The organism is Polaribacter sp. 20A6 (assembly GCF_011378915.1).
Classification (GTDB): domain Bacteria; phylum Bacteroidota; class Bacteroidia; order Flavobacteriales; family Flavobacteriaceae; genus Polaribacter; species Polaribacter sejongensis.
The window spans coordinates 57,672-115,342 of sequence record NZ_WTPZ01000003.1 but is presented as its reverse complement, the minus strand read 5'-3'; the positions used below and the strand labels follow the sequence as shown (position 1 = coordinate 115,342).

The 57,671-nt window shown below is 29.9% G+C and carries 45 protein-coding genes (1 of these 45 only partly in view); 14 read left to right on the top strand and 31 right to left on the bottom strand.

The features are described from left to right. Positions 1 to 131: 131 nt before the first annotated feature. On the bottom strand, positions 132 to 518 hold the full coding sequence (locus tag GQS57_RS07860; protein WP_165732176.1) for a nucleoside triphosphate pyrophosphohydrolase family protein: 387 nt from the start codon (positions 516 to 518) through the stop codon (positions 132 to 134). A 214-nt stretch (positions 519 to 732) separates the two neighbouring features. Here GQS57_RS07860 and GQS57_RS07855 point away from each other — a divergent pair, with 214 nt between their 5' ends. The 4 genes from GQS57_RS07855 to GQS57_RS07840 all read left to right on the top strand — a co-directional run bounded on the left by GQS57_RS07855 (position 733) and on the right by GQS57_RS07840 (position 7,348). Further along, the gene (locus GQS57_RS07855) at positions 733 to 939 is read left to right on the top strand and encodes a hypothetical protein (protein ID WP_165732174.1); all 207 of its coding nucleotides are present in this window, start codon (positions 733 to 735) and stop codon (positions 937 to 939) included. 172 nt (positions 940 to 1,111) lie between these two features. Further along, complete coding sequence (locus GQS57_RS07850) at positions 1,112 to 1,366, top strand: hypothetical protein (protein ID WP_165732172.1); 255 nt, start codon at positions 1,112 to 1,114, stop codon at positions 1,364 to 1,366. 319 nt (positions 1,367 to 1,685) lie between these two features. Next, positions 1,686 to 6,395 carry a cadherin-like domain-containing protein gene (locus GQS57_RS07845; protein ID WP_165732170.1) on the top strand — a complete coding sequence of 1,570 codons (4,710 nt, stop codon included), beginning with the start codon at positions 1,686 to 1,688 and terminating at the stop codon, positions 6,393 to 6,395. Beyond that, positions 6,392 to 7,348: a type IX secretion system membrane protein PorP/SprF gene (locus GQS57_RS07840; protein ID WP_165732168.1), complete on the top strand. Its 957-nt coding sequence runs from the start codon at positions 6,392 to 6,394 to the stop codon at positions 7,346 to 7,348. Before GQS57_RS07845 ends, GQS57_RS07840 begins: the two co-directional genes overlap by 4 nt. A gap of 151 nt (positions 7,349 to 7,499) precedes the next feature. On the opposite strand, the gene GQS57_RS07835 is transcribed toward GQS57_RS07840, so the two are convergent. The 3 genes from GQS57_RS07835 to GQS57_RS07825 are packed head-to-tail and all read right to left on the bottom strand — an operon-like array spanning position 7,500 to position 10,896. Next, the gene (locus GQS57_RS07835; RefSeq protein WP_165732166.1) at positions 7,500 to 9,539 is read right to left on the bottom strand and encodes a dihydrofolate reductase; all 2,040 of its coding nucleotides are present in this window, start codon (positions 9,537 to 9,539) and stop codon (positions 7,500 to 7,502) included. Positions 9,540 to 9,577: 38 nt separating this feature from the next. Next, a complete protein-coding gene (locus GQS57_RS07830) occupies positions 9,578 to 10,339 on the bottom strand; it encodes a hypothetical protein (RefSeq protein ID WP_165732165.1) in 762 nt (253 codons plus the stop codon). Positions 10,340 to 10,341: 2 nt separating this feature from the next. Further along, entirely contained in the window at positions 10,342 to 10,896 is a 555-nt protein-coding gene (locus GQS57_RS07825; protein ID WP_165732163.1) for a DNA-3-methyladenine glycosylase I, read from the bottom strand. A gap of 98 nt (positions 10,897 to 10,994) precedes the next feature. Here GQS57_RS07825 and GQS57_RS07820 point away from each other — a divergent pair, with 98 nt between their 5' ends. Then, on the top strand, positions 10,995 to 11,426 hold the full coding sequence (locus tag GQS57_RS07820; protein ID WP_165732161.1) for a DUF6146 family protein: 432 nt from the start codon (positions 10,995 to 10,997) through the stop codon (positions 11,424 to 11,426). On the opposite strand, the gene GQS57_RS07815 is transcribed toward GQS57_RS07820, so the two are convergent. Further along, the gene (locus GQS57_RS07815; protein ID WP_165732159.1) at positions 11,419 to 11,913 is read right to left on the bottom strand and encodes a dihydrofolate reductase; all 495 of its coding nucleotides are present in this window, start codon (positions 11,911 to 11,913) and stop codon (positions 11,419 to 11,421) included. The genes GQS57_RS07820 and GQS57_RS07815 overlap by 8 nt on opposite strands. 302 nt (positions 11,914 to 12,215) lie before the next feature. On the opposite strand from GQS57_RS07815, the gene GQS57_RS07810 reads away from it, so the two are divergent. Further along, positions 12,216 to 12,512, top strand: coding sequence for an isoamylase early set domain-containing protein (locus tag GQS57_RS07810; RefSeq protein ID WP_165732157.1), 297 nt, complete (start codon positions 12,216 to 12,218; stop codon positions 12,510 to 12,512). Between the two features lie 186 nt (positions 12,513 to 12,698). Here GQS57_RS07810 and GQS57_RS07805 read toward each other — a convergent pair whose 3' ends face one another. From GQS57_RS07805 to GQS57_RS07785, 5 genes are all read right to left on the bottom strand, one after another. Beyond that, positions 12,699 to 13,523, bottom strand: a complete 825-nt coding sequence (locus GQS57_RS07805; RefSeq protein WP_165732155.1) for a thymidylate synthase — start codon at positions 13,521 to 13,523, stop codon at positions 12,699 to 12,701. A gap of 88 nt (positions 13,524 to 13,611) precedes the next feature. Next, on the bottom strand, positions 13,612 to 15,057 hold the full coding sequence (locus tag GQS57_RS07800) for a NupC/NupG family nucleoside CNT transporter (protein ID WP_165732153.1): 1,446 nt from the start codon (positions 15,055 to 15,057) through the stop codon (positions 13,612 to 13,614). Between the two features lie 17 nt (positions 15,058 to 15,074). Further along, entirely contained in the window at positions 15,075 to 15,686 is a 612-nt protein-coding gene (locus tag GQS57_RS07795) for a bifunctional nuclease family protein (RefSeq protein ID WP_165732151.1), read from the bottom strand. Between the two features lie 354 nt (positions 15,687 to 16,040). Further along, positions 16,041 to 16,997: an electron transfer flavoprotein subunit alpha/FixB family protein gene (locus GQS57_RS07790; RefSeq protein ID WP_165732149.1), complete on the bottom strand. Its 957-nt coding sequence runs from the start codon at positions 16,995 to 16,997 to the stop codon at positions 16,041 to 16,043. Positions 16,998 to 17,106: 109 nt separating this feature from the next. Further along, positions 17,107 to 17,853, bottom strand: a complete 747-nt coding sequence (locus GQS57_RS07785) for an electron transfer flavoprotein subunit beta/FixA family protein (protein ID WP_165732147.1) — start codon at positions 17,851 to 17,853, stop codon at positions 17,107 to 17,109. Positions 17,854 to 18,018: 165 nt separating this feature from the next. Here GQS57_RS07785 and GQS57_RS07780 point away from each other — a divergent pair, with 165 nt between their 5' ends. The 6 genes from GQS57_RS07780 to GQS57_RS07755 all read left to right on the top strand — a co-directional run bounded on the left by GQS57_RS07780 (position 18,019) and on the right by GQS57_RS07755 (position 27,702). Beyond that, positions 18,019 to 18,801, top strand: a complete 783-nt coding sequence (locus GQS57_RS07780) for an acyltransferase family protein (protein ID WP_165732717.1) — start codon at positions 18,019 to 18,021, stop codon at positions 18,799 to 18,801. Between the two features lie 238 nt (positions 18,802 to 19,039). Continuing rightward, entirely contained in the window at positions 19,040 to 20,545 is a 1,506-nt protein-coding gene (locus GQS57_RS07775) for a phosphoethanolamine transferase (RefSeq protein WP_165732145.1), read from the top strand. A 117-nt stretch (positions 20,546 to 20,662) separates the two neighbouring features. Continuing rightward, a complete protein-coding gene (locus GQS57_RS07770; RefSeq protein WP_165732143.1) occupies positions 20,663 to 21,643 on the top strand; it encodes a pyruvate dehydrogenase complex E1 component subunit beta in 981 nt (326 codons plus the stop codon). A 247-nt stretch (positions 21,644 to 21,890) separates the two neighbouring features. Continuing rightward, positions 21,891 to 24,401, top strand: coding sequence for a DUF5686 family protein (locus tag GQS57_RS07765; RefSeq protein WP_165732141.1), 2,511 nt, complete (start codon positions 21,891 to 21,893; stop codon positions 24,399 to 24,401). A gap of 111 nt (positions 24,402 to 24,512) precedes the next feature. Continuing rightward, positions 24,513 to 25,064: an inorganic diphosphatase gene (locus tag GQS57_RS07760; RefSeq protein ID WP_240915453.1), complete on the top strand. Its 552-nt coding sequence runs from the start codon at positions 24,513 to 24,515 to the stop codon at positions 25,062 to 25,064. A 289-nt stretch (positions 25,065 to 25,353) separates the two neighbouring features. Then, positions 25,354 to 27,702, top strand: a complete 2,349-nt coding sequence (locus GQS57_RS07755) for a sodium-translocating pyrophosphatase (protein WP_165732139.1) — start codon at positions 25,354 to 25,356, stop codon at positions 27,700 to 27,702. A 121-nt stretch (positions 27,703 to 27,823) separates the two neighbouring features. Here GQS57_RS07755 and GQS57_RS07750 read toward each other — a convergent pair whose 3' ends face one another. Next, positions 27,824 to 27,985: a DUF1328 domain-containing protein gene (locus GQS57_RS07750; protein WP_165732137.1), complete on the bottom strand. Its 162-nt coding sequence runs from the start codon at positions 27,983 to 27,985 to the stop codon at positions 27,824 to 27,826. Between the two features lie 332 nt (positions 27,986 to 28,317). On the opposite strand from GQS57_RS07750, the gene GQS57_RS07745 reads away from it, so the two are divergent. Further along, a complete protein-coding gene (locus tag GQS57_RS07745) occupies positions 28,318 to 29,343 on the top strand; it encodes an AraC family transcriptional regulator (protein ID WP_165732135.1) in 1,026 nt (341 codons plus the stop codon). A 19-nt stretch (positions 29,344 to 29,362) separates the two neighbouring features. Here GQS57_RS07745 and GQS57_RS07740 read toward each other — a convergent pair whose 3' ends face one another. The 5 genes from GQS57_RS07740 to GQS57_RS07720 all read right to left on the bottom strand — a co-directional run bounded on the left by GQS57_RS07740 (position 29,363) and on the right by GQS57_RS07720 (position 32,511). Further along, positions 29,363 to 29,563 (bottom strand): DUF6327 family protein, encoded by a 201-nt coding sequence (locus GQS57_RS07740; RefSeq protein ID WP_165732134.1) that lies wholly within the window; start codon positions 29,561 to 29,563, stop codon positions 29,363 to 29,365. A gap of 24 nt (positions 29,564 to 29,587) precedes the next feature. Continuing rightward, entirely contained in the window at positions 29,588 to 29,935 is a 348-nt protein-coding gene (locus GQS57_RS07735; RefSeq protein WP_165732132.1) for a hypothetical protein, read from the bottom strand. A gap of 3 nt (positions 29,936 to 29,938) precedes the next feature. Then, entirely contained in the window at positions 29,939 to 30,271 is a 333-nt protein-coding gene (locus GQS57_RS07730) for a YtxH domain-containing protein (RefSeq protein ID WP_165732130.1), read from the bottom strand. Positions 30,272 to 30,426: 155 nt separating this feature from the next. Further along, the gene (gene pckA / locus GQS57_RS07725) at positions 30,427 to 32,037 is read right to left on the bottom strand and encodes a phosphoenolpyruvate carboxykinase (ATP) (RefSeq protein ID WP_165732127.1); all 1,611 of its coding nucleotides are present in this window, start codon (positions 32,035 to 32,037) and stop codon (positions 30,427 to 30,429) included. A gap of 90 nt (positions 32,038 to 32,127) precedes the next feature. Next, positions 32,128 to 32,511, bottom strand: a complete 384-nt coding sequence (locus GQS57_RS07720; protein WP_165732126.1) for a DUF423 domain-containing protein — start codon at positions 32,509 to 32,511, stop codon at positions 32,128 to 32,130. Positions 32,512 to 32,581: 70 nt separating this feature from the next. On the opposite strand from GQS57_RS07720, the gene GQS57_RS07715 reads away from it, so the two are divergent. Further along, positions 32,582 to 33,952: a saccharopine dehydrogenase family protein gene (locus GQS57_RS07715; protein ID WP_165732124.1), complete on the top strand. Its 1,371-nt coding sequence runs from the start codon at positions 32,582 to 32,584 to the stop codon at positions 33,950 to 33,952. Positions 33,953 to 34,019: 67 nt separating this feature from the next. Here GQS57_RS07715 and GQS57_RS07710 read toward each other — a convergent pair whose 3' ends face one another. From GQS57_RS07710 to GQS57_RS07640, 15 genes are all read right to left on the bottom strand, one after another. Next, complete coding sequence (locus GQS57_RS07710) at positions 34,020 to 34,739, bottom strand: tRNA1(Val) (adenine(37)-N6)-methyltransferase (RefSeq protein ID WP_205860236.1); 720 nt, start codon at positions 34,737 to 34,739, stop codon at positions 34,020 to 34,022. Positions 34,740 to 34,880: 141 nt separating this feature from the next. Then, the gene (locus GQS57_RS07705; protein ID WP_165732122.1) at positions 34,881 to 35,831 is read right to left on the bottom strand and encodes an MBL fold metallo-hydrolase; all 951 of its coding nucleotides are present in this window, start codon (positions 35,829 to 35,831) and stop codon (positions 34,881 to 34,883) included. A 16-nt stretch (positions 35,832 to 35,847) separates the two neighbouring features. Beyond that, the gene (locus GQS57_RS07700) at positions 35,848 to 36,396 is read right to left on the bottom strand and encodes a RidA family protein (RefSeq protein WP_165732120.1); all 549 of its coding nucleotides are present in this window, start codon (positions 36,394 to 36,396) and stop codon (positions 35,848 to 35,850) included. A 52-nt stretch (positions 36,397 to 36,448) separates the two neighbouring features. Beyond that, positions 36,449 to 38,512, bottom strand: a complete 2,064-nt coding sequence (locus GQS57_RS07695; RefSeq protein WP_165732118.1) for an amidohydrolase family protein — start codon at positions 38,510 to 38,512, stop codon at positions 36,449 to 36,451. Between the two features lie 42 nt (positions 38,513 to 38,554). Next, positions 38,555 to 39,676 (bottom strand): VCBS repeat-containing protein, encoded by a 1,122-nt coding sequence (locus GQS57_RS07690; protein WP_165732117.1) that lies wholly within the window; start codon positions 39,674 to 39,676, stop codon positions 38,555 to 38,557. Between the two features lie 81 nt (positions 39,677 to 39,757). Next, positions 39,758 to 40,912, bottom strand: a complete 1,155-nt coding sequence (locus GQS57_RS07685; RefSeq protein ID WP_165732115.1) for a dipeptidase — start codon at positions 40,910 to 40,912, stop codon at positions 39,758 to 39,760. Positions 40,913 to 41,075: 163 nt separating this feature from the next. Next, positions 41,076 to 42,485: a RagB/SusD family nutrient uptake outer membrane protein gene (locus tag GQS57_RS07680; protein WP_165732113.1), complete on the bottom strand. Its 1,410-nt coding sequence runs from the start codon at positions 42,483 to 42,485 to the stop codon at positions 41,076 to 41,078. A gap of 15 nt (positions 42,486 to 42,500) precedes the next feature. After that, complete coding sequence (locus tag GQS57_RS07675; RefSeq protein ID WP_165732111.1) at positions 42,501 to 45,833, bottom strand: TonB-dependent receptor; 3,333 nt, start codon at positions 45,831 to 45,833, stop codon at positions 42,501 to 42,503. 132 nt (positions 45,834 to 45,965) lie between these two features. After that, positions 45,966 to 47,030, bottom strand: a complete 1,065-nt coding sequence (locus GQS57_RS07670) for a FecR family protein (protein ID WP_165732110.1) — start codon at positions 47,028 to 47,030, stop codon at positions 45,966 to 45,968. Positions 47,031 to 47,130: 100 nt separating this feature from the next. Then, positions 47,131 to 47,826: an RNA polymerase sigma factor gene (locus GQS57_RS07665; RefSeq protein WP_165732108.1), complete on the bottom strand. Its 696-nt coding sequence runs from the start codon at positions 47,824 to 47,826 to the stop codon at positions 47,131 to 47,133. A 326-nt stretch (positions 47,827 to 48,152) separates the two neighbouring features. Then, the gene (locus GQS57_RS07660; protein ID WP_165732106.1) at positions 48,153 to 49,340 is read right to left on the bottom strand and encodes a sugar MFS transporter; all 1,188 of its coding nucleotides are present in this window, start codon (positions 49,338 to 49,340) and stop codon (positions 48,153 to 48,155) included. Positions 49,341 to 49,345: 5 nt separating this feature from the next. Further along, positions 49,346 to 50,248 (bottom strand): ROK family protein, encoded by a 903-nt coding sequence (locus GQS57_RS07655; RefSeq protein ID WP_165732104.1) that lies wholly within the window; start codon positions 50,246 to 50,248, stop codon positions 49,346 to 49,348. Positions 50,249 to 50,408: 160 nt separating this feature from the next. Next, positions 50,409 to 54,389 (bottom strand): hybrid sensor histidine kinase/response regulator transcription factor, encoded by a 3,981-nt coding sequence (locus GQS57_RS07650; RefSeq protein ID WP_165732102.1) that lies wholly within the window; start codon positions 54,387 to 54,389, stop codon positions 50,409 to 50,411. Between the two features lie 21 nt (positions 54,390 to 54,410). After that, the gene (locus tag GQS57_RS07645) at positions 54,411 to 56,219 is read right to left on the bottom strand and encodes a metallophosphoesterase (RefSeq protein WP_165732100.1); all 1,809 of its coding nucleotides are present in this window, start codon (positions 56,217 to 56,219) and stop codon (positions 54,411 to 54,413) included. A 5-nt stretch (positions 56,220 to 56,224) separates the two neighbouring features. Next, a protein-coding gene (locus GQS57_RS07640; RefSeq protein WP_165732098.1) for a glycosyl hydrolase 115 family protein crosses the window boundary here: on the bottom strand, positions 56,225 to 57,671 show its 3' end. Its footprint extends 1,511 nt past the window's final position; only the last 1,447 of its 2,958 coding nucleotides appear in the window; the start codon falls outside the window, past its right edge — the gene reads right to left on this strand; its stop codon occupies positions 56,225 to 56,227.

Genomic DNA, 57,671 nt, shown 5'->3' with positions numbered 1-57,671 from the left:
TTTGTTTACATTGTAAAGTCTAATTCACTTTTATATTGCTATTGCAAGTTCTATTTATTAAAAACTTTTATGGAGAACTAATTTATAAACAACAATTAATTCTCCATACAAGTTTCACTTATTATAATTGTCTATTTGTCTAAAATAGCACCAATATTTGGTTTAAAATAATTAGGTCCTTTTAATACTTTACCGTCTTCTCTGTAAATAGGTTTACCGTCTGCACCTAATTTACTCATATTACTACGCTGAATTTCATTAAAAACTTCTTCAATTTTATCTTGCATTCCGTGTTCTATAATTGTTCCACATAAAATATACAGCATGTCTCCTAAAGCATCTGCAACCTCAACCAAATCATTATTTTCTGCTGCCTCTAAATATTCTTCATTTTCTTCTTTCATTAAATTAAAACGAAGCGTGTTTCTATCTTTACCAATATTTGCAATTGGCTTTTGATTCATATTTAATTTAAAAGCGGTGTGAAACTCAGTTACTGCTGCTATTTTGTTTTTCATTATATATTAAGGTTTATTTATATTTTTTATTGTTGATTTAATTAATAAGATTCAATTTTAGAAGTTACACCAAAAACAAGGACATTCTTCTTTTAATTTGTAATTTTGCAGAATAGAATTTTATTAATTTCAGTTAGACAATATATAGAAACTTTCTGATAAAATAAAAGCTTCTTGTTTACCATTAACCCACAACTTATAAAGAATACAAATTATGTTTTTAAGTGCTTATTTTACAACAGGAAGAATTATTTTTATGACTTTATTTTTCATTTCTTTTGTAGCTTTAATGATTTACAGTTATAGAAAAGACATAAAAAACCACCAACGCTATTATAAAGGAACGGGTAAAAAAGTGCTTATTTACGGCGCAATTGTTATAGCTGTTTTTGTTGCCATCAGAATACTTTGGGGTCAATAAGCTAATTTACAAACACTTAATTTTATTTTAAATCAATTTTAAACGTTGTTATTCATAATAATTTTATAATTTCGCAAAAATAAAAAAGAGAAATAGAGTTATAATTAAAATATTTTTAGCTACATTTATCAACATATTATTAGAAATACATAATCATTTAATCCCCCAAAGAATGATACCCTTAAATAAAAACAAATGCAAGCTACTTGCATTCTTCATATTTCCTTATCAGTTTGCTACTGCAACTTCTGTTGCTCCAGCTGATAATTACGACATTAAAACAAACACTACATTATCAGTTAACAATCGAGACGCTTTTATTAATCACATAGGGCCAAATGAAAATTCTCAATTGGTTACTAGTTTTTATTCGAGTTACCCTATTTGTTATATTCCAAAAAACACAAACACTTATACTAATAATTAATAGAAATATTAAAATCATTTAATCCCCCAAGAATGATATCTACTAAAAAAAACAAATACAGTACATTTATATTATATGTAGTATCCTTAGTACTACTATTTTTATTATTTTATATATTATTCAATCAGTTTGCTATAGCAGACCCTGAGTCAAAAAAGGATCATAATTCTTCTCAAAATAATACTACTTTAAAGGTGAAATCTTTAAACCTATCTGTTAATTTAACAGATTTACAACTCAATTATTTCACACCCAAAACCACATAATTATCTAACAATATTCAAACTTTTTTATTAAAAATCATTTAATCCCCCAAAAAATGATACCCCCTAAATACAATACGTATAAAATATTTATATTCTTTTTACTTTTCTATCAATTTACATCTGCTCAAACGGCACCTGTAGCTGTAGATGATACTTATACCACTACATCAAATACAGAACTAAGAATTGAAACTCCCGGTTTATTAAGTAATGATACTGATATAGACAATGACGAACTAGAAGTTACAGAATTTACATTAGACAGTATTAGATACGCTGCAGGAGACACAGCAAACTTAACTGATGGAACAATTACTATTAATGCAAATGGTAGTTTTGTTTTTACACCTGCTACTAATTATAATGATATCTCTCTTGCAATTAACTATGTAATTTCTGATGGCACCTATACTGCTTCTGCGAACTTGAGTATTAAAGTTAACAACCTATATGCACCGGATCCTAACAATGACAATTATTCAACAGAAACAAATGCAACACTTAATGTTGATGCACCAGGTATTTTAAGTAACGACACAGATAAAGACGACAGTTTTTTATCCATTACAAAATTTAAAATAGATACTATAAGTTATACTGCAGGCGAGAAAGCAAGTTTTACTGAAGGATCTATTACTATTAATGAAGATGGTAGTTTTTCTTTTATACCTGCTGCTAATTATAACAACAAAATTCCTACAATTAGTTATACCGTTTCAGACGGAACTTTTACAAGTACTGCTAACTTAACTGTAAAAATCATTAATTTATATCCGCCAAATGCTAAGGATGATTATGATACAGCAAACATAAACACTACTTTAAATGTAGATGCTCCTGGTGTACTTATAAATGATAGTGATCAAGATAACAACTCATTATCGATTATCAATTTTATTATAAACGGAACAACTTATACCACAGATCAAAAAGCAATTTTTGCAGGAGGTAGTATCTCTTTTAAACCAGATGGTAGCTATAGTTTTATCCCTACTAAAAATTATACAGGGAACATTCCTGTAATTAAATATATTATTTCTGATGGAACTTTTACAGATTCAGCTAATTTATATTTAACAGTAGAACATATAACCGATTTACTAGAAATAAGCTCTATATCTAGCTGTAACCAAGGCTATACAGTAGATGGAGTATATAAGATTAAATACAGTTTAACCCTTAAAAATAAAAGTACTGCAAGAGATTACCATGCAGAAAACCTTATAAAAAACATCGATTTAACAAATGATTTAAACAGCATTTACGGAAATGGATGTGTAGAACAGATAGAAGGAGTTACGGTAAATACTACTGCTGTTCAAGATTTTGTAGACAACCCATACCCTACCGAATTTAATACAGATGCTGTAAATAATAACTTTTTAAATGCTACATCAAATTCTCTTTTTAACAAAGATGCTATAGATAATTTCATTTTATACCCAAGGCAATCTATAAATATTGAATTTTGCGTAACGGTAAATCCTTTTTGTGGTGGTAGACCTAACCCTACTCCTTCTGGTTCTGGAATCGATTTTAATCATGTAGCAGAGGTAACTTCTACAATAGGAAACGACGCTAACAGTATTTTACTTGAAGATTTTCATACTACAGAAGCTATTGTGGCTGGAGGATTATATGTACCAGAACGAAATCCTAATGTAAACCCAGACGGAACTTTTGATTATAACAATAGAGTTATCTTAACAAATGAAGGTACTGCTACAGCTAATAATATTAATTATAACATGGGTTTAGGCGATTTCTTAAGCAAGGGTATTGTTTTTAGAGAGCTTAAAGTTACTCAGGTTTCTGGTCCTGATGTTACTGTTAATACTTCTTATAACGGAGGAACAAACACAAAATTACTAATGCCAAATAACTCTCTTGAACCTGGAGAAACTGTAATTTTAGAAATCTATTATTTAACAGAACCTTTCTCTTCTACTGGAATTAACAATTTTTATCAATTAAACCGTTCACAAACACAAGGAGATTTAGACGGACTAGATGAGTCAACTTCTTCTAACAACAAGAAATTCTCTTTTGTTAATTGGTCTGATGGTTTAGGAAATCATTTAGATAGATATTACCCAACAAATTCGTCTACAGCACCAGTAACATCTGCAATGCAATGCAGTTGCGCTTCTTCTAATATGGTATTGTTATTTAGTTCTGCCAATAATAATGAGAAAGCAATTTCAGAAGTTAATAAAATTCCTAATGGTATTTTAGAACATGATGAAGTTACCTTTCAACTTACCATCAAAAACAATAGTAACATTGTTCAATTAGAAAACTTAAATCTACAAGACGACTTAAATAAAATTTGTTCTGGTAATATTGTTTCTGTTACAACTCCTTTTATAGAGAACTCAACAGCAACAAAAGATCCAATATTAAACCCTAATTACAACGGAACATCAGATATCAATTTTTTTGATGGTACTTCTGGTATATTAATGCGAGGAGAAACAATTACGGTTCAATTTACAGTTGTTTTTTATGAAGACTGTATTGGCAATAACACTTCTAAATTTACTGCAACAGACCCATTAAATAAAATTATAAGCTCATCTGATTTTGTAGCTGTTAATGCCACTACAGATTCTGACAATGATGGTATTTCTAACGCTGTTGATATTGATGATGATAACGATACCATACTAGATGTTAATGAATACAACGGGTTAAATCCTTTAGATGATCATGACAACGACTTTATACCTAATTACAGAGATACCGATTTTGGTGTTGATGCTAATAACGATGGTATTGTAGATATTTTTGATTTTGATGCTGATGGAGTTCCTAATCATTTAGATTTAGATAGTGATAACGATGGAATTTTAGATATTGTAGAAGCAGGAAATAAGTCTGTAGATACAAACCGTAATGGTCGTACCAATAAACCTGTCGGTAAAAATGGACTTGATAACACTAAAGAAAACAACGATACTACCAATGCCTCTATTAATTACACTATTCCGAATACAGACACCAAGGGCAATCAAGATTTTATAGATATTGATGCAGATGGAGATGGTATTGTAGATAATATTGAAGGACAAACTACCGCTAATTACAAAGCTCCAAATGGTATTATTAATGCTTTAGGTATAGATACTGCATACCCAAATGGAATTTCTCCAACAGACACAGATCGTGATGGTAAACCTGATTATATTGATCTTAATTCTGATAATGACATTCGTGATGATGCTATTGAAGCTTGGGATTTAGATAATGATGGAATTGCAGAAACTACCCCACTAAATATAGACATTGACAATGATGGTTTAGATGATGCATATGACAATAATACTGCATTGGTAAACCCAACAAACGGTCAAGTTCCTACTGATTTCCCAAATAATGATGACCCTGATACAACCGAAAGAGATTGGAGAGAGATCATAGCCATTGTTGTACTTATTGATAATGTATCCGTAATTGAAGGAGAAGATTTAGAGTTCACAATCTTGTTAGTTAAAAAGACGGATCACTCAAAATTGATTCAAAGTGCATCACCAATTAATATTAGCTTTTCAACAGTAGATGGTACCGAAACTGCAGACACATACAACATAGCAATTGCTCCTTATGATTATAAGCAAGTAACTTCTAAAACCTTAACGATAGATCCTTTTACAGATACAAATAGGTTTACGGTAAATTCTTTAGATGACAATATTGATGAGCTAGATGAATTATTTACTTTAAAAGGTAACATAACTTCTAACAACACCATTAATACAGAAATAAGAGGGATTGGTACTCTTTTAGATGATGAAGACGCACCGTCTATTACAATGAATAACGCTATAAGTAATGAAGGTGATGATTTAGAACATAAAGTTACTTTAAGCCGCCCATCTTCTAGACCTATTTACATAGACATTCACACAACAGACGGAACTGCAATTAGTCCAGAAGATTACCAAAGTTTTTATAAATCTTTAACCATTACCGAAACCACAGATCCTAATAACGCAAATACAGAAAGCTCTTTTAGCATTCCTACTTTTATAGACAATATAAATGAACTAGATGAATTTATAAACGTTTTCGGCCTTGTTTCTTCTACTCATATTGGAGCTCAAGATTTAACTAAAACAGGTACAATTTTAGATATAAACCCAGATCCTAAAGTTATAATAGATAATGTTACTGTTATTGAAGGACGTACTTTAACTTTTACAGTTTCATTGGTAAACCCAGATACGGATGAACCAATGCAGAATTATTTACCGATTAACTTTAATTTAGAAACGGTTAATGAAACAGCAAGTGATTTAGAAGACTATAATCCGGAATTTACCGTGGCTTACATACCAGCATTTGAAACATCTATAACTCAAGATGTAAGAACCATAGATGATACTATAAATGAAGATACAGAAACAATGTTATTAGAAGTAGAAATAACAAGTACAGGTGTTTCTAACTATTCTTCAACAATTTTTGGTACTGGAACCATAAAAGACAATGACTACCCAAATCTTTTTTCACCAAATGATGATGGAAAAAGTGATGTATTTGAAATCTCTGGAATTGAAGAATATCCAAACTTTAGAATAACGATACTTGACCGTTGGGGAGGTCAAGTATTCGATTATAAAAACAATGGTAATCCAAATCCACTTTGGTGGGATGGCACCAACAACGGAAAACCTGTTACGGAAGGCATCTATTATTACTCTTTAGATTATAATGATGGTATTACAAAACCTAAACAAAGCTTTATCCAATTAATAAGATGATACAAAAAAGCCCCCAAAACAATTTAAGAATTACAGATAAAACGCTTTTTACGTGTGTCTTACTAATTATTTTCTTTAACACATTTAATTACGCACAACAGACACCACATTATACACAATACATGTATAATATGCAGGTAATAAACCCTGCATTTGTAGGTTCTAGAGCAGATCTAAGCATCTCTTTACTAGCTCGTCAACAATGGGTTGGTGTAGAAGGGGCACCAGAAACCAAAACGTTTTCCATAAACGGAAGAACAGCAGCTGGTTTAGGTTTTGGTGCAACGGTTATAAACGACAAATTAGGTTTAGCAAATAGTACTAATATAAATTTAGACGTCTCTTATACATTGCCTATATCTCGCTACGAAAGACTCTCTTTTGGTTTAAAAGGTGGCGTTACTTTTTTTAATAATAATTATGCAGGAGGTGTAACACCAGATAATGAAATATATGCTTCTACAGATGGAAGTTATCCCAATATTGGTTTTGGTGGATTGTATTACACTGAAGATTTTTTTATAGGATTATCCATTCCAAATATTTTAAAATCTAGACAATTTAAAACTTTAGAAAACCTTGATGAAAGCTTTGGAATAAGCAATCACAATTTCTTTTTAGCATCAGGATATATCTATGAGATGTCTGAAGAATTAAAATTTAAACCTTCAACGATTATAAAATACACCCCTAGTCTACCTGTTTCTGTAGATCTAAATGCTAATTTTATTTATAAAGAAATAATTGAAGCAGGTTTGTCTTACCGTTATAAAGAATCTATGAGTGCTCTGTTTGCTATAGTTGTCAATAAAAAATATAGAGTTGGATACTCTTATGATAATAGACTGGCTAATTATGGAGAGAATCTAAGCTCTCATGAAATTATAATTAGTTTTGATTTAGATTTAAAAAGAAATACACGCTGGTTGTTTCATAACCGCTGCTACTTTTAAAGCATTCCCTTTAATTTTAGACTGTTTATTGTTTACCTAGAAATAATAAAATCAGATCACAATTTGATATTCATAAAAAAACCGACTCTGTTTAGAGTCGGTTTTTACATAAATTACTTTTAAAGATATTCCTTATCAGGAATAATAAATTTTAATTTTCTGTTCCTAAGAAATTATAATTTTTAGAATAAAATAACATTTGTTCTTCAAAATCTTTAGGGTGTGTAACTTGTACATCTATAACCTTTCCATTTTCATCTACATCCGGAACTAAAACAGGGTTTACAAAACCATTATAAGGTGCAGATTTAAACTGCTCGTTTCTTTGTAAAACCTCAGCATGTATTTGTTGATCTACTTTAACACCATAGCCTTCTACCAAAGCCTTAGCAGCGTCAAAATCACCTTCAGATTTTATACGTTGCGCCTCTTTTAATAAGCTTCCAAATATTTCTCTTAACTTATCGTAATCATTTATATTAAAGTACGTTTTACCATCTCTAACAACCTTCTCTATTACATTGTCTTTTTTACCTTTTTCAAAAGCCCAAGCAGAAACCCATTGTCTGTTTACCATGTGGTCTTCTTCAATATCATCTCCTAAATTAATTCTCACCAATTGTGTCATTAATCCATTTCTAATATATCCATCATAAGCAGCCATCCCTAACTCCTTGTAATTATCTGTCAACCCTAATTCTTGTAATTTGGCATCCATTAAGTAATACAAACCAACTAAATCTGCACGACCTTCTTCCATTGTAGAAGCATAATTTTGAAGCGTTTCTTTTGGTTGCCCTATTCCTTCATTAATAACACCAGACGCATGCCCAACAACTTCATGTAAAGAAGTATGTAATTTATCTGCAATCTGACCGTATTTTTCTTCTAAACGAACTTCCTCTTCATCATTGGCAAATTCTTTTAAACGATCTGTTCCGCCTACATTATTATAAGCCCCAATAATGTTTCCTAAAGAAACAGATTTAGAACCATGTTGTTCACGAATCCAATTGTTATTCGGCAAGTTTACACCAATTGGCGTACTTGGAGATGCATCTCCAGCCTCACCTGCAACATTTACCGTTTTATAAGAAACCCCAACTACATTTTCTTTTTTATGAGAAGGATCTAACGGAGCATTATCTTCAAACCACTGTGCATTATCAGATAAAACTTTCATTTTACGAGACATGTCAAAATCTTTAATCTGAACAATCGTTTCATAAGAACCTCTGTATCCTTTTGGGTCATTGTATACTTCTATAAAACCATTTATCCAATCGATATTTCCTTCTGTAGAAGTTGCCCAAGCAACACAATACTGATCCCAAACATCTAAACTACCTGTTTTGTAATATTCTATTAATAACTCTAACGTATGTGCTTGCTTATCATTTTCTGCAACTCCTTTTGCTTTTTCTAACCAACCAATAACATTGTCTAATGCAGCGCCATACATACCACCAGATTTCCAAACTTTTTCTACCAATTTACCGTTTTCTCTAACTAATTTAGAATTTAAACCAGCCTCAATTGGTTGCTCTTTAGATCCTTTATAAGCTGTTTTATAGAATTCAGCAACATCTTTGTCGGTAATATCTGGTCCATAAAAATTAATTGCTGATGACAAGATATTGTCAACTCCAGATTTCTTATTTACTTTTTTATTATCAGCATCATTAAATAAAATTTCAATTATTTCTGATGACAATTCTGTGTTTGAGTTTTTTAATAAATCCTCTGTAAAATATTCTTTTGTAAATGCTGGTTTTAATTTATCATTAGAATAATGATGATGAATACCATTAGAAAACCAAACTCTTTTTAGAAAGGTTTTAAACGATTTAAAATTATCATTTTCTCTATCTCCTTTATAATTTTCGTTGATACTTTCTAACGCTTTTCTAATACTTAAATTATAGCGATAGTTTTGATCCCACATAATATCTCTACCAGACAAACCTGCTTGAGTTAAGTAATAAACAAGTTCTTTTTCTTTTAAAGTAAGTTCTTCAAATCCTGGGATTTTATAACGCAGTACTTTAACATCTGCAAATTGCTCTACAAAATGGTTAAATTCAGTGGCTACTTTTTCATTTTCTTTTTCGGTTTCTTTTTTTGGTTCCGCAGTACAAGAAGCCAATAATACAGCTACTGAACAACCAAAAATCATCTGTTTTATATTCATTTTATTAAATTTATAATTGATGTATAAAGGTACAAATTTTAAGCGCGTATACTTCGTATATTTTTAAGCCTACTCCAAGTTATCTTATGTCTTTGAGTATAAATCACAAAGCAACCAATATCTAATAAAAAGTAAAATAAACTAATACCACTTGGCGGGTTATTACTTGGTAAAAACTCAAAAACTTCAAACCCTATACTTGGCCATCTCCAGCATCCAAAAGCAGTACCGCCAATTTCTAGAATTGCTACTAAAATATACATGGCATAGAAAAACAACCTATCCTTAGGCCTTTTCCATAGTAATAGAAAAACACCTATTGTCATTACAAAACCAAAAACATCTGAAAAGAAAACAAGATATGTAGTTGCAAAAATTGCAATTACAATTGCAAACAATTGCTCAATAGCTTTATTGTATTTTTTTACAACTGATGCCTTACTAAACATTAAAATTCTACCGTACAAAGCGGCATGACCAATGGGTACGTAAAACGGCACATTCTCTAATCTATAAGTATACATACTTAATGCTCTAGAAAAAAGATATTCTCCTCCAAAACCCAAAATTACAGCATAAATCATTAGTTCTTTTACTCTTGGAGTAGATCTAAAGTACATTTTAAAAAAACCTGCTAACATTAAAATATTAATTAATAGCTGCGAGCTTGTTACGTTTTCTGCAAAATAAATACTATCAAAAAACAAGACGAAAACAAAAAAAATAAAACGACCAATTTCTCTGTTAAAAATAGAAATTATTTTTTTTAAATCATCTTTGGGTATTTCAAATACATTCATTCTTATAAATATTTAAAACAATCTGTAGTGTGGTCATTTACCATACCAACAGCTTGCATATATGCATACATTACAGTAGATCCTACAAATTTAAAACCTCTCTTTTTTAAGTCCTTAGAAATTTTATCTGATAGCGCTGTTGTTGCAGGTACTTCCTCTCTTTTATTAAACTTATTAATAATTGGTTTGTTATTAACGTAAGACCAAATAAATTTAGAAAAAGAACCAAACTCCTTTTGAATATCTATAAATAATTGTGCATTTGTAATGGCACTTTTAATTTTTAGCTTATTTCTAATAATGCCACTATCTAATAATAAAGATTCATATTTACTTTCGGAATAAGTTGCAATTTTATTATAATCGAATTGATCAAAAGCAACTCTAAAATTTTCTCTTTTGTTTAAAATTGTAATCCAACTTAAACCTGCTTGAAAGGTTTCTAGGATTAAAAATTCAAATAAAACACCATCATCATAGACAGGTGTTCCCCACTCTTCATCATGATATTTTTTATACAAGTCACTGTCTGTTACCCAAAAACATCTTTGTTTCATCCTTTTTTATTAAGGTTGAAAATTAATGTTAAATCAATTAAAAACCAACCTATTTTAGAATATTTTTCGGAACTTTACTTTAAATAAAACAATTGATTATGAAACTATTAAAACAACTTCTTGTACTTTTTTCTTTTGGATTGTTTGTGTATGCTTGTGGTTCATCACCCATAAAAAAGAATACAACTACAGAAGAAAAACCTGTTGTTATTGCGAATGAAAGTTTAGAATACGAAGTAATTATTATAGACCCTGGTTTTAATGCCTTTTTAGAGTCCATAGCTAAACCAGAAGGTTATTATTCTCAAAACTACCTAGAGGCTAGAAATAGAACTTGGGTTTTAGAATGGAATAATAGAGCTAGAAACCCTATTCAATTCAACACAAATATCTATGAAAACATCGTTGACTACCAATCTACTACTGATTACGGTTACGACGTAAACTATAAATTATTTAATTACTTTTTATTTGCCCAACAAAAGTATAAAATGAATTTAGGGGGAGGTTTTTCTAGTAGAATTAGATAGTTTTCTTTGAATATCTTACAAAACTAAAATCAAATTTATTCTTTTCGTCTGCTTCTAAATCTTCTCTTGCTGTTTCTTTCCAAGTTTTTAAATCTATCTCTGGAAAAAAAACATCTGCTTCAAATTCATGATGCACTTGTGTAATATCTAACCTATCTACCAAGTCTTTCTCTATGCTTTCTTTATAAATTTGTGCGCCACCAATTATAAAAACATCATCTTTATTTTCTACCATTTCTATGGCTTCTTCAATACTATTGGCTATTAAACACCCTTCTTTAAAATAATTTTTATTTCGGGTTATTATAATAGTAGTTCTATTAGGTAATGGTTTACCTATAGACTCAAAAGTATTTCTGCCCATTAAAATGTGATGTCCGGTAGTAACTTTTTTAAACCTTTTTAAATCTGCTGGTAAATGCCAAATTAAATCATTATCCTTTCCTAAAGCATTATTCTTTGCAATTGCTGCTATAATTGTAATCATAGAATCCTAAAATTTTAACAAAATTAGAATATTTCTACTAAGATTTGACGTTTTAAGGGCACTTTAAATCAAAATAGCACACTTACGAATACGTTTTCGAACTGAAAACACTGAAAATCAAGCAGAAACAAATATGCTTTATTTTATATAAACAATAAATTTAATTCCCTTTCATTTTGAATTATCAATATTTTATATAGCCATTTTACATAACTGATAATTCTTTTATTTTCTTACAAAATAATGATGTTTATAACCAAGTAGTTACATATTTTTACTTAAAATTTTTGAATAGAATAATTATGGCAATTAAAAAACAATTTTTAAAAAGCAAACCAGTTTGTAAAGTAACTTTTACTGTACCTGCTGAAGAAGCTAAAAAAGTAGTGGTAGTAGGATGCTTTAATGAGTGGAATGAAAAATCGGCTCCTTTAAAGAAATTGAAAAATGGTTCTTTTAAAGGTACTTTAGATTTAGAATCTGGAAAATCTTATGAGTTTAAATACTTAATAGATGGTACATATACAAACGAACAAGAAGCAGATGGACTTGCTTGGAACGACTTTGCAGGAGCAGAAAATAGCGTGTTAAATTTATAATAACAACGTTATTGATATATAAAAAAAGAGCTTCCAATTAATTTTGAAAGCTCTTTTTTGTTTTAATTTCTATGAGTTGTTTTAACCAACAACCTCTACCTAAAGGCACCAGGTATGCTTGCAATACAACTATTTTTCATTTGAAGCAAGCCTCCGGAAATTGAATCTTTGGCTATCGCCCTGCGATTAAACCGCAACTTTTCCTTTAATATGTGGATGTGGGTTATAATCTACCAACTCAAAATCTTCGAAAGTAAAATCTTCGATATTTCTTATAGCTGGGTTCATTTTCATTTTTGGTAAAGGTCTAATATCTCTAGCCAACTGAACTTCAAATTGTTCTTTATGGTTATTATAGATATGAGCATCTCCAAAAGTATGAATAAATTCGCCTGCCTCATAACCACAAACTTGTGCAATCATCATAGTAAATAATGCATAAGATGCAATATTAAAAGGTACTCCTAAAAAGATGTCTGCACTTCTTTGATATAGCTGGCAAGATAACTTACCATCTGCTACATAAAATTGAAAAAAAGCATGACAGGGAGGTAATGCTGCTTTGCCATTGGCTACATTTTCTGAAAAAGATACCGAAGTATCTGGTAATACAGAAGGATTCCAAGCAGAAACCAACATTCTTCTTGAGTTTGGATCGGTCTTTAAAGACGTTATTACATCTTTTAATTGATCTACTTCATCACTATTCCAATTACGCCATTGATGTCCGTAAACAGGACCTAAATCTCCATTTTCGTCTGCCCAATCATTCCAGATTCTTACACCGTTTTCTTGTAAATATTTAATATTTGTATCACCTTTTATAAACCAAAGCAATTCATAAATAATAGATTTTAAATGTAGTTTCTTGGTAGTAACCATTGGGAAACCTTCACTTAAATCAAAACGCATTTGGTACCCAAAAACACTTTTGGTTCCAGTACCTGTTCTATCTCCTTTTTCGTTTCCGTTTTCTAAAACGTGTTTTACTAAATCGTGATATTGTTTCATTTAGTTGTGTAATCTTTTAATTATGTAATTGTTTATTAAGGTACATGTAAAGGTTTAAACAAACATTTACACGCTTACACTTTTATTTTTATCCTATAATCATACCTGCAATTGTTGCAGACATTAAAGAAGCAATAGTACCTCCAATTAAAGCTTTAATTCCAAATTCTGACAAAACTTTACGTTGTCCAGGAGCTAAAGAACCAATACCTCCTATCTGTATACCAATAGACGCAAAATTTGCAAATCCACACAACATGTATGTTGCCATAATTATAGATTTGTTATATGTTAAATGCGTTGCACTTGCAACATTTTTTAGTTCTGCTAACTGAATATAACCTACAAATTCACTTGCAGCCAATTTTATACCCAACAACTGCCCCATTAAAGCCATGTCTTCTTTAGCAACACCAATAAGCCACATTAAAGGAGCAAATATATATCCTAAAATAAACTCTAAAGAAAGACCGTCGTAAAGCGTGTTATTTGCGATAAGTTCATTAACCGAAGTACAGCGCCATTCTAAGCTTAAAAATTCTATTGTAAAACCATCAAAAGATGCAACGGCTCCTAAAATACCATTTAACATCGCAATGATAGCTACAAAAACTAAAAGCATCGCTCCTACATTTACGGCTAAACGCAAACCTTCTGTGGTTCCGTTAGCAATAGCATCTAAAATATTAGCGCCTATTTTTTCTTGAGAAACGGTAACGTCAGAATTTACTTCTTCTGTTTGTGGATATAATATTTTAGAGATTACAATAGCACCAGGTGCTGCCATAACAGAAGCTGCTAATAAATGTTTAGCAAATACTAATTCTAATTCTTTATCTCCACCACCTAAAAAGCCAATGTAAGCAGCCAATACAGCACCTGCAACGGTTGCCATACCACCAATCATTACCAATAACATTTCCGACTTATTCATTTTCTCTAAATAAGCTTTAATTAGAAGTGGCGCTTCGGTTTGTCCTAAAAAGATATTACCAGCTACAGAAAGACTTTCCATACCTGAAATTCCTAAAAATTTAGACAATACAATTGCTAAAACTTTTACAACTTTTTGAATTATTCCCAAATAAAACAATAAAGAAGTTAATGCAGAAAAGAATATAATTGTTGGTAATACTTGAAAAGCAAAGATGTAACCAAACTTATTCATATCTCCTACAATACCAGCAAATAAGAACTCACTACCTGCTTTTGTATAAGCTAATATTTCTATAAATATACCTCCTACAAATTCAAATATAGATTGTATAAATTCAACTTTTAAAACTCCAATAGCAATTAATAATTGCAATCCTAAACCAATAGCTACTTTTTTCCAATCTATTGCTTTTTTATTTGCACTAAATAAGAAAGCTATTAAAATTAATGAAAACATTCCTAAAATTCCTCGCCATAAACTCTGAAAAGAAAAACCTTGACTAGGTATAATTTCTGTTACAGCAGAAACTGTTTCTGTACTTTGAGAAAAAACTGAGATTGACAACAAACAGAAAACAGCAATAAATATTTTTTTCATAATGTGTAATTATAATATTAAGAGCGTTTACTAATTTCGTCTCTAATTTTTGCAGCTAATTCGTAGTTTTCATCAGAAACTGCAGTATTTAATTGGTCATGAAGTTCTTCTAAACTAACGTCAGAAAAAGAAGACTCCTTTTTAAGGATTAACGTATCTATATCAATAACGTCTTCTTCAGATTCTGGTGTATCTTCAATTCCAAATTCTTCTTCTATCTTAAGAAAAATACCTGCTTTTTCTAAAATATTTTCATAAGTATATATTGGAGCTTGAAAACGAACTGCTATTGCAATTGCGTCTGAAGTTCTTGCGTCTAAAACTTCTTCTACGCCGTCTTTTTCGCAAACTAAGCTAGAAAAAAATACTCCATCTACTAATTTATGGATAATTACCTCTTTTACTGTGACAGAAAAGCGGTCTGAAAATGTTTTAAAGAGATCGTGTGTAAGTGGTCTTGGAGGTTTAATTTCTGTTTCTAAAGCAATTGCAATAGATTGTGCTTCGAAGGCTCCAATAATAATAGGTAAAGTTCTCGTTCCTTCCATCTCACTCAAAACCAATGCATAAGCACCACTCTGAGTTTGACTGTAAGAAATACCCTTTATAGTTAATTGTATTAAACTCATAAATTTATTTACGTAAAACTAAAATATATTTGCAAAACTTTTTGAAGTCATTTTTACAAACTTTTAGAGGGGCACAATTTAATAAAAATAATAGGTTAATGCTGATATTTCTCAAAAAAGTGAGTTTTACTCTTGCGTGAAGGATTGAAGCACCTGTTTGAGCTCTTTTTATTTTTCTTTTAAAATAAAAAAGCGAGTGCCTTTCGTCTGGCTCAAGATAAACTCCAAGCCTGACGAAATTATTTTGACTTTGATAAAAGTTGATAAAAAAACTTATCAAAATTTTACTTCTGATAAGTTTCTAATATTTCACTTTAAATAATTTGGGCACGCCCAAAAAATAATTCTTTATAATTAAGACGCTTTAAAAGCTTTTAATTTTTCTATTAATTTGGGTACTACTTCAAAAGCATCACCAACAATCCCATAATCTGCTGCTTTAAAAAACGGTGCTTCTGGGTCTGTATTTATAACTACTTTTACTTTTGATGCGTTAATACCTGCTAAATGCTGAATTGCTCCAGAAATACCAATGGCAATATATAAATTAGATGCAACTGGCTTACCAGTTTGTCCTACATGTTCTGCATGTGGACGCCATCCTAAATCTGAAACTGGTTTAGAACAAGCTGTTGCAGCGCCTAAAACACTTGCTAATTCTTCTACCATCCCCCAATTTTCTGGTCCTTTTAAACCTCTACCTGCAGAGACAACAATTTCTGCATCTGCAATAGTTACTTTACCAGTAACTCTTTCTATTTTTTCCGATTTTACTCCTGATTCAACTATTGTAGCTTCAAAAGTTTCTGTGCTTCCTGCCACTTCATTTTCATGAACACCATAAGAATTTTTGGCAACTCCTATAACTTTATGCTCTGTAGAAATTACAGTATTTGAAAATGCTTTGTTAGAAAATGTTTTTCTTTTTACTGTAAACGGACTCGTACTTGAAGGTACATCTACTACGTTAGAAACACAACCTGCTTCTAAGTTTACTGCAATAATTGGAGCTAGATACAAACCATCTGTACTAGAATCTACAACTACAACAGTGGCACTTTGTGCTTTTGCAACTTCTGTAATTACAGCTGCATATTGTTTTGCATTAAAAGTTTGTAAAGAATCATTAGAAACTGAAACTACTTTCTCTGCTCCGTACGTATATAATTCTGATGAATCGCTTGCGTTTATTGTGAGTGCAACAACATTAGTACCTAATTGTTCTGCAACCTTTTTTCCATATGAAACTACTTCTAAAGCAGTTTTCTTAAATTTTCCTTCCGATGAATCGGCAAAAACTAAAACAGACATATATTTATTTTTTTTTAAAAATTGTGTAAATGTGTAGTTGTTTACTGTGTAATTGCTGGGTAATCGTTATAACGATTACACGATTCAACAATTCACCAATTACACTCTCTTATATTACTTTTGCTTCGTTATGCAATAAGCTAATTAACTCATCTACATTATCTGCATCTACTAATTTTACAGTTCCTTTTGCTGGTAGTTTTTCAAAAGATTGAATACTTGTTGACGCTTCATTACTAACTGGCTCTACTACTTCTAATGGTTTTTTACGTGCCATCATAATTCCACGCATATTTGGTATGCGTAAATCTTTTTCTTCTACCACTCCTTTTTGTCCACCAATTACTAAAGGTAAACTTGTAGATAAAGTTTCGTTTCCTCCATCTATTTCTCTAGTTGCAGTAACAGAAGTACCCTCTACTTCTAAACCAACACAACCATTTATAAAATTAAAATCGGTTAACGTAGCTAACATTCCTGGAACCATTTGACCATTATAGTCTGCAGATTCTTTTCCTGCCAATACTAAATCATATTCGCCATTTTTAACTACTGCTGCCAATTCTTTTGCTACTTGAAATCCGTCTGTTGGGTTTACATTTACACGTATTGCATTATCGGCTCCTATTGCTAAAGCTTTACGCAATGTAGGTTCCGTTTCGGGACCACCAACATTTACAATTGTTACAGAAGCACCTTGTTTTTCTTTAAACCACATGGCTCTTGTTAAACAAAATTCATCGTAAGGATTAATAACAAACTGTACTCCATTTGTATCAAATTTCGTATCGTTTTCTGTAAAATTAATCTTAGACGTGGTATCTGGAACATGACTAATACAAACCAATATTTTCATAAAATTCTATTTTTATACTTTTTATCTGCAACGAAAATACGTAATTTTTTAAAAAAATACTATGCATGCATAGTATTTTTTTCAATTATTTAACTTTTTCACATTAAGAAGATACATTTATTTAATAAAATGTAAAAAAAGTATGTTCTTTACAGTTAAAATAAAATTAATAGTAAAATAAAATTTCAAAAAAATATCAGCGCTCTAGTTTCAAATCAAAAAAGAATAAATTGGATTGACCAAATTAAAGGTTTTGGTATCATTCTAGTTGTTTATGGACATAATTTCCCTGTAATCGAAAATTATATTTATAGTTTTCACATGCGTTTATTTTTTTTAATTGCAGGCGTTTTTCATCCTAAGAAATCTAATTTCGAAATCGTTAAAAAAAGGGCTCAACAACTTTTAGTACCATACTTTCTCTGGAGTTTTATACTTTTTTTCTTTTGGTTCTTTTTAGGTAGAAAATATGGAGAATCAGCTGCTTTAGAACTATCTCCAATTAAAAATTTTATAGGTATTTTTTATGCTCAAGGAGACATTGACTATATGAATTGGGGAATTCCAATGTGGTTTTTACCATCCATTTTTTTAACTTTTCTTATTTTTTGGTTGATAAAAAAATTCATCCAAAACAAAAAAAATCAATTCCTAGTCATAACTATTAGTGTATTTATAGGTTTTTTAATTCCTAGATTCACAAACATAAACCTGATCTGGAGCTTAGACGTATCTTTAGTTTCTTTAATTTTTTACACCTTTGGCTATTACAGTAAAAACTATTTATTTTTTAATAAATGGAAAGGAGAAATAACAGCTCTTTTTATTTTAGGTATACTTCATTTAATTTTTTCTTTATTCTTTCTGCAAGAAGTAGACATGTATAGATCTAAATATGGCAATGAGTTTTTATTTATTATAAATGCACTTGTAGGAGTTCTCTTTTGATGTAACCTTTTTAAAGTGTTACCTATTTTTAAATTCTTATCCTTTTTCGGAAAAAATACCATACCAATTTTAGCAATGCAAGTAAGATCTTTAACTTTTATAAAACTAGTGATCGTTTTAACTATAGGATCTAGTGTTTTTAACTTTACAGAACTAGAAAAAATAGTCTTAGTCCTTTTTCAACTATTATTAATGTTTCCTGTTTTATTATTAATCAACAAATATGTACCCTTTTTAAATGGAAAAAATAAAAGTATATAAAAAAGAAATTCAGTTTCATTTACTACTAAATATCTTTGTAGCTCTATTTATAACGATTGCCTGTTATGTTCATGTACCTTTCGGTACTGTAAAAGCATTTTTTATCTACGTAATACATTTTCTGTTACTTCAGTTTTCTGTATTTGGTTTTATATATATTTTAAGTTTATTTAAAAGAGTATTTATCCTACTTTTTCCTATTCTATTTTTAATATGTGCTTGCTTATCATTTTGGGTGTACACACAAGATATTAGTATCGATTTTGGTATGATTCAAGCCATTTCTGAAACCAATTTAGATATTGCCGTAGATGTATTTAGTTGGCTGTTTTTAGGCTATATACTGCTTGCTATGCTTGCTGTATTTATCATTTTAAAAACATTTACAAAACTTGAAAAGAACACTATAAAATCGCCTTTATTTATTTTATCTATACTTGGAATAATCACATTTTTTATGGTTGAAAATTATCGTTTTGGCGCTCTTAAACGAAGATTACCGTACTCAGCATTTTTTAGTGTGAAACAATATCTAGCAAAAACAGATTTAATTTTAGAAGATGTAGATAAACATGTTGTGAGTTCTCAAGACGACCTACATATTGTTTTTGTTCTTGGGGAATCGGTAAGAGCAGATCACCTTTCTTTAAATGGATATAACCGGAAAACAACTCCTTTATTAGAGCATCAGAAAAATATAATTAGCTACAAAGATGTCTATACTCCTTTAACTTACACCGCTATTAGTGTACCACAAATTCTAACAGATAAATCTATTACAGACACTTTAAACACCGCAACAAGTTTGTATAGTGTACTTAACAAAGCAGCTTTTAAAACAGAGTGGATTGGAAATCAATCTTTAGAAAAAAGCTACGAAGACATTGTGAACACCAATGATAAAATACAAATTATAGATAAATTCCATTCCGTTTTAAGCTTTAAAAAAGAAAAGGATTTAGAAATATTAAATAACATAGATCTTACTAAAAATTTTAAAGGAAATAAAATAACAACCCTTCACATGATAGGCAGTCATTGGTACTACAATAGCAGGTTTGATGAAAATTCTACCGTTTACCAACCAATAGTAACCAGTAAATATGTAGGATCTTCCTCTAAAACAGCACTTATAAATTCTTACGATAATACCATTTTATATTTAGATTCTTTTTTAAATAAAATTATCGAAGATTTAAAAAAGTCTTCTAAGAATACCATATTAATTTACCTATCAGACCATGGAGAAATTTTAGGTGAGGACGGTAAATGGTTTCATGCTCAAAAACATAAAGCCTCTGAAAACCCTGCCATGTTGGTCTGGTATTCTGAAAATTTTAAACAAAAAAATCCTAAAAAAGTAGAAAATCTTAATTTAAACAAAAACAATTCAATCTCCACAGATTTCCTATTTCACAGCATCCTTGATCTGTCTGATATAAAGGAATTTAAGCATACAAAGTCTCTTAGTATTTTCAATTAAAAATTAAAATATTAGAGATGAAAATAATTCATCTAATTATTTATTTTTTTTTGAGTATTTTTATTCTCATAATTCCTTACTTTTGCAATTGAAATTACTAATTACAATTAATACTAGATGAAAACAGTTCAATTCAGAGAGGCAATTTGTGAAGCCATGAGTGAAGAAATGCGCAGAGATGAAAGCATTTATTTAATGGGTGAAGAAGTTGCAGAATATAATGGTGCCTACAAGGCATCTAAAGGTATGTTAGATGAGTTTGGTGCTAAACGTGTTATAGACACACCTATTGCTGAGCTTGGTTTTGCTGGGGTTGCAGTTGGTTCTGCAATGAATGGTCTTAGACCAATTGTAGAGTATATGACTTTTAACTTCTCTTTGGTTGGTATTGATCAAATTATAAATAATGCTGCAAAAATTAGACAAATGTCTGGTGGACAGTTTAATTGCCCAATTGTATTTAGAGGACCTACAGGTTCTGCTGGTCAATTAGGCGCAACTCACTCACAAGCATTTGAAAACTGGTTTGCAAACACTCCTGGTTTAAAGGTTATTGTACCTTCTAACCCTTATGATGCAAAAGGTTTATTAAAAGCTGCTATTAGAGATGACGATCCGGTTATTTTTATGGAGTCTGAGCAAATGTATGGTGATAAAATGGAAATTCCAGAAGGAGAATACATTATCCCTATTGGAGTTGCAGACATTAAAAGAGCAGGAACAGATGTAACAATCGTTTCTTTCGGAAAAATTATTAAAGAAGCTTATAAAGCTGCTGACGAATTAGCAAAAGAAAATATTTCTTGTGAAATTATTGATTTAAGAACAGTACGTCCAATGGATCATGCTGCCATTTTAACATCAGTAAAAAAGACAAATAGATTAGTTATTTTAGAAGAATCTTGGCCATTTGCTAGTATTTCTACAGAAATAACTTATAGAATACAAGAAGAAGCATTCGATTATTTAGATGCTCCTATTAAAAGAATTACTACTGCAGATACTCCTGCTCCTTATTCTCCTGTTTTATTTGAGAAATGGATACCAAATTATAACGATGTTATAAAAGCGGTAAAAGAAGTGATGTATAAAAAATAAAAAGAACTTCAATAAATTCTTAAAAAAGGCTAATAAATATATTTTATTAGTCTTTTTTTTTATTTGTATAAATTCAAAAAAACACTTCTACACTATCTAAATCTCACGTATTTTCTACTTTTAAATACTACATCAATCAAAATATCTTTTTTTTAGTAAGGACGTAAATAATACACCGACTAGGAAATAATTATTTGAAGATTACGTTATCTAATTCACAAAAAAACAACAAGAATTATTCTTACTAATGAAAATAAAATTCGCTTTAATTTATTCTCTATTATTTTCTATCTCTTTATTAGCACAAACAAAAGTAAAGGGAATTATAACAGACGCAGACAACACACCTCTTCCTTATTGTAGTATCCAATTTAAGGGTTCTATAGAAGGAACCACTAGTGATGAAAATGGTGGTTTTTATTTTGAATCTAAAGAAACTTGGAAAGAAATAGAAGTATCTTTTATTGGTTATAAAACACTAATAGTGCCTTTAGAACACAGAATTAGCTATAACTTAAAAATTACACTTGAAGAAGAAACAGATGCTTTAGATGAAATTATAATAGCAACTGGTAAACAACCAAAAAAGAACAATCCTGCAATAGACATTCTTAGAAAAATTTGGGCTCAAAAACGTAAAAATGGTTTAACCCATTTTAATCAGTATACCTATAAGAAATACCAAAAGGTAGAATTTGATTTAAATACTATTGATGAAAAATTAAAAGAGAAAAAAATATTTAAAGGATTAGAGTTTGTTTTTAAAGATGTAGATACCTCTAGTATAACCGGAAAAACTTTTTTACCAGTTTTTTTAAATGAAAACCTTACACACGTATATGGAGACAATACTTTAAAGAAAGAAAAAGAAGTTTTAATTGCAAACCAAAACTCTGGTTTTAGTAAAGATCAACAGCTTATAGATTATGTAGATGATTTATATGCTGAATATGATATTTATGATAATTATTTAAAAATCTTCGATAAAAGCTTTGTAAGTCCATTGTCTAAAACAGGAATCAACAACTATAATTATGTTTTAGCAGACAGCTCTTTTATAGGTAAGAAATGGTGTTATAATATTATTTACTATCCTAGAAGACAAAACGAACTTACTTTTAAAGGTAATTTTTGGGTAAATGATTCCACATTTGCTGTAAAAGAAATTAATTTACAAGTAGTAAAAAATGCCAATATAAACTGGGTTAAAGATGTGTATATAGAGCAAGAGTTTGAATTGTTAAATGATTCTATTTTTGTATTAAAAAGAGACTACCTATTATCTGATTTTTCACTTAGTAAAAAAGATAAATCAAGAGGAATTTATGGTAAAAAGACAACCATTTATAAAGATTACGTTTTTAATAAACCGCTAAAAGATGACAGCTTTTATGATAAAAAAGTTTTTCCCCCTAACAACGACTCCATTTATAGTAAATCTAGAGAGTTTTGGGACAATAATAGGTTAGAAGAACTCAACAAAAATGAAAAAGGTATTTATAAATTAATAGATACCTTAAAAACGGTTAAAAAGTTTAAAAACATTAACAAAGCTGTTCAGACTTCGTACTCTGGATACTTTGAAATTGAATCCTTAAACATAGATTATGGCCCTATTTTTTCTACTTTTGGCTATAATGATGTAGAAGGATTGCGAGTAAGAGTCGGGGCAAGAACTTATAAATCTTCTAATGATTTATTTAGACTAGAAGCCTATACTGCTTATGGTTTAAAGGATAAAAATTTAAAATATGGTTTTCAGGCAAAATGGCTTCTAAATGAAAAAAATAGATTCATAATTACTGGTGGAAAGAAAAATGATATAGAACAAATTGGAGCTACTTTAACTGCCAATACAGATGTTTTAGGGAGAAGTGATGGCTCTTCATCGTTAATAAGCACTGGTACCAATGATAAACTAACAAACATTAATATTACTACGCTAACAGGAGAAATAGAACCAGCACCAAATTTAATATTAAAGCTTTCTGCAAATTATAAAACACTAAGTTCAGCTTCAAATAGTTTTAGTTTAGACTATAATGATCTTACTGCCACATCGGGTATTTCATCTAACATAAGACAATTAGAAACCGTATTTTCTATGGGCTATTACCCTAAACGAAAAATGTCTGGTTTCGGAGTACAGAGAGAGCCTGCAAATACAAACTACACAAAATACTTTACTCAAATAACAAGAGGAACTAAAGATATTTTTGGTAGTGATTTCGATTATACTAAAGTGCAGCTTTCTTTATTTAAATTATGGGAAATTGGCGGTCTAGGAAGGTTAAAAACTTCTTTAGAAATGGGACAAACTTTTGGGGAAGTTCCTTTAGGCTTATTAAGTGTTGCTCCAGGAAATCAAACTTATTTTATGTTTAATAATACCTTTAACCTATTAAATTTCTACGAATTTGTAACAGATAAATATGCTTCCTTTCATTTAGAGCATAATTTTAATGGTAGAATTTTTTCTAGAATTCCGTTGTTAAAAAAGACAAAATTAAGAACTGTAATAGGTTTTAAAACCTTTTTAGGAGATATCTCTGACAAAAACGTTGCACTAAATACAACTGGTAATAGTTTTGAAATACCCTTAACTGCTCCCAATCAAGAACCTTATTATGAATATAGTATTGGTGTTGCTAATATTTTTAAGGTATTACGAGTAGATTTTAACTTTAGAGGAAACTACTTTGATAATTCAGAAGCAAGAAAATTTGGAGTAACGGCAGGGTTGCTATTTAATTTTTAAAATAAGATATTGAAGCGTTTTAAGAACCAAATCGAAATCCTTTGCGTAAATTTATGCCCTCAAAACTAAAATAAAATTTAATTTATAACTATTTTTGTGTAAAACCAAAAAATGAAAGAACCTAAGACAATGAGTAAAGAAACGAAAAAACCAGTAACTTTTGACGTACTGATAGAAATACCAAAAGGAAGTAGAAATAAATATGAGTATGATTTTACTTTACATAAAATTAGATTCGATAGAATGCTTTTTTCTTCTATGATGTACCCAGGTGATTACGGATTTATTCCTGAAACTTTAGCGTTAGACTCAGATCCATTAGATGTATTAGTTTTAGGTCATCAACCAACCTACCCAATGGTTGTTATGGAAGTTAGACCTATTGGAGTTTTCTATATGACGGATGAAAAAGGTCCTGATGAAAAAATAATTTGTGTACCTGTTTCTGATCCTATTTGGAGTAACAAAGAAGATATTGCAGATTTAAATCCTCACAGATTAAAAGAAATAGAACATTTCTTTCAAGTTTATAAAGACTTAGAAAAGAAAAAAGTTGATACTGGTGGTTGGGGAGATGCTGCTGCTGCAATTAAAATTTATGATGAATGTGTTAAACGTTATGACGATAGCGAACACAAGAAAAAAAGAACATTTACTATCTAAGTAAATTTCAATAAAAGCAAAAAGCACCTTAAAAATTAAGGTGCTTTTTTTTGTTTAAAACTTAAAAAATCAACACTCTTTATATCGATTATAGTTATCAAAAAAAACATGATAATATTAAAATTCAATAGGATTTACCAACAAAACTGACATAAGTCATAGTATAGATAATATAAAATAAACGGGTATTAAATATATAATCTTTAATTTATGTAGACTTTTTTTTATTAATTTAATTTAACTATTTTTAACAATGTTAAAAAAATATAACTTAAATTAACTAGATAATATGGAAATAATCGTAAAATTTCTACCACTATTTGGTGTGGTAGCATTGCTCTTCGTTTTTCTAAAAAGCGGTTGGGTTTCAAAACAAGAGGTTGGTGATGAAAAAATGTCTCGAATTGCAAAAAACATTGCAGATGGAGCAATGGCATTCTTAAAAGCTGAATATAAAGTTTTAGCAATTTTTGTAATTGCTGTAGCCATCTTACTTTTCTTTAAAGGAAATACAGAAGTAGGCTCTAATGGAATGGTTGCAGTCTCTTTCATTATTGGAGCAATTTGTTCTGCTTTAGCAGGTTTTATCGGAATGAAAGTAGCAACCAAAGCAAATGTTAGAACAACACAAGCAGCAAAAACCTCATTAGGTAGAGCATTAGAAGTCGCTTTTGCAGGAGGTGCAGTAATGGGTTTAGGAGTTGTTGGTTTAGGAATTTTAGGATTAAGTAGCTTGTTTATGCTGTACCAATCGATGTGGCCTGGAGCAGAGAACTTAACATTAGTATTAAATGTATTATCTGGTTTTTCATTAGGTGCGTCTTCAATTGCATTATTTGCACGTGTTGGTGGTGGTATATACACAAAAGCCGCAGATGTTGGAGCAGATTTAGTTGGTAAGGTAGAAGCTGGTATTCCAGAAGATCATCCTTTAAACCCTGCAACTATTGCAGATAATGTAGGTGATAATGTAGGTGATGTTGCTGGTATGGGAGCAGATTTATTTGAATCTTATGTTGGTTCTATTATTGGTACAATGGTTTTAGGTGCTTTTATTTTAACACCTGATTTTGATGGTCTAGGAGCAGTTTATTTACCGCTAGTTCTTGGAGCTGTAGGAATTTTGATGTCTATTTTAGGTACATTTTTTGTAAAAGTAAGAGATGGTGGAAATCCGCAAACAGCTTTAAATATTGGAGAATTTGGTTCGGCAGGTTTAATGGTTGTGGCTTCCTATTTTATAATCACAGCTTTAATTCCAGAATCTATAGAAGGTTTACCTTTTGGAGCAATGGGTGTTTTTAAAGCAACAATAGCTGGTTTAGTAGCTGGCTTAGGTGTAGGAAAAATAACAGAATATTATACCGCTACAGGTAAAAAACCTGTAATGTCTATTGTAGCGCAATCGGAAACTGGAGCAGCAACAAACATTATTGCTGGTTTAGGTGTGGGGATGATGTCTACAATGATTCCTATTCTTTTAATTGCTGCTGCAATTATAGTATCTCACTATTATGCAGGTTTATACGGTATTGCTATTGCAGCAGTAGGTATGTTAGCCAATACAGGTATTCAATTAGCAGTAGATGCATACGGACCAATTTGTGATAATGCAGGTGGAATTGCTGAAATGGCAGAATTACCTCATGAAGTAAGAGAACGTACAGATAAATTAGATGCCGTTGGTAACACAACTGCCGCGGTTGGTAAAGGATTTGCAATTGCTTCTGCTGCCTTAACCGCTTTGGCTTTATTTGCTGCTTTTATGAAAACAGCAAATGTTGTTGCTATTGATGTTTCTCAACCTCAAATTATGGCTGGTTTACTTGTTGGAGGAATGTTACCTTTTGTATTTTCGGCTTTATCTATGAATGCAGTGGGTAGAGCAGCAATGGCTATGATTGAGGAAGTTCGTCGTCAGTTTAGAGATATTCCAAAGTTAAAAGCTGCCTTAGAAGTAATGCGTAAGTACGATTCTGATATGACAAAAGCTTCTAAAGAAGATAGAGCTATTTTTGATGCTGCAGATGGTGTAGCAGATTATGGAAAATGTATTGATATCTCTACAAAAGCATCCATAAGAGAAATGGTATTACCAGGTTTATTAGCAATCGTGGTACCTGTAGCTGTTGGTTTTATTGGTGGCGCAGAAATGTTAGGTGGTTTATTGGCAGGTGTTACAACTTGTGGTGTTTTAATGGCAATCTTTCAATCTAACGCAGGTGGTGCTTGGGACAATGCTAAAAAAACAATTGAAGAACAAGGTAAAAAAGGAACAGATGCCCACAAAGCAGCGGTTGTAGGAGATACTGTTGGAGATCCTTTTAAAGATACTTCTGGACCTTCTTTAAACATTCTTTTAAAATTAATGTCTGTTGTAGCTTTAGTTATAGCTCCTAGTATTGCTTTAAATAGCACTGCAATTTCTGATTATAATAATACTAATAAAGAAGTAAAAATAGAAACTACTCAAACTTCTACAGATTTATCTAGCACAATAACTTCTATAACTATTGATGAAACGAATACTCAAGAAATTATAAAAAAAGAAGCTAAAATTGAAAAGAAAGCAAAAGAGGCAGGAAAAGTAGCATCTGTAAATGTTGTAAAAAACGAAAAAGAGGTTACTATTCAATAATAATTAAGAATTTACACTTCAATTCATAAAAAAAGCATCCATTCGAAATTTTCGAAAATGGATGCTTTTTACTTTTAACAAGTATTATATGCCCATATTAAATTGGGATTAAAAATAAGAATTATACTTTTTTTCTTCCTGTAATTAAAGATATTAAGAAAAGAATAATGAAGATTACAAAAATAATTTTAGCGATTCCTGCTGCAGTTCCTGCAATTCCTCCAAATCCTAAAACACCTGCTATTAATGCGATTATTATAAAAGTGATTGTCCAACGTAACATAATTTTAATATTTTAAATGAACGTTTGTTTACTTTAATGATGCCAAACGATGTACATCTATCTAATTTTTTTTCAACTAACTAACTAACTAACTAACTAACTAACTGTTATACAAATATATCTCAATTAAGCTTTAGTTGTGATTGCATATAATCTAAATTTTAACTCATTTAAGTTTTTATACTTTACTTAAATTATTGTTAAATATTTTAACGAGCATATAAAAAACTTGAAATATTGATAAAAAAGTCAACTTTGTTATTAAAATTTAAACTATTTTTATTTTTTGTACTGAACATTAAATAATTGTTCCTTTAAAACACTTTGCTACAATGATTGAGATTGAAATAATTGCTGATAGTGACAAAGATTTACTAGAGCAAATTGCTATAAAAATAGGAGGTTCTGTTACTAGTAATTGGAGTGAAAATGTACTTACAATTAATAATGAGAACGCTATTGGAACAATTAAATTTATACCTTTCGATTGGGGTGTAAACTTGTTAGATTTTGATATCAAACTACACAAAGAATTTATTTTTAAAATTCAAGCAGTTCCAGAATTTAATCCTCTTCGATTTATGTACCCTTCATTTGGTTCTTTTAAACATCGATTTGGTATTGATAATAAAGAAAGCAAAATAGAACAATTTCAATCCTTAATTTTTACAAATAAAACAGATGGTTATAATTATATCCATTTACCTAAGAATGAAAAAGTAGAAATTAACCTTATAGAAATTGTCAGAAAGAAATTTCTAAAAAAAAGAACTACAAACGTTTCTACATTAAATGAAAAATTATATGAAGTTTTCGTAGATACAGATCATGATCACAGATTTATAAATTACGGTACGCTTAATTTAAAAATGGCCGATATAATTGCCCAAATAAAAAACGTAAAGGGGAAAGGAATGTTGCGTATTCTTAAAATTGAAGCTAGAGTTTATGAAGTATTATCTTTACACATACAACAACACAATAGACTTCTAGAAGGTGTCCCTTTACCTAAGTCCATTGCCAAGGATGAGTTAAAAATTGTTCGTAAATTAGGTAAAACAATTGTAAAAAATCCTGCTAAAAACTATACATTAGAAGATCTTTCATTAACTTCTGGTTTAACACAAGCAAAACTTCAAGATGGTTTTAAGTTTTTATACAACAGAACTGTTACAGAGTATATAAGACATATTCGTTTAGAGTCTTCAAGAGATCTTTTAAAGAATACAGATTTAAATATATCTCAAATTGTTTATAGTATTGGATTTAGTAGTAGAAGTTACTTTTCTAAAATTTTTAGAGAAAAGTATGGAATTACTCCAAACGGATTTAAGAAAAAATTATTATCCGTTGTGTAACTCCTTTATAAATCAACTACTATTTAAATATTTTCTTAATAAACATTAAAGTTCCAAACTTCCCTAATGTAGTAACAACGTTGCTTATTAGGGTCATAGGTTTTATACTTTCTTCAAAATCACTTTTAACCAATTTAAGTTCTTCTAAAGCAATTTGTTTTTCTAATGACAGCTGCCTTAAATCAGTATTTATTTCTTCAAAACTTTGATATATTTTCATTTTCGTTTTTTTAGGCATTAGTGATTAGTCATAGAATATTTTAGACACTTTAGATATTACTTTTTTCTCAAAAGATTTTCTCGAAAGATAAATAACTATAGAAATAACAAAGAAAAATAATCCCACAAATAAATATCCTAAAGCCGCGTTTTCGAGAAGTTCTCCCAAAGCAATGGCACTAGAAATTGCCAAAAATATAAACCCTAAGACAGATAAACTTCCTATTACAAAAAGTTTAACTATCATACTTAGGGTTAAAGCTGTTACTTGAAATGCCTTTAACTTTGAATACTCTATAGTTTTGGATACATATTCTTTACTAGCTTCAGTTCCTTTATCTGCGGAATTTTTTATATTGTCGAATATGCTCATCGATTAGGCAGATTTTTGTAATTTTTTATTTTGTTCTTTCAACTCTTTCAATTTTTTCTCTAAAGTTGAAATTACATCTTCTGCTTTATGACTAACGTTAGATACTACATTTTCTAATTGAGTGTCTAAACTTTCTTTTTGACCTGCTACTGAAGATGATACTTTATCCGTTAAATCACTTGCCGTATCTACTATCTTATCTTTTGCAGCTAATGCTTCATCAGAAATTCTTTGTCTAGTTTTTGCTCCTTTATCTGGTGCAAATAAAATACCCAATGTTGCTCCTATTACTGTTCCTGCTAATAAACCTACTACTGTATTGCTACTATTGCTCATAATTTTGTTTTTTTTTGATTAATATAACTTAGTGTGTTTCACTTACACAAAGATACATTATTAACAACCTCGTTATTAACTCTATAAATTTAAATCTTAGCTCAAACAAAAAAGCACCTCAAATTGAGGTGCTTTACTAAAAAAAAACAAAACTACTAAAAAGCATATCGCTGAGGTCCACCTCTACGTATATCTTCACTTGCAACTTCTTCAAATTGCGTAAAATTATTTCTGAATGCATTAGAGAGTTTAAATGCCGTCTTATAATAAGCTTCATCATTATTCCAAGTAGACCTCGGACTTAATAATTCTGTTGGCACTCCAGGACATGATCTTGGTTGCGCAACACCGAAAACAGAATGTATATGATAATCTTCATATTTATAACTTCCTAAATCGCCATTTAAAACAGCCGTAATCATTGCTCTTGTATATTTTAAGGGCATTCTTCTACCTACTCCATATTGTCCACCAGACCACCCTGTGTTAATCAACCAAACATTTACACCAGCATCTTTCATTTTCTTACTTAGCATTTCTGCATATCTTGTTGGATGTAATGGCATAAAAGGAGCACCAAAACAAGCAGAAAAACTTGGTGTTGGTTCCGTAACTCCCGCTTCTGTACCTGCTACTTTTGCTGTATAACCAGAAATAAAATGATACGCAGCTTGGTTAGGTGTCAATTTAGAAATTGGAGGTAAAACTCCAAATGCATCCGCAGTTAAAAAGAAAATATTCTTCGGATTTTTTCCTATGGATGGTACTTGTATATTCTCTATATGATGAATTGGATAACTAACTCGAGTATTCTGAGTAATAGAAGTATCTGCAAAATCGATAACTCCTTTATCATCCATAACTACATTTTCTAAGATTGCACCTTTTTTAATAGCTGAAAAAATTTCTGGTTCTTGTTCTGCTGATAAATTAATCACTTTTGCATAACAACCACCTTCAAAATTAAACACCGTATTTTCTGCCGTCCAACCATGCTCATCATCACCAATTAAACTTCTATCCGGATCTGTAGATAATGTAGTTTTTCCCGTACCTGATAATCCGAAGAAAATAGCAGTATCACCATCTTTACCAACATTTGCAGAACAATGCATTGGTAACGTATTTTTAAAAACTGGTAGAATGAAGTTTAAAGCAGAAAAGATTCCTTTTTTAATTTCACCTGTATAACCTGTTCCACCTATTAAAGCTATTTTTTTACTGAAGTTTAAAATAGCAAAATTGTGTTGTCTCGTTCCATCTACATCTGCATCTGCCATAAAACCAGGAGCATTAATAATAGTCCATTCTGGAGAAAAAGTTTCCAGTTCCTTTTCTGTAGGACGTAAGAACATATTGTACGCAAACATATTGCTCCAAGGTTGCTCATTTACAACTCTAATATTTAATTTATATTTTTCATCCGCACAAGCAGAACTATCTCTTACAAAAATTTCCTTACCTGATAAATAATCAACAACTTTAGTATACAGTGCATCAAATTTATCCGACTCAAAAGGAATATTCACATCACTCCACCAAACCTCATCTTTAGTTACTTCATCTTTTACAATAAAGCGATCTTTTGGTGAACGACCTGTAAATTCTCCTGTATTAACCGCTATAGCACCTAAAGAAGACACTTTTCCTTGTCCTTTTTTTAGAGTTTCACTATGTAGCTCGTCTGAGGTTAATTGATAGCGAACTGTTGCATTTTTGATTCCTAGACTATTTAACGAAATCGATTTCGTATTTGTATCTACCATATCAATATTTTTAATTATTTATAGATTAATTGCTGACAAAATTACACTTTAATTCCAAACAGCAACATATCTTACAATAAAATTATCAATTTATTTACTATTTCGATATTTCTTTAAGAATATCATAATCATTAAAAACCAACCAATTATTAATGTCAATCCTCCTAGAGGCGTTACAAACCAAATAGATTTTGCTGTAATTGGCGTTAAATGAATCGCATAAATAGAACCAGAAAAAAGTAAAATCCCTAAGAAAAAAATATAGCTAATATTATTTTTTTGTGAAGTAGTAAATCCGTCATAAATATTGATAAATAACAACACAATTACGTGATACATTTGATAACGAACCGCAGTTTCAAAACTCAACAACTCTGCACTAGTTAAAACTTCTTTTAAAGCATGTGCTCCAAAAGCTCCTAAAACAATGGCTAACATCCCTAAAACACATGTAATAATTAAATTTTTAAACATTTTAAATGGTTTTTGTTAAATTTTAAACAAAATTACTATCTTCGTAAGACTACAAAAATAAGATATATTGATGAAAAATATTCTAATTATTGGTGCAGGAAAATCAAGTTCTTTTCTAATAAAGTATTTGTTAGAAAAATCTGATGAAGAAAACTTAAAAATAACAATTGGTGATATTTCTACTGAAAACGCAGACAAGCTTATCAACAATCATAAAAATGCAGAAAGCATCATTCTAGATGTTTTTAATACTGAGCAGCGTCAAAGAATCATCAAGAAAACGGACGTTGTAATCTCCATGTTACCTGCAAGATTTCACATTGAAGTAGCAAAAGATTGCATTCTTTTTGGCAAACACATGGTTACGGCTTCTTATGTTTCTGATGAAATGAAAACATTAGATAAAGCTGCAAAGGAAAAAGGATTGATTCTTATGAATGAAATTGGCTTAGATCCAGGAATCGATCACATGAGTGCCATGCAAGTCCTTGATAAAATTAGAAGGCAAGGTGCCAAAATGTTATTATTCGAATCTTTTTGCGGAGGATTAGTAGCCCCAGAAAGCGACAACAACCTATGGAACTACAAATTTACTTGGAACCCAAGAAATGTGGTTTTAGCGGGACAAGGTGGCGCTGCAATGTTTATTCAAGAAGGTACTTATAAATACATACCGTATAATAAATTGTTTAGAAGAACAGAGTTTTTAAACATCAATAAAAATGGCAAATTTGAAGCATACGCAAATAGAGATTCTTTAAAATATAGAAGTATTTATGGTTTAGATACGATACCAACAATGTACAGAGGAACCATTAGAAAAGTTGGTTTTTCTAGAGCTTGGAACATTTTTGTACAGTTAGGTATGACAGATGATTCTTACATTATTGAGGATTCTGAAAACATGAGTTATAGAGATTTTGTAAACTTATTTTTAGCATATTCTCCTTCTGATTCTGTTGAGTTAAAACTACGTTCTTACTTAAAAATTGATCAAGATGATGTAATGTGGGAAAAATTAATTGAACTCGATATTTTTAATCCGAAGAAAATAATTGGTTTGACAAATGCTACTCCTGCACAAATGTTACAAAAAATACTTGAAGATTCTTGGACATTAAAAGAGGATGAAAAAGATATGGTTGTAATGCAGCATCTTTTTGGTTATGAAGTTGATGGTAAAAAACATCAAATAGAAAGTAGTTTGGTGGTTATTGGTGAAAACCAAACTTATACAGCAATGGCTAAAACAGTTGGTTTACCTGTTGGTATTGCAGCTTTAAAAATATTAAAAGGAGAAATTAAAACTCCTGGAGTACAACTACCAATTTCCAAAGAAGTCTATGAACCTATTTTAAAAGAATTAGAAAATTACGGAATAAAATTTACGGAGAAAGAAGTGCCTTATTTGGGGTATAATCCTAATTATGTGGTTGGATAGTGTGGTTGTTACACAGAGTTGCACGGAGTAAAAACCTTTTTCTTTGCGCCCTTTGCAATTAAAACACCTACATTTTCAAATAAAAATCCTTGGTCAAATTAATATAATCTTCGGTATATTGATGACGCTCTATTTCTATAATTAAACTTTCTTCTTGTATTTCTGTTTCATCAAAAGAAAACTCTAATAAACATCTTTTAATTTCTGATGTTTCATTGCCTTTAACTCTACAAATTCTATTTAAACGTAAATTGTTTTCTATTCCTAAATTGATGAAATTTGTTTCTTCTTTAAAAGGAATGACGACACAAAATTTTCCTTTTTCTGATAATATTTTAGAAACTCCTACAATCAGCTCTTTAAAAGAAAGAGAAGATGTAAAACGTGCTTTATTTCTAGCAACATCATCAGTTTCAAAATCGTCATTATAAAATGGTGGGTTCGAAACAATTAAATCATAGGTTTCTTCCTCTTCTGCAATTTCTTCTGCAAATTCATTAAAAGTTGCATTGTAACAATATAAACGATCTCCCCAATCCGATTCTTCAAAATTAGCTACTGTTTGTTCGTACGCATTTTCATCAATCTCTACAGCATCAATTGTCATAGCGTCCGAACGCTGCGCAATCATTAAAGAAATAACGCCTGTACCAGAACCGATGTCTAAAATATTATCCGGATAATCATCAACAGAACACCAAGCACCTAATAAAACGCCGTCGGTACCAACTTTCATGGCTGTTTTATCTTGATGAACAGTAAACTCTTTAAATTTGAATGGTTTCATATATAGAATTAAAATAGCGATAAAAGTACTTTTTTTTATCAGAAGGAAAAGAGCTATTTTAATTTAATGTTTAGAATAAATAACTTTTCTATCACTTAGTATTAAAAAACAAGTGACAGAAAATTATCTTTAATGTTCTCTTTATTTTATAATTATTGTTTCTAAATGTACAGGAACAATCACTTTAGATTTTGGCGATGCTAATTTTACTTCTTTTAAAAATGGTTTAATTTTTTTATCAATTGCACTCTCTTGAGTAAATCCGTAAGGAACTCTAAAATTATCCCAATGTGTTGGAATGACTATTTTAGGAAAGTTTGTTAACTGCATTAAACGTTCTGTATATTTATAAATTTCTAATCTAGAAAAATTAACACCTGGTAAAATAATATCTGGTTTTAAACCTGCTACTTCTCTTTCTAAAAAGTTCATAGAACCTGCCGTTAACACTTTATGATTTTTAAAACGAATTAAAAACATTAACGATTTACCTTCAATAAAATCTTCTAATTTTAAAGGTAATTTCACCTCTTCATTATGCATTCTAGAATCATAATAATGCTTATCATCTAAAGCAGAATGAATAGACGGAATTACTCTTACAGAAAATTCATCAAACTGATAATCTTCTCCTCCTCTTACTCTAAGTAATTGCTTTTCTGGAATACCATACGCTTTTAAAATCTTACAACTTGTTTCTGTTGCAATTACTATTGCTCCTGTTTTTTTGGCGATATAAGGAACGTCTGCCAAATGATCTAAATGCGAATGATGTACTAAAATATAATCTACTTTATTTGTTAATACTTTATTGATTGTTGCCGTATCTGAAACATAAATATCTGATGGATAATAATTTTTGCGAGTATCTTCTTTACTGTTTGATGGACTATCACCTAACTTTAATCTAGAAATATATGGATCGACTAAAATATTTAAATCTCCCTCTATCATTTCCCAACCTGCACCTCCAAAATATTTTAACTTTAATTCTTGGGCTTTACTATTTTGAGTAAAAGTTAAAACGAATATCAATAAGAAGAAAGACTTTACTATTGAATCTATTTTAATTTTTCTATTATATATTTTCATATCTTATTTTTTATAATTAATCGTAAACCTCTACAATAAACTCAATTTCTACCGCTTGTGCTCTAGGTAATGAAGCCATACCAACTGCAGCTCTTGCGTGTTTTCCTTTTTCTCCAAAAACATCAACCATTAAATCAGAAAAACCGTTAACTACTTTTGGTTGATCTAAAAAATTAGGATCTGAGTTTACAAAACCTAAAACCTTTACAATACGTTTTACTTTATTTAAATTGCCTAGCATATGTTTTAAAACGGCTAGTTGATTTATTGCTGTTAACCTTGCAGCTGCATACCCTTCATTAATAGAAATATCTTGTCCTAATTTTCCTGTTATTTCTGTTCCGTCTACACGTTTTGGACCTTTTCCTGCCAAGAAAATAAGATTTCCTGTTCTTACTCCGTTTACATAATTTGCAATGGGTTGCGGCGGACTTGGCAATACAATATTTAATTCTTTTAATTTTGCCTCTGGATTGTAATCTTTATCTGGCATTTCTTTTGACTCTTGCTTAGCACAACCAATCATTAAAAGAGCAACAAAAAGTAACTTTATAATTTTACTCATAATTTTAATATTTAATTTCTTTTGTGTTTTTATTAATTTTTAAACCTTAAAACTATTCCGCTGGTTTAAAATCTGCTGCTTTCCATAACGGATTACTTTTGTAATAATTTCCGTTAGTAACAACTGCAGAAACTGTTCTAATATTAGAAATATCTTCTAAAGGATTTTTATCTAGAATTGCAATATCTCCTTCTTTTCCTATTTCTAAAGTTCCTGTTTTATCTCCTAATCCCATTACTGTTGCTGGTACAATTGTAGCTGTTTTTATAGCTTCTAACGGTGTCATCCCTCCGTATTTCTGATATGTTTCTAACTCTAAATACAAACCAAAAACAGGTACAATATTATCTGTTCCTGCAACAATTGGCACTCCTGCCTTATAAAATTGACCAAGAATTCCCATTGCTTTTATATAATCTGCTTTTGCCGTTTCTGCTATTTTTGCAGATAAACCTGTTCTAAATCTTTTTCCTTCAAATAATTCATACGCTATTCTATCAGAAAATGGTTCTATGGTTTCTAAAACAGATCCTTTAGTCATTGCTCTTGCTACATCTAGAGCAATTGTTGGATCTAAAACTGTTTTATGCTTTAATAGATAAGCAATAGCTTCGTCTATTTGTTTCTGCGAAATATCATTTTTATTGATATAATAACTACCTAATTCCTTAATTGTTTTACCAGGAAATAATACCGTTAAAATTCTAGACCTATGACTTAACATATCCATTCCTGCATCAATAGCACCACGTGCATTACCAATTTCTTTTGGCACATGACCTGTAATAGACATGCCTCTTTTATGTCCTTCTTCTGCCAATACTTTTGTTAATTCTGAACTTACTGAAGAGTAAATTTTTATTTGTTTGTATCCGTTAGAAAAATATAAATCTGCTACTTTTTTAGCCTCTTCAACAGTTCTTGCTCTTACAACTCCGTTACCTTGTATTCCGGCTCCGTCTGTCATACCTGCTAATAAAATATCTGGTCCGATTGCGCCTTCTTTTGCAATGGCATCTCTAAATGAGGTTGCAAATTCTAGCTCATTTCCGTTATCACGAATTGTAGTAACACCACCTGCTAAATATGCTGGTGCCCAATCTACTTGATTAGAATGCGCATGCATATCCCACAAACCAGGAATTAATGTTTTTCCTTTTACATCAATAACTTCTGCTCCTTCAGGAATTTCTACTTCAGAACGTTTTCCTATTTTAGAAATCGTTCCGTCTGTAATAATTAAAGTCATATCCTCTTTAGCAGTGTTGCTAAGTCCATCTACAATATTTCCTCCAACAAATGCTTTTATTTTTGCTTGAGTACCTTTTAAATCTTTAGTGAATTTTGATAACGCAGCCATTTCTTCCTCTACATTTCCTTGTACAAAAAATGGTTTTGCTTCTTCGTAACCTTCTTTAATATATTCTCTAATTTGTGTATTTGCCTTAACAAGTGCCACTAAATTATTTGCTTCATCTACCCAAATAGTTCTTCCTCCCCAATTGATACCTTCTACAACATATCTTTTTAAAGGTACTTTTTCACCTTTAATTTGTACGGTATCTTTTTGAATAAAATTCATGGTAATTTCTCCTCTTGGTATAGTAGGAATACTTCCTGTACCACCTTGTTTAAAATAATATTGATATAACATCATTTCTACACCTGCAGGAATATTACTATGAACCGGAAAAAAATCTATATTTTCCTTTTTTACAAAATCTCTATTTTTTTCCCAAACAGAAATTCCATCAGCAGTTTTTTTAACTTCTAAATTAACAATTGTATCATTTTTTGTAATACGTCTATTTCTGTAAGAAGAAGGATTTAAATTTATATCTAAATGTAACTCTGCTTCTACTCCTGTAATTCTACCTCTTTCGTTTTCTCCTTGAAGTGATTTTACAATAATTGAATCTTTAGTTGATGTAATAGAATAGGTTTCTTTACCAATTAAAGATTGTCTTCTATATACCAAGAAAGCACCTTCTTCGTTTATGTTTTCCCATTTTGATGGAGTACTTGTAGAACATCCTGTAACTAGAATCAGCACACCTAATTTTAATAAGTAACCTGCTTGTTTCATTTTATGCTTTGATTTATTTTTATATATCATTTTATATTTTTTAAGAGTTATAAATATCAATCTTGATTAAAATCAAGGAAATTTTGGAGTGAATTTATTAAAGTAAAATTGATTTAATTCGCCTGAATTACTTTCTATAATATCTAGTTTTTTATCACCATTTAAATCAAACGTTAAAATATCATATGTACTAAATTTCTCGTCATTTAACTGAATTTTAGTCCAACTTGTGCCGTTATTAGAATTGATAAAAACATTATTTGGTGACCCTGTATTTCCTATAATAATATCTGTTTCTCCATCACCATTTAAATCGCCAATAGATAAAGAATATGATTTATCTGAACTTGCATCAAAAACAATTTTACGTTCGTATGTTCCTTTTTTACTTCCAAAATAAATAACATTAGGCTCGCCTATATTTGCGGTAATAATGTCTTTATAACCATCTTTATCAATATCAATAACTGCTACAGATCTTGTAACATCATTACCAGTTCCGTAAGGGATTTTTTCATTGAAGTTTAATTTCCCGTCGTTTAAATAAACATAATTTGGTTGGTCATCTCTATTTGCTAAAATTAAATCTAAATAGCCATCACCATTCATATCTGCAACCTCAACATCTATGGTAGAATCTTTTTTGTTTCCAAACCCAATAACCTCTGTAAAAACACCTTTTCCGTTATTTAAACAAATCTCGTTTTCACTTCCTCTATTGGTTATTAAAATATCCATATCGCCATCGTTGTCTAAATCTGCAACAACAATATTTCTTGTAGGATTATATTTTGCGCCAAAACTAGCGCCTTTGGTAAAATTCCCTTTACCATCGTTTATAAAAATGTAATTAGGTGCCATATCATTACCAACAGCAATATCTAAATATCCATCGCCATTAAAATCTGCAAGCTCTGTAGAGTAACTTGTTTCTTGTTCTGTTCCTAAATTTTTAGAAACTGTAAAAATTCCGCGACCATTATTTATAAATATTTTATTTTGTCCTGGCCAATGCCTACCATTAGCTATAACAACATCTAAATCGCCATCACCATCAATATCACCAATTCCCATAGAAGCTGTTCGTTCTTTATGGATGCCCAGAATGGTTCTATTACTATTATAAAATTTTGATTTTTGAGAGTAACCAGAAAGCATGCAACTTGTAAAAAGTGCAAATAATATGTACTTCATAATTTAGCTATTAATTAGTTTAAGTATACTATTGTAAGTAAATAAGTCTCTTTTTATAGACATCTTATTCATGTTAAATTATTAAGATTTTAAAGTGTCCTTAAAATATCTTAACCAATTTAAACCTAATATTTTTTCGACATCACCAGTGCTATAACCTCTTTTATCTAAAATCTTAGCTACTTGTAAATAACGATCTGGCTTATCTAATTCCGGAATCCAAGGTGGCCATTGTACTTTGTACGAAGGTTTAAATTTTGTTAACCTTGGTTCGTACCAGTTTTCTTTGGTTGCTCCTGTTGCTTGTAAACCTTGTATTGCAAAATCTGCAGCAACACCAACATGATCTATTCCTGCAATTTTAACAACATGATCTATATGATCTACATAAGTTTCTAAGGTTGTTTTTGTACCTAATTCGGGGCCTATCATATACCCTAAACAAATTACGCCCATAATACCGCCTTTATCTGCCATGGCTTTTATTTGCGCATCGGTTTTAGATCTTGGATGATTTTTATACAAAGACTCACACATTGTGTGATTAAAACACGCTCCGGTTTTACTAAACTTAATTCCGTCGTTGGTTGTCTCTTTTCCGCAATGCGATAAATCAATCATAATACCAAGTTCGTTCATACGCTCTATGGCTTCAATTCCAAAGTCTGATAAACCACAATCTGTACGTTCTGTACTTCCATCACCTAACAAATTTCTTTGATTATAGGTTAATTGAATCCAGCGTGTACCAGCATCATATAAAGTATCGAGGTTTTTTATAGATTTCTCCATCATTGTAGCATTTTGAAATCCGTATAAAACAGCTGTTTTATCTTCTTTTTTAGCTCTGATAAAATCTGCCGCACTTGTTGCTTTTATTAATACATCCGAATTATTTTTAATACGATTATCCCATTCTGTTATATTTTTTAAAGCTGATTTTAAATTTCCAGAAAGTAAAGAGGTACCAAAACCAGAGTATCCCGTTTTTGCTAAAGCATCAAAAGAATCTTTATTCCAACCTTTAGGAATAATAAGTCCATCAATAACCATTGCTTTTTTATACAACTCTTCAATTTTAGTGTCTTGAAGATTTGTTATCAAATTATTAGATAGTCTTTGATTCGGATTAATATCAACAGATTCTAATATTGATGCAAAAGTACTTGCTATCTGAGTAGGAAAAATTGTACCAATTGATAATAATTTTATTAAATTTCTACGATTTTTTTCCAAAATATTTTATTTTTTATAATTGAATTTACATGAACAGAAAGACATCCTAAAACGCTAAGTATATAGAATTCTTGACTGCCATAAGTTAAAGACACACATTGAAAACAACTTTTCCTTTTATCAATATGTGTCTTTAATATTTTAAGTTGGGACAATTATATAATTAGTATCCTGGGTTTTGCTCTATATTAGGATTTACATCTGTTTCATCCTGTGGTATTGGTAATATATTGGTATCATCTGCATAAGGAATAAAACAAGTACTAGATGTACAATTTGTTCTTACAATATCTTTTTTTCTTCGCATTAAATCCCATAATCTTTGTCCTTCAAAACAAAGTTCTAATCTTCTTTCTAGAAAAATAGCGTCTATTAAATCATCTCCTGTACTCGTTGTACTTATTGCTGTAGGAAGTGCTCTCTTACGAATTATATCTAAATCTTCTTGAGCTCCAGTAATATCTGTACCTATTTGTGCTCTTGCTTCTGCTCTTATTAAATAAATTTCTGCAAGACGTACAACTTTTACATTATCATACCCCAAAACATGTGAGTATTTGTCTACTCTATAAGGCGCATAATCTCCCGCTAAATTTTCATCTATCACAAAATTTCCCATCCTTACATCGTCTGCGTCATATAAAGAAACAACGTCGTTAGATGGTAAATAATCTCCGTAACCACCTGCTGCTGCAGAAATGTATAAACCAGCAATACCGTTACCTCCTACGTTGTCTGATTCTGTCATAGAAATTTCAAAAATCGATTCAGAAGTATTATCGTTATCCCATAATGTTGCATAATTGCCATTATCAACCAAACTATAACCTGCATTAATTACATCGGTAGACATTGCTTCTGCATTTGCCCAATCTTCTTTATACAAATAAACTCTAGACAATAAAGCTTTGACAGATGTAGCTGATAATGTGCTAGAATTTGAGCTTCTAGAGGTATCACTCATTAAAGATAAAGCCGTTGTCATATCTAAAATCACCTGATTATAAACCTCTTCTACAGTATTTCTTGATGGTTCTAATGTTGGGTCAAACTCTAAAATTAAAGGTACTCCCGCATGACTTGCATCTGTTGTATATGAATAAGGCTGGGCAAAAAACCTTACTAAATCAAAATAAATTAAACCTCTTAAAGCATGAGCTTCTCCTAAAATATGATCTTTATTATCTTGAGATGCTTCAGTTACTTCTACATCTGAATTGATAATATTATTTAAAGCATTATTAGCAAAATACATACCTTCCCAAAGAGAACTAGCTTGAGCATCAGAAACGTTTTGCACATGTTCTGCATAATCTATAATTCTGTTTGCAGATAAGTTTTGTTTTACATCATCTGCTAATACATCAGGAATTAAAAACATATATCTACCATAATAATATGCGCCTGATATTTCATCATAAACCCCAGTAATAGATGTTTCTAAATCTTCTAAATTAGTTATTGCATCTTCATTTGCTACAGAAGATTGAGGAGTAAGTTCTAAAAATGATTCTGAACATGATAAGAAGAACCCTACCATAATCAATAGTAATATTTTATTATATTTTTTCATGAGTTTCTTTTTAAATTACAATTTAATATCTAGTCCTACAGAAACAGTTTTCATCGCTGGTGTTAAACCATTATAACTTCCGCTTATAGATTGTTCTGGATCTATATACAAATCTTTATCTTTAGTAAACGTTAATAAATTTGTACCTCTTGCGTATATTCTTGCAGAACTAAGGTGTAATAATGATGCTACTTTTTCAGGAAAATCATATGCCAATGTTAGATCTTTTAAACGGATAAAACTACCATCGTACAACCATCTTGTAACATTACTTTGATTACTACCAGATTGTCCTCCCCATTGAAACTTTGGAAATAAAGCATCTGTTTTACCTTCTACCCACCTATTTTCGTAAACATAAGTTGCAGTACTTCTTGGTGTTAATCTACCATCTCCTAAAGATCCTTTTGCTCTACTATCAAACAAATAATTACCAGAAGAATACATAAAACCAGCATTTAAGCTAAAGCCTTTGTAAGAAAAAGAAGTATTAAAACCACCGTAAAAATCTGGTGTTGCAGACTTACCTGATAAATAACGCTCTGCGTCTCCAATATCATTTGTTATGGTAGTTTCACTTGCATCTGTAAAATATTGTACATCTCCGTTTGTTTGATCTACACCTGCCCAACCATACATATAAAAAGACTGAAAATCTTGTCCTACTTGTCTTCTAAAGGCTCCGCTTGTATAATCTTCATCTAAATCTGTAATTTCATTTTTAATAAAAGTTGTATTAAAACCAACACTCCATCTAAAATCTTTATTATTAATAATGTTTGCATTTAAAGTAACCTCTAAACCTTTATTAGACATAGATCCAAAGTTTTGTGTTAATTCTGTAAACCCTGTTGTTGGAGAAATAGGAACATCTAAAATAAGATCTGAAGATTGTCTATCAAAATACTCTACAGTACCATTAATTTTACCAAAAAGACCAAAATCTAACCCAATATTAAAATTCTCTTGAGTTTCCCATGTAAGTTCTGGATTTTCAAGTTGTTGAGGAGTACCTCCTGGAGAGCCGTCATAATCATCACCATAACTATATAATCCTAAGGAAGCAAAATTACCAATAGCTGCATTACCTGTTAAACCATAAGATGTTCTTAATTTAAGAACATCGATAAAAGAAATATTATTAATAAATTTTTCTTTAAACATATTCCAACTTGCACCTACAGAATAAAATGTTCCGTATCTATTATCTGCACCAAATCTTGAAGACCCATCACGTCTTACACTACCTGAAAGGTAATATTTATGATCAATATTATAGTTACCTCTTAAAAACATAGAGTTAAAAGTATACTCTGTTTTAGTACCTGAAACCGCATATTCTGCTGCTGCAGTACTTAATGTTTTAACTACATCGTTAGGAAAATCTGAACCGGAAGCAGAAAATGATTCACGTACGGTTTGTTGCGCTTCATAACCTGCTAAAAAGTTTAAATTATGACTATCGTTTAATGTTAAACTATAATCTAACGTTTGTGTACCTACCCATGTTTTGTTGGTTGTATTTGCTTCATAAGCATAACCATTTGTATCATATCCGGTTCCGTAACGTCTGTTATAATAAGTAGATTCGTTAACGCTTAAAATATCAAAATTCCATTGAGATCTAAATATTAAATTCTTTATAGGAGTAACTGTAAATGCTAAATTGTCAATAATTCTACTTGTTTTTGTTTCCCATAAATCGTCTCCGCTTAAACTTCCTACAGGATTACTTCCTATTGGAAAATATGCTAAATGATCTGCATTGTATAAACCTTCCTCGTCATAAATAGGAATTAACGGAGATAGCTCTAAAGTACTCTTAAACGGATTGTTCCAAGAACCTGCATCTGGTGCAGTTGTAGATGTAATATTTGCAATTGATATGTTATTAGATATTGTTAAATATTTACTTGCTTTATATTCTAAATTAGTTCTACCACTAAATCTAGAAAAATCATATCCTATAATATAACTTCCTTGCTCCATAAAACCACCAGACATAAAGTATTTAACTTTATCGGTAGCTCCTCTTATACTTAAATCATAACTTTGTGTAACGCCAGTTCTTGTTATAGCGTCTAACCAGTTTGTATCTGTAGCTTCACCTGTTGAAGGATCGATTTGTTGTGTATAATAATTATCTAATTGTGTTTGAGCTTCTGCCTCTGTAAGTCCTAAATTTACATAACCTTCAATATATAATTCTTTATACTGAGCTGCATTTAAAGGTTTTAAAATATTTTTTGATGCTTGAGAATTAAACCCTGTTAATGTTTTTAATTCTATAGTTGCTTTACCTGTTTTTCCTTGTTTTGTAGTAATTAAAATAACACCATTTGCACCTCTAGATCCATAAATTGCTGTAGAAGCAGCGTCCTTTAAAATACTAATACTTTCAATATCGTTTGGGTTGATAGATGCCATTACATTAGAGCTAGCTCCATCATTATCATTTGTAGACTGGCTACCTGCTTGAATAGGAATACCATCTATAACATATAAAGGCTCACTAGATGCATTAATAGATCCAATACCTCTAATTCTAATTTCTGTATTTGATCCTGGTGCTCCATCAAGAGCACTTGCTTGTATACCTGCTACTCCACCTCTTAGAGATTGCTCAAAAGAAGATGTTGGCGCTTGTTCTAATTCTGTTCCTTTCATTACTGCAACAGAACCCGTTAATTCTTCTTTTTTTAAAGAACCATAACCAACAATAACCACTTCTTCTAAAGAAGCAGTACTTTCTTCCATTTTAACATCTATAACAGTTTTATCTCCAACAGTTACAGTTTGTTTTATCATACCTATATAAGAAAACTCTAAAACAGCACCAGCTGGTACTTTAATAGAATATTTACCATCAAAATCGGTTTCAGTTCCTGTAGAGGTTCCTTTTACATGAACACTTACACCAGGCAAAGCAAAACCTTCTGATTCTACGACTAAACCAGTAACTACCTTTTCTTGTGTTACCTGATTATTAGTTAAAACAATAGTAGGTTTTGGTTGTATCTTTTTAACAATAACTTGTTTTCCGTCAACCTTATAACTTAAATTTATTTTTGAAAAAGCTTTATCTAAAACCTTAATAATATTTGCTTCATTAAGTTTTATTGATACTTTTTTATTTGTGTTTAAAACATCATCCTTATAAAAGAACATGTAATCACTTGACCCTTGAATTTCTTTAAAAAATTCTTCTATTGATATTCCTTTTACATCAATATTTATTTTCGTTTGTCCCATCAGCGGATTCATGTTACCTGCTGTGATTCCCAAACTAATTAATAATAGAAATATTCTCATAAGTATTAAAATTCCTTTGCGTGAGTTTTTTTTCATATTTTTGTTTTGATTATTAAGTTTTGCTGTTCTCTACAGCAATGTGATTAAAATAAGCCAGAAGATGTTGGCGCATCTTCCGGCCTTTTACTAATTCAAATAATAGTAGTTCACTTCATAAATTCTTTTTGTTTAATTAATTATTATTTTACCTTCTTCTAAGGTATATTTCATATTTGTACTTGCACTAATATTTTTAACCACTTTATCTATGCTTTCGTTTAAATCTAAATATCCAGAAAACTTTTCTTTAGCTAAATTTTTATTTTTAATATCTACTTTTAAATTATAGTATCTAGAAATTCTATTCATAACATAACTCAAATCATTATTTTTAAAGATTAAAACACCATCTCTCCATGAGAAATAATTATTTACGTTCACTTTTTCTGATACAATACCCTTAGTTTCTTTATTATACGTTGCTTTTGTACCAGGTGTAATTTTAATTTTATCTGAATAATGATTTAATTTGGGATCATTATGATAACTAATTTGCACACTTCCGCTTTTTAAAACCGTATTAATTTCTCCTTCTTCCGGATAACTTGTTACTCCAAAAACAGTTCCTAAAACTTTAACTTCCTGCTCTTTAGACATTACAATAAAAGGATGCTTTTTATCATGAGCAACATCAAAAATAGCTTCTCCTTCTAAATACAACTCTCTTCTATCTCCATTAAAAACTACCGGATATATTAATTTAGAACCAGAATTTAACCAAACAATCGTTCCGTCTGAAAGATTTATTTTAGATCGTTTACCATAAGGTATAATAAGTGTATTGTATGCTACTTTACTATTTTTAGAGGTTTCTTGTTCTATTTCGGTATCTTCTCCTATTGTTAATTTTTTTCCTGATTTAGAATAATTTATATTACTATCCTTTTTTTCTATTTTTAAATTCTCTCCATTTCCTAAAACCAATACAACTTCATCAGTTTTATTAAAATCTACCAATTTTGATGTATTTACAAAATCTGTAATAGAACTATTAGGTTCATTTTGATAACATAAAACAATACCTATCAAAAAAACTAAAGAAAAAGCAAGACTCATTACTAAACCTTTATTTCTTCTATTTCTTTTTCTATAGCTAAGATTATCAACAGAATTAAAAATTTTATTCTTTAAAGCCGTTTTTTCCAATTCTGTAATTGGTAAAATCTTAACTTTATTAGATTCATTAACTTTCATGATCTTTTTATATTCTTTATTATTAGTTTAAAAACTTTATTTGACTGCTATATTATTAATAGCACGTTTTCAGTTTTTTATAGACGTTAAAATGTGTTTTTTATAAAAAACAAAAAGATAATTGTAGTAATAAAACACTGAAATTTAATTTTCTTAATGCTTTAATTGCTCTATAAACAGACGTTCTAGCAGATTCAATAGAAACCTCCATAATCATCGAAATTTCTTCGTAAGATTTTTCTTGCTCAAATTTTAAACTCAAAACTTTTCTTTGACTATCACTTAAGGTTTTCATAGCATTTCTTAACCTTGAGTTTCTTTCGGAAATACCTTCTTCTGTTATAATGTGTTTCTCACAAGAATCTGAATGCTTTTTATTCATAGCATCAATTTCATAATCAAAATCATCTAAAGAAACAGAAGTATTTTTTTTATGATACTTTTTATTAATTTTCCTTTTTAAGGATTTAAAAAGATAATACTTAACATTATCTGTTTTAGAAAGCTTGTTTTTGTATTTATATAAGTCTACAAATAAATCGTGAATACAATCCATAACATAGCCCCTATCTTTTGAATGATACATACCATAAGAAAATAATATATTTACGTATCTATTATAAAGCTCTTCTATAGCTGTTTTCTTACCATTCTTTAATTCCTTCCAAATTAATGCATCCGTTTTTTCTACAGGAAAAATATTACTTTCACTTGTTTCTATTACTTGATTTATCGCAGATGTATTAAGATTGTTTTTTGCTACCAAAGCCAATGCTAATTCTCCATATTCTTGCATAAATTTTACTCTATTTTTTTACTTTATTAAAGATCTTGTAACCGCAACACAATATATTAAGCAAACTATTTATCTTTCATAGACCAAATTATCATATAAATATCAAAAAAGATGATTTAAGGAAAATAATTAAACAAAAATGTTATTTTATTAAAAAATACACACATAAATTATCAAATTGAAACTCATTTTTCAATTCCGTCGAAATTATAAGTAGGTCTATTATCTCTTTATAAAAACAAAAAAAAGTTCAGTGTAATTAAACACAGAACTTTTTATCTAAAATTATTTCGTTTAGAAAAATTTTTTCTTTCTATTAAATTAACTTATTTTTTAGAAGCAACTATCGTTGAAAACAATATATATATTAAACAAACTAATGGCACCAAAAAACCTAATAAAACACTAGAAGAATCGGCTACAAACCCCATTATTGGAGGTATAAAAGCACCACCTACAATTGCTGTTACCATTAACCCACTTAATTCGTTTGCTCTTTCTGGCAACTTATCTACCGTTATAGAAAATACTAAAGGAAAAATATTTGCAAACCCTAAACCCACCAAAATAATACCAATATAAGCTATTAACGTGTTCCCTAAAATTAATAACAACACACCTAATATTGATAAAATTACCGTTACAAATAAGAACTTAATTGGTTTAATTTTTGTTAAAATTGCGGCTCCTAAAAACCGACCAATTAATATTGGCAAGAAAAATAATGCCCAACTTAACCATAAACTAAAACCTTCTATACCAAATTCTTCTTTTAATAAAATTGGTATTCCGGAACTCATCGATACCTCTGCTCCTACATAAACAAATATAGAAAACACCATCATTAACACATATTTATTCTTTAATAAAGACAAGCAACTTGCTAATGATGCAGGCGTTTCGTCTTCATGTTTAACTTCTTCTACTTTTAATTTACTGATCCACCCTGTGGTAATTAAAATAAGTACTGCGTAAATTGGGAATAATAAAGTCCAATCCATACCTGCCATAACAGCGAAGGGCGGTAATAAGAATCCTAAAGAAGAACCAATTGCTTTAATAGATTGTCCTAATGATAAATTACTAGAGAACATTCCTGGTACAGATACATCTCTCATTATTGGATTTCCAGAAACTTGTAATACAGTTGCTCCTGCTCCTAATAATAATATAGATGCCAAAATAACGTAAAACTTTGATTGTAAATCTACTGTTCCTGTATCTATTATTGGTCCGTACATTCCTGATAAAATAGGAATTAAAAGCCCTATAAAAGCAATTACCAATCCTATTAATAACACTTTCTTTTTTCCTTTTCTATCTTGATAGATTCCCATTGGAATAGATAATATTCCAAACATTAAAAACCCACTAAAAGGTAATAAGGTTGCTAAAAAATTAGTTAACTCGAAAGTTTCTTTTGCTAAACTTACCATAGGGCCTACAACATCTCCAAAACCCATACATAAAAAGGCTAAAAATATTGGTAACGTACTTACTTTTTTATTATTCATCTTTTTTATTTAAACAAGGTTACTGCACCCAACATAGCTGCACTTTCTTTTAATATTGATACTTTAAAAGGAATTTCTATTCCTCTCATTCGTAATTCTGAAAATAAACTTGGTTTAAATAAATCAAAAGCTTCCGCTATATTCCCTCCCATTACTACTACATCTGCATTAAAATTAAGTAAGTAATCGGATAAGCAAGACGCTAAATTATGACCAAACTTATTAAATAATGAAACTGCATCTGTGTTTCCTAACTTTGCTAATTCTGCAATACGTTTTACGCCTGTTACTTCTTCATCAGAAACCCCGTTAAAACTATTTACAAACCATCTTGTAGAAAAATAATCATCTGCAATTCCTTCTTTAAAAGGTTTATCCCATAAATATCCATTTTCCGGAACCGTATTTCCTTCTTCAATAACTTTTCCCTTGCTAATAAATGAAGAACCAAATCCAGTACCTAAAGTAATTGCAACCATTTGATTACTTCCTTTACCGCTTCCATACCAAAAACACCCTAAGGAAAAGGCTGTGGCATCATTAACAAATTGTATTTTATTTTTTGATAATGCTAAAGTTTTAGAGAGTGCTTCTTTAACATTTACGTCTTTTAAGTGGATGAATTTTTTATTAGAATTATCAAACAAACCAATTCCTTCTTCGTAATTAAAAGGACCAGGAATAGCAATTCCTACGCCTACAAAACTAGAGCTTTCTGGTAGCTGTTTTTTACATGCTATTATTGCTTTTGCCCAAGTATCTATTAAAACCTCTTTAGGTTCTGCATGGTTAACCATCATGCTAACAAATGATTTTTCTAAAACGTTTCCTGTCTCTACTTCGATAATGGTACAGCAAATATGGCTTCCACCAATATCACAACCAATACTATATTTTGATTCTTTCATTATTTACCTATCCTTAACTTATTGTTTGCACTACAGTTTGATTTTTTTTTAAATAAAATCAAGGATATATTATCACTAAATAATAGTATCCTATTTACAAATGTAGACTTGAAAAAGTTTTAGAATATAGATTAATCAATCAAAAATATGGACGCAGTTTTTACTTGATTAATTTACTTGGCGAATAACCAAATTGTTTTTTAAAAACACGACTAAAGTACAACGGATCGTTAAAACCAACCATAGTTGCCACTTCAGATACATTATGATTTTTTGTTTTTAATAATATTGCCGATTTTTTTAAACGAACTGTTCTTATAAATTCGTTTGGAGATAAATCTGTAAGTTGTTTTATTTTTCTATAAAGTTTAGAAGAACTCATGGCTAATTGTTCGCACAAAAATGTAGAAGATAAATCTGGATTAGATATATTTTCTTTTATTAATTCTGTTAATCTAGAAATTAACTCAACATCAATTTGAGAATGTGCCAAAGCAGTTACATCACTTTCTACTTCACCAGAAAATTGTTGTTTTAAATTAAATCTTATTTTTAAAATATTTTCAATTCTTGTTTTTAATAAGGATGCATCAAATGGTTTTACCAAATACCCATCAACTCCAATAGAATATCCTTTTATTTTATTCTCGTTTTCAGAAAGTGCTGTTAACATTACAATGGCTGTATTACTAATGTTTTCATCTGCTTTTAACTCTTCTACAAACTTAAACCCATCCATTATAGGCATCATTACATCAACCACACATAAGTCTGGTTTTATTTTTCTACAGACCTGTAATCCTTCTTTTCCGTTATCAGCTTCATAAACTTTATAAGAATCAGATAGATAATCTACCAGAAACTTACGTACCTCAACATTATCTTCTATTAGTAAAATTCTTTGTTTAACTTCTGTACTTTGCTTAACCTTAGTAATTACTTTTTTACTTTTTTCTTGTACGGGTTTTAAAGGAAGTTCAAAAATTTCTTTTTTAGAAAAACTTTCTTTACAAAACGGAATTTCAACAATAAACGTTGTTCCTTTATCTACCTCACTTTCTAAAGTAATTTTTCCTTTATGAAGTTTTATTAAAGATTGTACTAACGACAAGCCAATCCCTGTACCTGTGGTGTTATCTTTACTATTTGTTGCTTGATAAAATCTATCGAAAACTTTTTCTTGACTCTTTTTAGGAATGCCAATTCCATCATCACTTACCTCAATTACTATTCTATCTGTTTTATCTTCAGAAATACCTAAAAACAAATCTACTGTTCCGTAATTTTTTGTAAATTTTAAAGCATTTGAAAGTAAGTTAAAAAGTATTTTATTGTACTTATCTACATCTATCCAACCTTCAATTTTTTCTAATTCTGAATTAAAACTATAACTAATCTGCTTGTCATCTGCCAATTGATTAAACGAAGAGAATATAGATTTTGTACTACTTACAATTTCCGTTGCAGATACTTTTAACTTTAATTCTCCTGTTTGTGCTCTTCTAAAATCTAATATTTGATTTACCAATTGCAATAATCGCATTGCATTTTGATCTATTAATTTAATTCTACCTACCTCGTAATCGCTTCTATCTTGTTTTTCTAACAACTGCTTAACAGGTCCTAATATTAAAGTTAATGGTGTTCTTAACTCGTGAGAAATATTGGTGAAAAATCGTAATTTTTCATTATTCAACTTTTCATCACGTTCACGTTTCACTTTTTCCATTAACAATGCGTTCTTTAACTTTAAACGATTGCTAATTTGATTTTTAACCATATAGACTAAAACACTTAAAACAAGAATTAATAGTAAAAATGCTTTATAAGTTAGCCAAAATGGAGGTTTTATATTTATATAATACGAAACAGTTTCACTCCAATAACCATCATTATTAGCTGCTTTTATTTTTAAAACATATTCATTCGGAAATAAATTAGCGTACTGAATTGTTCTAGAATCATTATTTACGGTATGCCAATCTTCATCTAAACCTTCTAACTTATATTTAAATTCATTTCTACCTTCTTTTACAAATGAAGGAACAGAGAATTTTATAGAGAAATTTCTGTTTTCATAACTTAAATCTACTTTTTTACTATAGTTTAATTCTTCTAACATAATTACTTCTCCATTTACTTCTGTACCTGGATTAATAATTTTATTTTGAATTTTAAATTCGGAAATAATTGGTAACGGAGCAATCTTATTTTCTCTTAATTTTGAAGGTGAGAAGTAAATAATTTCATTATCTCCTCCAATATAAATTTTAGAATTATCAAATAACAAAAACCCTTTCTTATTTTCTGCGTTAGATCTAATTCCGTTATTTACATAAAACAATCTAAAATCTTTTTCTTTTGGGTTGTACTTTCCTAATTGATTGTAATTCATGTTTAACCACATTACACCAGTACTATCTATTGCAATATCTGTAACCCAGTTTTTATGTAAATTAACATTTTCAATTTCAACTTTAAAAGAATCAGAAATTGGATCATAATATTTTAAACCCTGTCTGGTTCCAACCCAAACTTTACCTTTTTTATCAATTACAATATCTTTAATTCTATCATTAGATAATTCACTAACCTCAGATTTGTAAACCTTAGCTTCTTCTGTTTCATAGTTTAATTTATAAATTCCATCTTCACTTGCAATCCAAAATATATTGTTTGATGTTTTTACTATTTTATTAATATCTAATTTCCCTAACTTTTCTCTATTAACAAATCTAGATTTTTTAGAGCTAAAATTATATAATATTAAACCTTCACCTTTTGCCCCTATTAAAAACTCATCTTCATTTATTTTATAAAATGAAAATATTGGAGAGTTTTTAAAACCAACATCTATTAAAGATTCTTTATTATTTAGATAGTTGTATTTAACTATTTGTCCACTCCACAGCCCAATATAAAAGATTTTATTGTCTACTGTGTAAATTGTTGCAATGTTATTATACTGCGGAAGAATCCTTTTAAACTTATTATTTTTATTAATATATAAACCATTTGAATGCGTTCCTACTAATAATTCTCCTCCTATTATTTTTGCAAAACTACTTACATTTGGAAAAGAATAATGATCAGAAAAATTTCTAGAAATAGACTTAAATTGATTGTCATATGCATCATATTTTTCAAATCCATTTTCTGTACCAATCCACAAAACACTAGATTTATCAAACAATAATGATAATATATAATTATTGCTTAAAGAATGTAATTCTGTGTTCTTAGAGTTATAACGCTCATACTCTCCACTAGAAATTCCTTCTATATTTTTACATTTAATTAGACCATTTAATGTACCCAACCAGTAATTATCATTTGGTCCTTTTGTAATACATCTAAAATAATCTTCCTCGTTTTTTTGTGGTAATAATTCAAATTCATTTTTAAGTTTATTAAGCTTAAAAATTCCTTTTTTTGTTCCTGCAAATAAATCAAACTTCTTGTCTTCAAACAAAAAATAAATCTCTGGAATTACACTTTGATTTTTTGCTATTAATTTGTGAGATTTTAAATCAACAAGTTCATTATTTTCTGATAATTCAAAACTAAAAATACCTTTATTAAATGTTGAAAACCAATATCTACCATCTTGAGCTTCTTGAATTGATCTAACATTTCTAACATTTTCTACTTTTAAAGAATGAAAACTATCTTTTTCATCATCATAAAAGCTAATACCATCAAATTTAGTTCCTACCCATAAACGATTAGATTTATCAAGATATACAGTACGAATTTCATCGCCTGCTAAACTACTTTTATCGTCTAATTTATGATTATATGTTTTATTAGTTCCTGTAGGAATATGATATTTAAATAACCCAAACGTTGTACCTACCCAAAGATTCTCTTTGCTATCCAACTCCATATCGACCACCTCATTTGCTTGAATAAAATTAGGGTCATTAAACTCGCTTTTAAACATTTTAAATTCATAACCATCAAATCTATTGACTCCTCCAAAAGTAGCAATCCAAAGAAATCCATGGTTATCTTGAACAATGTTTCTAATAGAACTTTGAGATAATCCGTCTTTTAAACCATAATGTTCAAAATTTAAACTTTGCCCATTTATATGTAGTATTGAAAGTAATGTAAATAAGAGGGATAATTTCTTTATCATTCTTTAGATTTCTATTTTTAATTAATTTACTTCTGATATTTTTAAAGTAGATAAATCTATTTTAAAGTGGTTAGTAGGTTCTCCATTAGAAAACTTTTCGAAAATAACACAAAAATGATAGAATTCCATTTCTAATGATGTCGGATTTTCTAATAAAATAAACTTTGCTTTGTATAATTTAATTAACTCCTTATACTCTTTCATTCTATGCGCACCAATATCTTCTATTGCTAAAGCATCCGCAGAGCGTAATCGATACAAATCAAACAGCATATCAAAACCTGTCCATGCAGAAAATCGAACATCAATATCTAAGGTTTTACCCGCTAATATCATTAATTCTTCTCCTGTTTTTTCTAAAAAGAAATCCTTAAAATCTTTTGGCCAATCTTTTTTCAAAAATCGTAATCTTACTAGTTCTTTTAAATGCCAATTGGTAAATTCCTTATAAGAATTTACCTCTAAAATTTCTTTATTCCAGCTATTTTTTGCCTTAGATTCTTTTAAATAATTAAACTCCATTTCATATAAAGGAAATAACTCTTTAAACCTTGAAACTTTATCAATTACAACTGTTTCAACATCAAACTCATTTTCTGATATTGTTAATACTTTGTAGGCAGGAATGTATGCTGATAATGATGGTATTTGAACATTGACTAATCCTTTTCTTACACCAGTATCATTAATATGCATATGCCCTCCAAAATGTACTTTTACACCAGCTTTAGCAAATAAACTAGCAACTTCTTCTTTTGGTACTCTATGCAATTGCATTTTATTTTCTCCTAGCAATTCTCTAATATCATCAGATGCATCATCATTAAAATCTACCATAGGATAATGGCTAAAAACAATTAAAGTTTTACCTAATTTCTCTGCTCTTTCTGCCACAGATTTAACCCAAGTAAGTAAGTGTTTTTTGTGTGTTAAAACATTATTATAACCAATACTTGCCGAGTTATAATTAGATGATTCTTCAGATTCCTTTTCTGCCATTTGTTTTGGAATATAAACGTTTGCATCTATTGATAAAAACCATAAATTTTCTTTAGGTTCTAATAAATAACTAACATCTGGCATTACCGTTTTATATGGCGGAATTTTATAATTTCTTTTTAAAATATCAGCTTGTTCTTTTGCTTTCTTAAAACTATAATCTTCATAATTATATGTAGAAAAAGGAGTTTCCCAATAAACATCTGTTTTCTTTGGATAAAAGCCAAAATCTGCTAATTCAGATAGAATTTCTTCGTAACCTAATTTAGCTATATCTTTAGTTATAATCGGTTTTAAATATGAAGGATTTTCTGATTCAAACATTCCTTCTTTACTATATATTGGTTGATTTTTACCTCCTTCGCCTAAAAAATCTTTTTTTCCTGCGTCTTGATAAAAAGGTTTTACCACATCATGATTTCCTGTGGCTGCAATAAACTGAATGTTATATTTCTGTTCGTATTCCTTTAAAATTCTTTTTAAACCTCTAATGTTTAAAGGCTGACCATCATCACTAAAATCTCCTGGTAAAACCACATATTTTATTCCGCGTTCTACCACATTATCTAACGCAGTAATAAATGCAAAATAGTTTTCATTAAATAATCTGGTAGATTCTAATTGAGATTGCATTGTTCTTGCCAATGCATACGTATTTGTTTTAGTATTAAAAACTCCTTTGTATTCAGAATCCGAAAGTTCTCCGTAAATATCCTGTAAATGTACATCTGCCATAAAAGCAATCTGTATTTTTTTAGAATCTACACTTTCTTTTTGTTTACAACCTATTAAGTTTATAATCAGAAGTAAAAGAAATACTTTTTTAAACATTTATATTACATTTTTGTTTCCTTCGGAAAAGCATACGATTCTTTTTTTCCTCCTAAATCAATCAGTACCTGATCAATCATTACACCCGGATCTACCATCCAGATTTTTAACGTATGTTTTCCTGCTTTATTAATTATTTGTTTTGCTTGTTTTTGTGTTGCATTTTTTAATACATTTTGTTTCCATTCATCATCTCTACCAAAAGTCTGAAAATCTATTATAACAGGCTCTGCATCATCTATAGAAACAGCACATCTAACGCCTTTTCCTTCATAAAAAGCATGTGTTGGAACTGCTTGAACAACAACATTGGCTTTACCAAAGTTAAAGGTATAAAAATCATACTCTAATACCGGACTATTTTTTTTAATAGCAGAAATTGAAACTTCAGATGCTACAGTTCTTGGTAATGCAACACTTACATTTCCGCTATATCCTACACCTTCTAAAACTTTCCAATTAGCTTTTTTTCCTGCTTTTTTTCTTGAAAAGTGTTCTGCATTTATAGAAACAAATCCTTTGTCTTCTACAAATCCTTTAAAGTTTTCTAATTCTTTTAATTTCGGATTAAATACAGAAACCCCAATAGCTTGTACTTTATTATTACTGATAAATTCTATTGCCGAATTAACTTTAAAACTTGGTGGAATTAACTGAAAATCGTGTCCTAATGGTGCTTCTTTTTTATTATCTCCAACAGGTACTTTTGCCCAATCTATGGTAACAAAAAGTCGTTCTTCTAGTTTTCCATTATTTAAGGTTCCTTTTGTTTTAGAAATTTTTATCCAATCTGCTTTTGGTTTTGCTTCCCAATTTAAAGTTCCTTCTCCTTTTAAAAATACATCAATAAAATAAGTGCTTTTTGTATACGCATTAAACACAGGTAAAACGTCGGCATATGAATTTATAATTTCTTCATTCATTTCCATTTCATAACCTTCTAAAGCCAAACCTAAAGATAAATTATTGTTTTGGCTAGTACTTGCCACTACAGGTTTAGAAAAAACAGGTAAAAATCGTGGAGCCATATTCATTATATGATTCCATTTTCCTTTATTAAGTTTTGTATTATAATAATTAGTTTCTTTTTCAATTCTACTAAAAGCATCTAAAGATTTTTGTCCAAAAGAAATAGCACTTTTTCTACCTTGTTTAGCAACAAATTCATTTTTGTATTTATACAACCATTTATTATTTAAGCTAGATGCACCAATTACAGGATAATATATTAATTGATAAAAAGCATCTTTTCTATTTACAGCAACATCTGTATATAAATCTTCTACTTTATCTATTAATTTACTGTAAGATTCAATTCTTTTAGACACCTCATCAGCATAATGAATTTGTGTTAATTCTGTTTTTCCAGATTTTGTTACAGGCTCTACCTCACTCCAAGCCATAAATTCTGGTCTACGCTGAAACGCTAACTGATAATAATTGTACATTAAA

What these genes read in the sequence shown, in the direction of transcription:
- GQS57_RS07860 (WP_165732176.1), bottom strand. Translation starts at nt 518, where the DNA reads ATGAAAAACAAAATAGCAGCAGTAACTGAGTTTCACACCGCTTTTAAA.
- GQS57_RS07855 (WP_165732174.1), top strand. Translation starts at nt 733, where the DNA reads ATGTTTTTAAGTGCTTATTTTACAACAGGAAGAATTATTTTTATGACT.
- GQS57_RS07850 (WP_165732172.1), top strand. Translation starts at nt 1,112, where the DNA reads ATGATACCCTTAAATAAAAACAAATGCAAGCTACTTGCATTCTTCATA.
- GQS57_RS07845 (WP_165732170.1), top strand. Translation starts at nt 1,686, where the DNA reads ATGATACCCCCTAAATACAATACGTATAAAATATTTATATTCTTTTTA.
- GQS57_RS07840 (WP_165732168.1), top strand. Translation starts at nt 6,392, where the DNA reads ATGATACAAAAAAGCCCCCAAAACAATTTAAGAATTACAGATAAAACG.
- GQS57_RS07835 (WP_165732166.1), bottom strand. Translation starts at nt 9,539, where the DNA reads ATGAATATAAAACAGATGATTTTTGGTTGTTCAGTAGCTGTATTATTG.
- GQS57_RS07830 (WP_165732165.1), bottom strand. Translation starts at nt 10,339, where the DNA reads ATGAATGTATTTGAAATACCCAAAGATGATTTAAAAAAAATAATTTCT.
- GQS57_RS07825 (WP_165732163.1), bottom strand. Translation starts at nt 10,896, where the DNA reads ATGAAACAAAGATGTTTTTGGGTAACAGACAGTGACTTGTATAAAAAA.
- GQS57_RS07820 (WP_165732161.1), top strand. Translation starts at nt 10,995, where the DNA reads ATGAAACTATTAAAACAACTTCTTGTACTTTTTTCTTTTGGATTGTTT.
- GQS57_RS07815 (WP_165732159.1), bottom strand. Translation starts at nt 11,913, where the DNA reads ATGATTACAATTATAGCAGCAATTGCAAAGAATAATGCTTTAGGAAAG.
- GQS57_RS07810 (WP_165732157.1), top strand. Translation starts at nt 12,216, where the DNA reads ATGGCAATTAAAAAACAATTTTTAAAAAGCAAACCAGTTTGTAAAGTA.
- GQS57_RS07805 (WP_165732155.1), bottom strand. Translation starts at nt 13,523, where the DNA reads ATGAAACAATATCACGATTTAGTAAAACACGTTTTAGAAAACGGAAAC.
- GQS57_RS07800 (WP_165732153.1), bottom strand. Translation starts at nt 15,057, where the DNA reads ATGAAAAAAATATTTATTGCTGTTTTCTGTTTGTTGTCAATCTCAGTT.
- GQS57_RS07795 (WP_165732151.1), bottom strand. Translation starts at nt 15,686, where the DNA reads ATGAGTTTAATACAATTAACTATAAAGGGTATTTCTTACAGTCAAACT.
- GQS57_RS07790 (WP_165732149.1), bottom strand. Translation starts at nt 16,997, where the DNA reads ATGTCTGTTTTAGTTTTTGCCGATTCATCGGAAGGAAAATTTAAGAAA.
- GQS57_RS07785 (WP_165732147.1), bottom strand. Translation starts at nt 17,853, where the DNA reads ATGAAAATATTGGTTTGTATTAGTCATGTTCCAGATACCACGTCTAAG.
- GQS57_RS07775 (WP_165732145.1), top strand. Translation starts at nt 19,040, where the DNA reads ATGGAAAAAATAAAAGTATATAAAAAAGAAATTCAGTTTCATTTACTA.
- GQS57_RS07770 (WP_165732143.1), top strand. Translation starts at nt 20,663, where the DNA reads ATGAAAACAGTTCAATTCAGAGAGGCAATTTGTGAAGCCATGAGTGAA.
- GQS57_RS07765 (WP_165732141.1), top strand. Translation starts at nt 21,891, where the DNA reads ATGAAAATAAAATTCGCTTTAATTTATTCTCTATTATTTTCTATCTCT.
- GQS57_RS07760 (WP_240915453.1), top strand. Translation starts at nt 24,513, where the DNA reads ATGAAAGAACCTAAGACAATGAGTAAAGAAACGAAAAAACCAGTAACT.
- GQS57_RS07755 (WP_165732139.1), top strand. Translation starts at nt 25,354, where the DNA reads ATGGAAATAATCGTAAAATTTCTACCACTATTTGGTGTGGTAGCATTG.
- GQS57_RS07750 (WP_165732137.1), bottom strand. Translation starts at nt 27,985, where the DNA reads ATGTTACGTTGGACAATCACTTTTATAATAATCGCATTAATAGCAGGT.
- GQS57_RS07745 (WP_165732135.1), top strand. Translation starts at nt 28,318, where the DNA reads ATGATTGAGATTGAAATAATTGCTGATAGTGACAAAGATTTACTAGAG.
- GQS57_RS07740 (WP_165732134.1), bottom strand. Translation starts at nt 29,563, where the DNA reads ATGAAAATATATCAAAGTTTTGAAGAAATAAATACTGATTTAAGGCAG.
- GQS57_RS07735 (WP_165732132.1), bottom strand. Translation starts at nt 29,935, where the DNA reads ATGAGCATATTCGACAATATAAAAAATTCCGCAGATAAAGGAACTGAA.
- GQS57_RS07730 (WP_165732130.1), bottom strand. Translation starts at nt 30,271, where the DNA reads ATGAGCAATAGTAGCAATACAGTAGTAGGTTTATTAGCAGGAACAGTA.
- pckA (WP_165732127.1), bottom strand. Translation starts at nt 32,037, where the DNA reads ATGGTAGATACAAATACGAAATCGATTTCGTTAAATAGTCTAGGAATC.
- GQS57_RS07720 (WP_165732126.1), bottom strand. Translation starts at nt 32,511, where the DNA reads ATGTTTAAAAATTTAATTATTACATGTGTTTTAGGGATGTTAGCCATT.
- GQS57_RS07715 (WP_165732124.1), top strand. Translation starts at nt 32,582, where the DNA reads ATGAAAAATATTCTAATTATTGGTGCAGGAAAATCAAGTTCTTTTCTA.
- GQS57_RS07710 (WP_205860236.1), bottom strand. Translation starts at nt 34,739, where the DNA reads ATGAAACCATTCAAATTTAAAGAGTTTACTGTTCATCAAGATAAAACA.
- GQS57_RS07705 (WP_165732122.1), bottom strand. Translation starts at nt 35,831, where the DNA reads ATGAAAATATATAATAGAAAAATTAAAATAGATTCAATAGTAAAGTCT.
- GQS57_RS07700 (WP_165732120.1), bottom strand. Translation starts at nt 36,396, where the DNA reads ATGAGTAAAATTATAAAGTTACTTTTTGTTGCTCTTTTAATGATTGGT.
- GQS57_RS07695 (WP_165732118.1), bottom strand. Translation starts at nt 38,512, where the DNA reads ATGATATATAAAAATAAATCAAAGCATAAAATGAAACAAGCAGGTTAC.
- GQS57_RS07690 (WP_165732117.1), bottom strand. Translation starts at nt 39,676, where the DNA reads ATGAAGTACATATTATTTGCACTTTTTACAAGTTGCATGCTTTCTGGT.
- GQS57_RS07680 (WP_165732113.1), bottom strand. Translation starts at nt 42,485, where the DNA reads ATGAAAAAATATAATAAAATATTACTATTGATTATGGTAGGGTTCTTC.
- GQS57_RS07675 (WP_165732111.1), bottom strand. Translation starts at nt 45,833, where the DNA reads ATGAAAAAAAACTCACGCAAAGGAATTTTAATACTTATGAGAATATTT.
- GQS57_RS07670 (WP_165732110.1), bottom strand. Translation starts at nt 47,030, where the DNA reads ATGAAAGTTAATGAATCTAATAAAGTTAAGATTTTACCAATTACAGAA.
- GQS57_RS07665 (WP_165732108.1), bottom strand. Translation starts at nt 47,826, where the DNA reads ATGCAAGAATATGGAGAATTAGCATTGGCTTTGGTAGCAAAAAACAAT.
- GQS57_RS07660 (WP_165732106.1), bottom strand. Translation starts at nt 49,340, where the DNA reads ATGAATAATAAAAAAGTAAGTACGTTACCAATATTTTTAGCCTTTTTA.
- GQS57_RS07655 (WP_165732104.1), bottom strand. Translation starts at nt 50,248, where the DNA reads ATGAAAGAATCAAAATATAGTATTGGTTGTGATATTGGTGGAAGCCAT.
- GQS57_RS07650 (WP_165732102.1), bottom strand. Translation starts at nt 54,389, where the DNA reads ATGATAAAGAAATTATCCCTCTTATTTACATTACTTTCAATACTACAT.
- GQS57_RS07645 (WP_165732100.1), bottom strand. Translation starts at nt 56,219, where the DNA reads ATGTTTAAAAAAGTATTTCTTTTACTTCTGATTATAAACTTAATAGGT.